This is a genomic window from Nocardia vinacea NBRC 16497, from assembly GCF_000308835.1.
GTDB lineage: Bacteria > Actinomycetota > Actinomycetes > Mycobacteriales > Mycobacteriaceae > Nocardia > Nocardia vinacea.
Genome location: NZ_BAGN01000177.1, coordinates 1 through 57671 on the forward strand (window position 1 = coordinate 1; position 57671 = coordinate 57671).

Below are 57671 nucleotides of genomic sequence, written 5' to 3' on the forward strand. Positions count from 1 at the left end.
AAACTACGAACCCAACAACGCAAAACCACAGCGGATCGTGGCATACGTGCGGCGAGGCTGCCAACGGGAATTCTGGGAATGTCCCGGCGATTTCCGGGAACAGCTCGACGCTAGCTCGACCTCGAACGCGACCGCAACCGCAAAAGTGCGCGAATTTCCAGAATTTTTCCGATCAAGCCGGGATTCGGTAGCGCAACGCGGAAATGCGATGAACGCGAATATCCGCAGGCAGGACCGCGGCGCGGCAGGCCAAAGAGATCTAAAGAAGGAAAGAATGACAAAAGAATAGAGAAATGGGGAACAGAAGTAGGGAATAGAGAGCATGGACCAGGCGCACGAGACCACAGCAGACGGCCGATGAGGACCGGTCGAGCATGTCTATACGGCTTTGTGTATAGACAATCCCGGGTGACACCCGGCCGGATATATAGCGTTCCACCTGCGCTTTTACTGCACTGGGGCGGGTCGTTTTGATCACCTCACCGAATAGGGCACGTAACCTCACCATCGAACAATGCACGGGTTATTTTTCATCGAGACACCCCATCCACTCGAACCACCACCCCGAGGCCGCAGCCAATTCATCGCCGCGAAATATTCGCCTATTCGTGCCATTCGGACGGCATTCAGACAATGCAACGGCGGCCATTTCGAACCATTTCCACGATCGTAGCAATTCGATTTACATAATGATCGACAATCGCTGAAATGGGAAGCCTCGTGTTGGTTCTTCTCTATTTCGTGGCGCGGCGGAGTTGTTCGAGGAGCTGCCTGGTTTCGGGGCTCGGGGTCTGGCCTATTTCGGCGAGCGTGCGGGTCAGAAGTGAGTAGGTGCGTGCGAGGGCGGCGTATTCGCCGAGACGGGCGTGCAGGCGGAGAATGTCTTGCCAGACAGTTTCGTTGTAGGGGTCGCTCTCAGCGGTTGTCTCGAGCAGGCCCAGGGTGGCACGCGGGTCGTTTTCGGTGTTACGGGTAGCCAGCCAGCTCAATGCATTGAGGGCGTTGCGTCGTGCCGATTCGCGCAGCGCTTCCACCCAGGAATCGGTGAGGTCGCTGGCCAGTTCACTGGTGGCCAGCTCAGCGATACGTCGGGCAGCGGCGGCCTGGTCGGTGTCGCTGCTGGCGCGGCGGCGTTCGGCGACGGCGACGTTGAATTCCCAATAGTCGACGCCGACCAACATGCCCGACAGGCGGTAATGCAGCCGGTCGTCGGCGAGCAGCCCGGTGATCTGCCCGCCGGTGGCGGTGCTGATGGAGGTGCGTAGGCGGCTCAAGGTGTTGGTGAGCGCGCTGGTGCCCCGCTCCGGTTGGCGTTCGCCCCACAGCATGTCGATCAACTGAGCTCGCGACAGTCCCTCCGGGTGGAGGGCGAGCACGGTCAGCAGCTCGCGGATGCGGGGCTGCAACTGCGCGGTGACCTCCACACTCGCCCCAGTGCCCCGAGCACGCCAAAAAATCCGGGTCGGCCCGAATACCCGCAGCGCCAGGGCAGGCGCAGCCTCGTTTGGCGTCTGGACCGTTGGAGAGTTCGCGGGCTCGGTGTCGAGGCCGGGCTCGGGTGCTGCGACGAGTTCGTCCTCGACAGGTTGGCCGGCATCCTCGCCCCCGCTACCGAGGGCAGGCTCGGGAACCGGAAGCGGTGCAGTGGGTTCCACGACCGCAGGCTCAGGTGTGCGTGGGTGCGGTGAGGGCGCAGGCGCCTGCTCGAGGCGATAGATCGTCGGCGGGGCGGTCTGGTGGCGGGTTCGGCCTTCCTGGCGGGCGGGGGCACCTGCGGGCGGTTCTGCGGGCCGGACCCGGCGGGTGGGCGTGCGGAGCTGGAGGTGCAGGGCCGTGGCGATGGCTCGGGCTGCGGGGAGCAGGTGCGGGCGGCGGCGCGGCGCGCGGGTACCGTGCAGCAACGCCTCGGCGCTGGCCCGGCTGTCGGGCAGGGTGCCCAGCAACGGGAGCCCGAGGGCGGCGGCGAACTCGCCGCGGGCACTGGCACCAACGAGCACGATCCCTCGGCGACGGCTGTTGCGGGTGAATGCGCGGATGCGGCGGGCGGCCAGCTCAGGGTCGCTGTGATCGGCGCGCACGACGATCAGGCAGGCGTCGGCGGCGGCCAGGACCGGGTCCGGCGCCGAATCGGGCTCGGGGACACCGCAATCGGCGAACACGGTGGCCCCGAGGGCACGCCAGCTCATGTACGGGCCGGTAAGCAGCTCGGCGGCCGGTACGGCTCGGTCGGCGTCGCGGTGCGGTGGCGCGGCCAGCAGCGCATCCCCGCCTGGCAGGAACTGCACGTGCTGGGCCAGACGATCCGGGTCGATCGGTTTGCCGGGCGTGATCGTGCGGGCCAGGCTCGCCAGGCCCAGATACGGGTCAGCGCCGACCATTTCGGCGAGCTGCCCGCCTGCGGGGTCGGCTTCCACGATCAGAGCGGGTTCTGGGCCGGGCCAGGTGTGGGCGAGGGCGAGGGCGGTTGTGGTGGTTCCGGCGCGTGGGCTCAGGCCCGCGACCGTGATCAACAGCGGCGCCTGCGAGCCCGCTGGTGTGGCGCTCGCGCCCATCACGACTCCACGCTGGTGCCCGCCGCGACAGGACCGGGCGGGCGGGTTCGATGGACGGGGGTCTGTGCTGCGGTCGTGGTCATCCTTGCCCCTGGACGTTGCTGATCAGCAAGCCACCACCCTCGCCTGCGCGGGTGTTGATGACCTGGAGATAGTCCACCCGTTGCCGGTCCGGATGCAGCTCCACCACATGCACGTTCGCGGTCGTCTCCGAGATCGGGGTGACCGCCACACAATGGGTCGTGCCCGCCGGAATCGAGGCGATCCCGGCGGCGAGGCCGTCACCGGTGATCCCGGACTCCGGTGCGAGCACCCGCATCGCCGCCTCAGCGCTGCGCTGGGCGTAGTACGCGGCCTCGAACGAGGCGATCACTCCCGCGACGGTGGCGGTGGTGTCTCCGGGGCGGTCGGTGACCACGGTGCCCGACAACCCGGTGCACGCGCCCTCGACCACCACAGTGGTAGTCGCCGGTACCGCCGTGGCATGCACCGGATCAGCGGGGTCACGGGAGTCGTTGCCCCACACCCCCACCCCACCGATCACCACGGCCACAGTGGCCGCCAGCGCGGCCCACACCCGCCCCGGCACCCGGTGCCCGGCACCGTCCCACCGCGCCGGTGCCACGGCCGTGTCGGCCTCGTCAGGAGTCTGTGGCAGCGCCACCAGCCATCGGTCCTCCCGTGGCGGTGGTTCAGGACTCGCCCCGGCCCGACCCCGGTCTCGGAATCGAGATCGGGGTCGGGGTCGGACACGAGGTGCAGGGCCGGTCCCATGCGCGGCTGCTCGAGCCAGGCCCACGGGTCGGCCTCGCTGGGCTTGGGCTTCTTGCGGAAAATCATTCACCTCGCCTCATTGGGAGTTGTTCTCGGAATGGTTGAGTCGCCGGGCCTGCCCGCACCCCGTGGAGGGGGAGTTGTTCGGGGTGCGGGCAGGATCCCCGGAGGGGTCTAGGAGTGGGCCGCGTGCTCGGAGTCCGGTGGCACGCGCCCGGTATTCGGCGGCCGGCGAGTGATGTCCTCACCCAGCCTCGCGAGCACATCCCCGGTAGCGGCACTCGCGGTGTTGAGGTGGCCGGCGTCGTACTCGCGCCAGCTGACCTCGGTGCCGCGTTGCCGGTAGGCGATGAGTGCGCGGCGCCCGGCGTGCACCGGAACGATCGCGTCGGCACTGCCGTGATACAGGTGCAGCGGCATCACGGGTTTGGTGTGGGCGAGGGTTTCCAACGCCAGCACACGCCGCCACCACAGGTCGTTCCAGGGGTCGGGCCGTCGGCACCAGTGCGCCAAGGGTTGCGGAAACCGGTGCAGCAGTTCGGTGCCGGTGAGGTGTTGCGCTTCGGCGACGGCCTGTATTCCGTTCTCGTTCAGGACGTGGCGCAGCGGGATGTGTTCGTAGGCTCGGGAGAGTCCGATCAGCCCGGCCAGCCCCACTGCCGCGCCCGCGCCCTGGCTGAAAGCCGGTGCCAGCGCGGCGAGGTCGGAGGCGACGGCTCCGGCGGCGATACCGCGTAGATCCACCTCGGGCGCGTACCAGGGGTGCAGTTCACCGGCGGCGGTGACCGCTCGCCCGCCGTCGGCGTATCCCCAGGCCACCACCGGTGCGACCGGAGTACCGAGGTCCGCGCCGCGATAGACCGCGCGTGCGAGGTCGAGCACGATCCGGCCCCCGGCGCGGGCGGCGAGGAAGGTATGCGGTCCGGCACCGGTGAGGCCGAGTCCTTCGCCGTCGGGTATCGCCACCACCCACCCCCGCCGCAAGGCCGCCTCGATCTCCGTGGTGGCGGGTTCGGCGCCGATCGCCAGCAGCTGCGAGGGCGCGCACACTCCGCCGAGTCCGCGAAATTCCGGGCAGTACACCAGGATCGCGGTGGCACCGGGCTCGGAGACCGCTTCGGGGATCAGCACGATCCCCGACGCGGGGGTGAGTTCGGAGCGGGAATTGGTGGAGACGTAGATGATCTGCCACGCTCCCGCCGCCGAAGTCAGTTGCGGCACGAACACCGGCCGCGTCCGCACCAGGCCCCCGGCACGGTGGCCGTCGAGGGTCGGCGCGTCGTAGAACTCGCTGTTCATTGGTTCGCTGTTCACGGCTGCCTCCCGGCGAGGTCGTAGGCGAGTGCGGTCATCCACGCGATCCCGCTGGCGAGTTGTCCGGCGGCGGCGTAACCGGTGTGGCGGCCGACCAGGTCGGAGTATCGAAGCCACACAACTGGATTCATCAGATCGGCGTTGTCGGTGACCAGCTGCCCCCACGCGCCCGAGAGCTGCGCGGCCAGTTTCGGCAACTGCCCGACCGGGTCCCCGGCCACGACCCCGGTGATCTGCGCCCACCGGGCCGTCGCGGCGGCCGTCTCCTCCGGGGTCGCAGGTGGGGTGCGGGGGTCGGCTGTGGTGGTGAGCTGCTGCGCGAGGCTGGCCTCGGGCACATAGTCGACGACGCCGGGGCCAATCCGGAAGTCGTGGTTCACCACGGTGGTCCAGGCGTCACCGAGCACGCCCGAGAGCAGGGCCTGGATCGAGCCGAGCGCTGCTATCGGATCTCGTAGGTCGGCCTGGGCGGCGATCTGCGCGGCCATCCGCAACAGGGCGGCGTGATCGGGTGCCGCGCAACTCAAGTCGCCCTCGACGCAGATATCGGCCACCCGACCGGTCAGCGCGCCGTAATCGAGGCCCTCGTCCGTGGCGATCCCGCTGCCGGACGCGGGTGCGGTGGTGATCGCCACCCCCGATATCGCCGCCCCCGTTGTGCCGGGGGCCGGGTCGGGGGTGAGTTGGCCGGGGCGGCCGGGGATCACAGGCGATCCGGGGGCGCGATCGGGATCGGAGTAGAGCGCGATACCCGCGATCTTCTCGGGGCCGACCGGTCCCTCGCCCGCGCCGACAGCGCGCGCGAATTCCGACACCACCTGCGCGCCTTGGGAATACCCGACCCCAGCCAGCGCGGTGTCCGGGCACGCGGCGGCGATCCGCTCGGCGGTTTCCTCGAGCGCGGCGACACCGGCGCGCACCGAGTCCGCGTAGGCGTCGGAGCCGCCGCCTGTGCCCACCGCTCCCCCGAACCCGGCGGGATAGGCAATGTAGCTGCGCTGCACCAGATCCGGGACAGCGGCCACCACTGGGCCGAGCAGCGCACCGAGCATGCCGGTATCGGCCAGCGGGTCCGCCCCGGGTGAGGACTGCCCGGTGCCCTGCACTCCCAGCAAATACAGTGCCGGGCACCCATTGATCGGCACTGCTACCGCGAGCGGAGTCGTCGCGCTCATCGCCCCAGCTGCACCGAGTGCTGTTGCCATCGCGACGGCCGCGAGGATGCGCGCATGGCCCTTCGTCGTGGGGATCATGGCTGGCCCACCCCCACACCGGCACCGAACCCCGCACCCACCGTGCCACCGGCCACCGCACCCACCACAGCGGCAGGCGCACCGGCCACGATCGCACCCACGGCAGCGCCCACCGCCGCACCTAACGCGGTACCGGCCACACCGGAGGTGATCGTTCCGATGACCGGTACCGCCACCACGGTGCCCAGTGCGGCACCGGCGATTCCGCCGATGGTGCCGCCGACGAGACCGCCCACGACCGCGCCGAGGGTTGCGGCCGGTGCTCCGGCAACGACCGCGCCACCTGCACCGCCGAGCGCTGCCCCGCCCAGCGTGGCTCCGCTGACTCGATCGGAGCGTCCGGCGGGGATGCCGACCGAGTCCAGGGCGGTCGCGACCTGTGCCTCAGCGCCTGCCGCGGCGTCGTTGATGGCGTTCGCGCACTCCGGGGGTAGCCAGTCCGGGCGCGGTGCTTCCCACTGCCCGACTCGAATTGTGTTCTCCGGCGGCTCGATCGGGGCTACCGGTGCCACCGGTTCGGGCAAATGGAGATCCTCGATCGCGATCGGCTCCACAGGTTGGTTCACCGATGGTGCCGGGCGTGGCCCGGATCCGTTGCGGATCTCGGGGGGCTGGGAGTAGTACACCGGTGGGGGTGGTACGGGTTCCGGCGGAGGTGGGGTGGAGGTTCCGGGCTGCGCGGGGCTGGTGACACCGGGCTGATCAGTGATCTCCGCAGGCGCGGTCGCGGTCGCGGTCGCCGCCGACAGCAACATCACGATAGGCACCGCACCGGCGAGGACCGTCCTGCCGCCGCGAGACAGACTGGTGTGCACACGGTTTCGGCGCACATCGCCGATTACACAGCGTTGAACCAGAGGTGATTGGGGGGATTTCCGTGTTTTGGACATGCCGAATAAACCCTTCATCGGTCAGGGCGATAATTGAGAAAGAATGGTGAATACGCGGGGGGCGGGCGCGTGTTATCGCGGCCCTCCCAGAGGCGAAAGCGCTTCTGGGAGGCCGCTTCTCAGGTGTTCACGTCACACGAACATAAAGATGATCGACAGCGCCTGCCAGACCACGTTCAAGGCGTTGGATGCCACGATCAGGCCGTCGTTCAGGATCTGGAGGGGATCCACATCGGTTTCCTTTCAATCGGTTTGGACTTGCCGTTCTATCCAAACCGTGAAACCTCGTGGAATGCCAGGGTTTACGCTCACCTATTTTGCGGTAATGCTCCGAGCGTCAAATTGCTATTCTGGGCTTGTCCAGCGCGTTTGCTGAACAATTGTCGCTGGGAGCGTCAAGGAAAATTTTTTGCTGGATCGTCTGCGCGGCACACTGATTCGTGGCGGGGACGACCCTGGATGGTTCGTTGGTGAGCTATCTCATTGCGATCCCTCGGTGCGAAGACCTTGTCGTGTCAGAGACCGTCTGGTAGGAACGAGAGCATCATCTTGGGGGCAACCAATCACCATAACCTTGCTAGATCTGTAGCGGAAGACTCTAGAAAGATGGGGGGGCTCTGCACATGAGCCGCAATCCTGCACATCGTGCACACGGCCACACACGACGTGGGTCACTGCCGCACATCCCGACCTTGGGCAGCGCCTGCTTGGACATCCGCAACGAGTTGGGGCTCTCGCGTGCGGTGGCCCAGCAGCGTCACGGGATCAGTACCAGCTACCTGTCCGACATCGAGGCCGACCGCACCACACCAAAACCCGAAACCCTCGAAAAGATCATCAACGGTTACGATCTCGATCCCCCGCGCACACGACACCTGCGCGAGCTGTGCGCCCCACCCGAGCACCTGCCCACCGCGGAGCGCCTTCGCCGGTATGTGCACGACGACGTCGGTCTCATGACTTACCTGCGCGACCTCGAGAAACGTGATCTTTTCGCAGCGTATGTCGATCCGCTGTGGAACATCCTGGCCTCGACCGACGGATTCCGATCATGGCTGGCGGGTATCGGTGAAGACGGGAACGTGCGGGCATGGGTGTTCACCCGGCACGCCCGTGCGGTCCTGACCGACTGGCGCTACGAAGCCATGCGCACCGTCGCGGTCGTCAGGGCGGTATTGGGCGCCTACCGCGACTCCGAACAAGCCCGCGACCTGATGCGCCACCTTCGCCCCAGCCGGGACTTCCAGCGCCTCTGGAAATCCAGTACCCAGGTGGCTTACGGCCGCCACGTCAACGACCTGCTCCACCGACGCGATCCCGGCACCGGAGAACTCGCCTCCTACCGCATCAGCATCGCCGACCAAACCCAAAACCAACACGTCCAACTCGTCACCGCCATCCGCCAGCCCTACTCCGGCCCCGACATCTGAAAAATCTTCGACACGCGGTGAGACACGCCAAGACGTGGTGTCGCACCGGCGTGAAGATCACTTCACCATGAAACGTCCGCTTCACCCTCGACGAAACGAAACCATCAGCGGCGCACACGAAGCCGAGCCCGGCCAGCAACTCGAACAGCATCAGCAAACACACGTGACAGCAACAAACCATCGCTTTGAACGAGTGCCGCTGAAACTGGGTAAGGCTAGTTCGCTGGCAGACAATGCAATTGAAATCGGGACTGCCCCGGTGCGGTTGACTCCTGACCTGTGAGGATTTCGCCCTCACGGTGCTAGGACTCGCAATGCCAAGTCAAGCCGCGGTGACCGGATTCGGTGTGTGGAGGCTGAACTCGCGTCCATCGGGCATGTCTCTACCGGTCGATCGCGGGCTGGCCCAGCGTGTCGAACATGTGCTCGAGTGCCTCGAGGGCGGTCTCGATATCGAGGCAGTGTCGTAGCTCGCGCATGATGCGTCCGCGAAACGGTGCCAGCTGTTGTGCCTCGATCGCGCGGACGTGGTCGAGGTTCCATACCTGGCGACCGCTTGCCGTGATCTCGGTGCGAGGACCGAAAAGCGACTCCAAATCCTGCTTGCGGTAGCCCCACAGTCGTAGGTCTACCTCGGAAATCATGCCTGCCTCCGCCAGATCCCCATCGTCGTCGACACGTTCGGCGCTACCGCGATATTCGGCCATGATCCGCTCGTCCTCGAGGTCAGACCCACGGACATCGAAATTGGCAGACATACCAAACCCCCAATACGTTCAGGACGAGCCTCGCCGCCCCTGCTTGTCACCGAAATCTACAGTGCGCCAACCCAAGACACCAGCAAGCAATCGCGAAGCCCATGATCTCGGCTACCAGGTTTCAGCTGCCCCCGGCGCGCCGTGCATGGCACACGCCCCGAGGTTGATGGTCAACCGGCGCGTGCGGCGGTGGTGGCGGAGCGCCTCGATGTCATGGGCGGTGCTGGTCGTGTTTCGGTATCCGCCGTGGCCAACACGCTCCAGCGAAGTACACCGTGGCCAGCCCTCCAACGCCAGTACCCAGACATGGCGATGGCCCTCGAACCAAAGGGGTAGTTCGAGGGCCTCGACAAGAGTGACCACACTGCGGCAATTCGGATTCCCCAAACCTCTCAGCGGTTGTCCCAGTACCGGGCCGACCGCCCATCCCGAAATATGTCGTTTGCCACCCCCGTTGTGGGACCACCGCGTTGCCAGTCGTGGGACCACCGACAGCGGAACAGAAGTGGAACAGGTTATTGCGCTGTCGATTGGCGAACGCTTAGTTCCCGAGCGACCGATATGCGGCATTTCCGGATGTTCGTTCGGGCGGGATGCCCCGTCGCAGCTTCATACCTTTCGACACGTTTTATCGACACCGCTTCGGCGGGGCTGGCCTGGCGGTTCCCCTCCCGAAGGGTGCAGTTGTGTGGCGGCGTCTACATCGCGCGGTCCTTGACGAGTTCAATCCTTTCAACGGTGGCGCTTCCATCTATTCCGCAGCGCTGTGAGCAGGGATAAGCCGACCGGTGAAGTGCCGATCGCACCCATCCGTGCGGCGGGTCGGTGCCGAAGAGTCGTTGTCCGAATCCACTAATCGACGGGAGTATATGAGTGCTACGCAAAGCGTTGCTGATGCTGGTGGCGGCCCCGGCAGGGATGCTGATCACCTTCGGTGGGGCGGGGGCCGCTCAGGCCGTTGTTGTCACCGAGTTCCCCAGCGGTGATTTCCGGATCGTTGGCGAGGACTCGCAGCTGTGCCTGACCTATCAGCCAGGCGTACAGGGTCGATACGAGCCTGGGCCGAATGGTCAGGCATACGACGATTATCACGGTCAGTCCACCTACACCACCAACCCGACCGTCGCCGCTCTCGACTGCACAATCGCTGTGCAGCAACGCTGGTCCACTGCGGACAACCTGCTGATCAACAGCGATAAGTCCGACATCCGGGGACGTTTTGCTCTGCGGTACCTGCCCGGCTTCAGCATGGGCAGCCTGTTCGGCTTCGGCGACTTCGGCGACAGCGTCGGCGACACCGTGGAAATGGTCGGCGAAGGTTCCAGGAACGCGGTCAGGTGGCAGACCGAGGACGGCTACATCTTCGAGCAGGGCCGACCCGACCGGGTCATCACCTACGATCTCGCCAGCAAGAAGCTGATCATGGGCGACCGTGGGGGCGCGAACCAGCGCTGGCGTTTCGAGCCCGCGAGGTAGAACCCTTGTGGGGTGATGGCCCTGCGGTACCCACCCCACAAGAGGGTATCGATCCGCCGAGGTTTGTGGGCGCTCAGCAGGACACACCGGCACCGTCCTGCTAGGGGCGGTGACAACGTTCATGTCAATGCCACCGTCCTTGGAGAGACGCGTACTGAAATGCCGGGTAGGCCGGGCGCATTGCTGCGCCCGGCCCCCCTCAGAACCGGACGTGCACGATTCCATGCATCCGGCTCAAGCAAGCCCTTGGCGGGCTGATGGTGTTGTGTCGGGCTGCGATGAACGGCAGCGTGTGTGGATGAGGCGGAGTTCGGATTGTTCCGGTGTCCGGTCCCGTAAGGTGATGGCGTTGTTGGTGATCGCCTTGCGGGTGGTCGCCAGCCACTGTTCCCATTCGGCCGGGGTTTGTGGCGGGTGGTCGGCGTGCAGGAGTAGCTGGCCGCATCGCGCGCAGCGGCCGTTCTGGGCTTGGATCAGCCGCAGCCTGGTGCTGTCGATAGGCAGTCGTATTCCTTTGCGCCGCCGGGTGTTCCAGTAGTCGGTCAGGGCAGCGTCATCGGGTGATGCTGTGCCGGTGACCATCTGGTGCCGGATGATCCTGGTCCAGGCGAACTTGAGTAGGTAGGCGCCGCTGTCGCGGTCGCCGAATACCCACCGATCTTGCCGGGACTTGTTGAACTTGCCGAAGTAGCGGCGCACGATCCACCGTGTCGGCTTGTTCGGGTGTGTGCCGCGGGCCCACTTGTAGGTCAGCTGCCACAGGTAGTGATCCAGGTCGTTGAATTCCTCGCTGGACACCACGCTCCGGTAGTAGGCGGCCCAACCCCGGATGATGGGGTTGAGCCGTGAAATCACTACGGCCGCATTGGTTCCCCGCAGGGACCACATTTCGGCGCGCAGCCGTTCCCGGATCCGTCTCAGCGCCGCCTTGCTCGGCTTGATCAGTAGCGTGCCGCGATAACGGCGGACGTTGAACCCGAGGAAATCGAAACCCTCGTCGAGGTGGACGATGCTGGTCTTGGCCTCGTTGAAGGTCAGTCCCCTCGGCACCAGCCATGCGGCGAGGCGCGCTTTGATCTGTTCGGCCTGCTGCCTGGAGTGGCAGAGGGCGACCAGGTCGTCGGCGTATCTGATCAATACCGGTGAGTTCCGGTGCACCGCAGCGGCTTTGGGGCCACAACGGTCGTAGCGGACTCCGGCAGCGGTTTCCATTCCATGCAAGGCCACGTTCAACAGCAACGGACTGACCACCCCGCCCTGCGGTGTTCCCGCCTCGGTCGGGGCGAGCAGTCCGTTCTCGACCACGCCCGCTCGCAACCATCCGGCGAGGCGTTCCCTGGCGGGGAACTCACCGGCAGCAGCGAGTAGCCGGTCGTGGTCGATGCGGTCGAACGCTGCGGTCAGGTCGGCGTCGAGCACCCATTGACGGGCCGGATTCTTGCCCTTGGCCACCTGGAAGATGGCCTCGATGGCGTCGTGGCAGCCACGACCGGGCCTAAATCCATAGGATCGCGGTTCGAATCGGGCCTCCCATTCCGGTTCCAGCGCATTGACCACACGTGCTTGCAGCACTCGGTCCACGATCACTGGAATTCCCAGCGGCCGCCGTTTCCCGCCTGCCTTGGGGATATACACCCGCTTGACCGGCCGGGCTGTCCACGGTTTCGCTTCATGGTGGATCCACCGTGTCAGCTCCGCCTTCTCGGGGCCGGTCGTGATGACCTGCCCGTCGACGCCCGGGGTCTTGCGGCCGACGTTGACCTCCGTCACCCGCCGCACGCTTGCCAGCGTGTTGGCGCGGGAGCGGAGCATCAGCTTCTGCAGGTTGCGGACCCGCTTACGGTCGCCTGCCTGCGTTGCCGTGAAGATCCGTCGCCGCAGACGCCGTACGTCATGCTCGATTGCCCGCCAATCTGCAGCGGCCCAGTCGAATTCGCCGTCCTGCGGTCGGTTCACCATCGCGGTGTCCAACGTGTCCGCAGGCTCTGGTGTCGTCGTCATCGTTTCCTTCACAGGCTCACCTGGCCCGCGTCAGCACCCTTTCGGGTCCGGACACTCGGTCCGGTATCCGGCCGGTTATCCGCGACCGGCTGGCGGAGGAGCCAGCCACGTCTGGTCGCGGTTTCCCGCTGCCTTTCGGCCACCGGCGTTGGCTTGTCGGGCCATCCCAATCCCGCTCGGGGAGTTCAGCTTTCCTTACGGTCGACCTACCCGCACCCCGTTGCCGGGCGCGGGACCCCGTCGGGGTTACCACGTTCCACACGCGCGAGCTACGACCGGGGAGGGTGCCTCCTATATCCCGGGGACGACGGTGCTCACCCGGTCGAGTGCCGTCCTCGACCGGCGTCTGCCGCCTTGGAACGGCCAGTCCCTGCCCCCTGCCAACTGCTGTCCATCGACAAGGTCCGCTTTACGAGACATCAACGGAGGTTCACGCAATTCACCCGTCCGGTCTGCCCCTAACCCGTGGCCCCCGGATGGCACGGGAGCCCTTCGGCGTTTCCCTGAGCTTCGCACCCTGCCGTTACCAGCAACACACGTCAGAGCGGGGCCGGGCATCGAGCACGAGCCCGAAACTCATACAGCCGAAACCAGATTCGGCCCTCCTATCTGCGAGTTCACTCGCATCGTGTGACCTCGTGTCGCAACGGCAGTTGCGGACGTTCGTGACCGCGCGCCCAGCGGCTACTACCGGATGTTGGGCCCAGACAGAGGCAGCCCGATGCTGCCGTCGGCGGTGCGTACGGGTTCTCCGGGCGCCGGGTCCACTGATTTCGACACTATTTCCGCGCATATCGACCCCATGTCCGCGCATCTCAGCGCGCCGCAGTTCCGGCAACGACCGGCATACCGGCCGCAGCGCTTGCGTCGACCGGTGTCGCCTGGATCTGCCTGATCGCCGAATCCAGCAACTGCGGGATGTTCAGCAGCGGCCGGTGCGATTCCAGCTGCACCTCATACGGCGTGCGTAGCTGGGCTTCCAGTGCGGGCCAATTGTTCTCGACCTGATATTTGTACTTCGGCAGCAATTCGGTGGTGATGTAGTCCCACCTCGGATCGAGTCCGGACCAGTTCCAGTCCGGCAGCGGCAGCGCCGGGCGGCCGTCGGCCATCGTACGCTCCGGCAAGCGCGACGCGCCTGACAGCAACGCATCGCGGAAACCGTCGTAGGCACGGCAGAGCCCACTGAGCCGAGCCGCGCCGCCATGGTCCGCGCCAGCGGCACGCTCGCCGTGCGCACACAGCGCCGCGTAGGTGATCGCGGCGGCGAACTCTCCGACGGTGCCCTCGGCCGCCTGGGCATCGGGCACCGGAGTAAGCCGCACCGACGCGGTGATATGCCGGTCGATCGCGTGGACCCATCGCGCGGTCTCCGAGAGCGCGGCCCTGAGCCTGTCGGCGGCGAGCAGCATCGCGTCGATATCGCGGGAATTGGGATCGACAAGCATCGACAGCGACAGCCACCGCTGCTTGTGCAAGGGAAACATCGCACTGATGGCGGCCGAGATCGGATCATCGGCGTCTCGACCGCTCATCGCCTCGATCAGATCATCAACGGTCGGCAACACAGATTTCGACAGGGGTGAATTCACAAGCCCTGCAATAGAATCGGCTTCCGACGGCGTGGGCGAATCGTTCACTGGTCCTCACTATTCCCGGTATCGCGGTGGTCTGCTGCAGCAGTAGTCGAGCCTTCGAGGGTGACCCGCCACACGGGAACCGTGTGGATATAGCGGTGACTGTGCAGCCACTGACTCGTGATCGTGAGCGCGGTGCTGGTGCGGCCGGAGGCGAGGTCGGTCAATGCCCGCGCGCCTTCGACGCGGCGCAGATCCTCGAGCATGGTGCGCTGTGATCGGGCCAGCCGCTCATGCGCGCCGGTCTCGATCGTGTGTTGACCGATGGCAGTCAGCGCCCACCCGGTTTGTTCCTCAGCGAAGCCGTGGCCAGTGAGCCAGTCGAGTATCCGCAGGACCTGCCCATGCTGGCGGTCGGAGGCGGTAGCCAACTCGCTAGCGGGCCGCGCGGTCCGAGTGAGCGCGCGCAGGACAGCCAGTCGCGGCAGGGTCAAGCCCAGCTTTCTCAATTCGGACAGCTTTTTCGTTTCGGACAATCAAGCTTCCCTTCCCAATGTCTGTCGAATGAGTGATGGTCGAAAGTCGTGGTGGGGGGCCGCGTTCACCGCGGATCGCGAGAGTGATCGGCGATATCGTCGGGCCAGCGGTATCCGCGAGGCCAGATGTGGCCCTCGGCAACGGTGATCAGCGAGCAGACCCGGGTGATGTGTCGGTCCACGTGCGGCAGAGCTGGCGTCACCACCGCAGCGGCACAGGCTTGGGCCACCGCCTCACCGATGTCGGACCAGGACATCGACCCGCCGATCGTGTACCGGATGACCTCGACGAGGGTGACACCGTATTTGTCGGCGGCATCCCGCAGCATCTGCTCGGTCCACACGTCATCGAGGTCCAGGCGGACCACACCGACGGCACCGGTATTCAAATTCTTGAGGCCATCGATGACCCGCCGTATCAGATCGGCCGGTTGCAGATCGACCGGGCGCTCATCGCCGCCATTCAACATGCCCGGAATGCGTTGCGATAGATGGTGATTCGTCATTGTTCCCCTCCACGCAGCCAGGCGTCGGCTTGTGCCTTGGCTTCCTCGACATCGGTTCCAGCCGACGCCTCCCGGATCATCCGGCCGTCATGTGTGTAGATCCCCCAGCTGCACGCGCGCGCGGTCATGGCCCGGATCTTCGCGACGACATCGGCGCGGTGTTTGGACAGCCACCAGCGGTGTTCGTTGCCTTCGAGCCGCCATCCGTCGGTCGCGTGATACGGCTGGATCGGCCCGGATGCTGCCCAGTTGCCGGTCACCCTCCGCCCCTGGTGGACCGGCCGTAGGCGTGGAGGGTCATCTGCGACCAGAAGTCGTGGCGAACCGCGTTCCACAGGTCGGTCAGCTTCGGCCAGCGTTCCCGTGCCTCCACCAGATCCGGGTAAGGCCCATCGATCGACACCACCGGCAAGTCCCCGGCAGTGTCATAGATGCCATGGATCTCGATGTTGTGCTTGTCGAGTGTCCAACTCGCTTCCAGCCCATCGCATTCGGTGACGTGCTGGTGTCGCATGTCGTCCTCGGTCACGGCTGCCCCTTGGCTACTGGTGCGCTCGGCCGCGCATGGTGTCCACGAGTTCGTCCAGGGATTCGAGCATCGCCCGCGCTTGCTCACCCACCACTTCCGCTTCCGCGGTTCGCTCGATCGCGATGCCGCGTGCGATGGCCCGCTCCTGCGGAGTCATGGTCTGCGGCTTGAGCTTTCCCGCCTCCATGAGGCGCTGTATCGCGCTCTGTTTTCGTGGGCATTCCGACGCGCGACATCCCATGTGCTGTTGGAAGTTCCGGTGCGCCTCGTCCGGATCCATCTCGTGTTCCAGGAGCCCGTGCGCAACCTGATCGACCGCAGGAGGACTCACACGCGACCACGTTTGCTCGGGACAGACGGTCTCGAGGTCGAACCGCTCGCACACCCGCGCCGGACTGTGGGCGACAACTTCCAGGTCGTACACGATGATCGCCGCCGCATGAATGCCGATGGCGATGTTGAGCGCATAGCCGACCGGGTCGGCGTGCCCTTCGGGCGGGCGCACCGTGTACACGTAGTGGTAGCCGAGTTGTTCGGCGTGGCGTTGGATCGCGATCCGGCGGCGCGGCGAATCCATCGATGACGTTTCGAACCCGATCGCCTTCGGCGGGGTCTGCGGTGGGTTGTGGACGGTGGCCGATTGGCCCTGCTGATGTGCTGTCATTGTCATGTCAGTGCTTCCAGATACGAGGTTGTGCGGGTGTGGGTGTGGATGGGTGAACCGCGCAGAGATATCCATCAGCCGTTGCCTCGGCGGCGATCTGGCTTCGCTATCGGAGCGATCGACGAGATCCACAATGAGTGCACCGGATCCGATACGGATGTACTGGACACACAGTGGGGGTCTCATCGCCGTGCGCCCATGCGTGCGCCCCGTCATGATCGGTCGCTATCGCTGCAATCGGACAAGCCCTCGCGCCCGCCGATCGGCGGGTAGGCGCTCCCACGCAGAGTTGACTCGGGTCGGTGCAGCTCGCCGTGCTGGGTGTAGAGCCGTAATGGCAGCTCGCAGGCGGTGAGTGTGCCGCCGGTAGCAGATCGGGTCCTGGTCGCGCGGCCCCCGAGCGCCCGGTCACACAGCTGGTGGATGGCGTCGCTGACTGGCTCGTGCACGTGGTCGCGTGTCTCATGGGTCAGCACCGTGAGCGTCTCGGGATCGCGTACCAGCTCGACAGTCAGCTGGTTCGTCTCCTCCGGCACCCTCTCCGCGTCGAATTCGACTGCGCTGCCTATGATTTCGCGCAGTATTGCCTCGACCTGATCGACCATGTCGCCGAGCCCGGCCCGCGTCAGTCCGATGTGCGCGTTCAGCGTGGCGACTTCCACGGCACACCCGAGCGCCGCCACACCGAACTGGCACACAATCCCCGAGCGGGCCTTATCTTGCCGCTCGGGTGCTGGCTCGGACGGTTGGTCGGGCGCGGGGTCGGTGTAGACAACGGTGATCGCGGGATGTGTCTGCGAGATCCGGTGCAGCAGAACCGATCGTGATGAACCCAGCCCGTCCAGATGTCTCGGCGAGGGCGTGAGGATATAGCCGCCGCCCGCGCGATCCAACTCCGCCACCAGCGACCAGAAAACCGTCGTCGCAGGCCGATAGTCGAGAAGCCGGTCCAGCTCAGAACCCTGTCGGCGAGCAAGTTCGGCCAGCGTGGGCAGCACACGCCCACCGGATCGGCGATCCACCGCCTCGAGTAGCGACCGCAGCACCTCGACCGGCGCGCTCGGCTCGCACGCGATCTTGTCCACCACCCGCCCGTACCGCGCGGCGAACGCCTCGATGTGCCCTACGACCTCGGCCCAGCGAGCGCCGACCAGCGACAGCTGTAGATATCCGAACGTCGGTGCCGTCATCGCGCACTCACCGCTACCGCCGCGATGTCTCGATTCGCTCCAGCAGACAGTGCCTGCATAGGTCATCACCCCTGGTCACCTCGGGTTCTCCCCAAGGCGTTAGCCCTGCGAGTAATTTGCGTCATAGCATTACCGGTAGGCTAAATGGTAAATTTACCTAGCGCAATAGGTGTCGTTGAATGCCCCTTCCGACGGGATAGGCTGCTACGGAACGTCGTAAAAGTGGAGGTCAATTCAGTGACTGATCCAGGCAGGCGAGCGGACCCGAATGCGCTGCGCTTTCTCATCGGCCGAGAGCTCAAGGCGGCCCGAGAGGTAGCCCGCATATCCCAAACCCAGGCAGGGAAGCAGCTTGACTGCACACCGACGAAGATCAACTACCTCGAGAATGGGCGAAACTCCCAGGACCCCGCCGAGGTGACTGTTCTACTCAAGTACTACGGTGCCGACCTCGCGCATATCGAGCGAATCGCCGCCCTGGCTGGCCAAGCCGATCAAACCACCTGGTGGGCACCGTTCGGAGGAGCCTTCCCCAACTGGTTTAAGACCTTCGTCGGCCTTGAGGGGCTTGCCGAGAGCCAGTTCAGTTACACCTCGATGCACCTGCCCGGCCAGCTCCAGACCGCCGACTACGCCCTGGCGTTGCTCGAAGGACATCTTCGCGTGTCACCCGCGGACGCACCCGCCGTTGTCCGAGGACGAATGGCCCGTCAGCGCCTCACCGGCGACCCGCCACTACAGCTGCGGGCTGTGATCGAGGAGTATGTGCTCGACCGGATCGCCGGCGGCCCCGAGATCATGGCCGCCCAGCTGAGGCACCTTCTCAAGATGATGGAGGTGCCAACAGTCGAGCTGCACATCATGCCTGTTGCAGTGCCTGTCCATGACGGACTCGACGGCGACTTCATCGTCCTCAACTTCGATGCAGCGCGAAGCATCGGCTACGTCGAATACCCTGCTGGCGCCCTCTACGTGCAAGACGAAGACCAAGTAGAACTCTATAAGATGGCTACTGACCGGCTGTGCAAGCGGGCGCTGTCCACCACCGACTCCGCCCAAGCCATCGAGCGCCGGTTGGCAGCCCTTGAGAAGTAGGAGTTGGAGATGAACACCGCAGACCGCCTCCCCTGGCGGAAGTCAACGTTCAGCGGTAACGGGGAAGGCTGCGTTGATGTTGCACCCGCGAGCGACGGAGTCTTCGTTCGCCACACCAAGCACCACGACCACGGCGTCATCAAGTTCACCCATGCCCAGTGGGCAACGTTCCTCACCGAAGTCCGCACAGAGACCCCCTCAGCAAACGGTGCGGCCACCGTCAGGCAGGACGGCACGGACACGGCGCTTTCCTCCGATGACGTCGAACTGCGCTTCAACGACACCGAGTGGACGGCTTTCCTCGCAGGTATCGCCGAAGGCGAGTTCAATTTCCATCTCACCGCCGCCAGCTAGTTCTGACTCGACCTCTGAGTTCGCGTGCCCCTTACGCCCGCGAGTGAACAGATTGGTGGAATTGCCATGCGTCGGCGATGATGTCGGCGAGGTCGGGCCGCTGCGGTTTCCAGCCGAGTTCACGTTGCGCTTTTTCACTGGAGGCGATGCACACCGCTGGGTCGCCGGGGCGGCGTCCTTCGATGCGTACGGGGAATTCGACTCCGGTGACTTCGCGGACTGTGTCGAGGACTTGTTGGTTCGAGTGCCCTTGGCCGTTGCCGAGGTTGAAGATGTCGTGGCGTCCCGGCTCGACGAACTCGAGAGCGAGTAGGTGGGCGGCCGCGAGGTCGGCGACGTGGATGTAGTCGCGGATGCATGTGCCATCGTGGGTTTCGTAGTCGGTGCCGAATAGCGTGAACGTGTCACGCTGGCCATCGGCGGCTTGCAGCAGGATCGGTATCAGATGCGATTCCGGTTCGTGCCGTTCACCCAGATGGACCCCGCCCGCGGTGAGGACCGCTCCGGCAGCGTTGAAGTAGCGCAGCGTTGCCGCACCGAGGGTGTCGGAGGCACCGCATTCGCCCGCGATGAGCTGATCGACCGTAGCTTTGGTTGCTGCGTATGGGTTCTTGGGCCGGACTTCGGCGGTTTCGTCGAAGGCGGTGGTGCCGTCGCCGGTGTACATCGATCCTGTGCTGGAGAAGATGAGGCGGGAGACCCCCGCGGTGCGGATCGCGCGCAGTAGTGCCAGTGATCCTTCGATGTTGTTGTGCCAGTACTTGTCTGGGTTGCTGACCGATTCGGCGACTTCGATGCTGGCGGCGAAGTGCAGCACGCCGTCGAACCGGGCTTCGGGGGTGAGGATATCGGCGACCTGGTGGACCGACATCTCATGAAATCGAGCCGCGGTGGGCAGGTTGGACTCGAACCCAGTGGAGAGGTTGTCGATGATCTCGACCTCGTGGCCAGCGTCGACGAGCTGGTGGGCGACGACGGAGCCGATGTATCCGGCACCGCCGGTGACGAGCAGCTTCACAGAATTCAAATCCTCCTCGGTTGCAGTGCTATTCAACAATTCCGGTGGCGACGATATAGCCCTTGGGATCGCGCCACACCTGGCTTGGATGGCTAGTGAACCAGCGGTGGATGTCGGTGGCGACGTCGGCGAGGATGGCGTCGCGGTGTGGGCTGTCGGCACCGACGCCGCAGAAGGAGGCCATGGCCTCGGCGAAACGGATCAGCGGCGCTGCGGTGTCGAAGACGAGGGCGTTGTCGAAGCGGTTGATGCTCACCGTGGTGAAGACCTCGGCCATCATTTCCGGAAGGCTGTCGGAGTTGACGCTGTTAGCCAGTTCCGCGACGGGTTCCAGTCCGTAGCTGCGGGCGTGGGCGGCGACGAGATCGCCTGTGCGGCTGCATGTTCGCGCGTGGTTGACAGTGAGGACCACCCTGCCGCCGGGGCGGGTGATGCGCTGGAATTCCCGCAGCGCGGCCACAGGGTCTGGTACGTGGTAGAGCATGTGCCGGGCGGTGGTGCGGTCGAACTCGCCATCAGCGAACGGGAGCCGGGTGGCGTCGCCGTGTACTGCTTCGACGCCGTTGATCGCGGTGGCGGCTGCGATCATTGCCGCGGAGTTGTCGACGCCGACCAGGCGGCCACGGTGACCGGCTTCGGCGAGGTGGGCGAGGAACCGGGCGTCGCCACAGCCGATATCGGCCAGCGACTGTGTCTCGGCCAGGTCGAGGACGGCTAGGACTGCGGCGACTGGATCGTCGGGGTGCTCGCTATGGCGGGCGTGGGTGTCGATGCGCGTTTGCAGCGGTGTGGTCGAGGAGTATTCGGAGTTCAAGGAGGGGGTGCTGGTGCTCATCGGCGGGTCTACTCCTCGGTGGTGGGGACGGCGACGGGGTAATGCAGATTTCCAGCGGTCATGGCCAGGATCGGGGTAGCGAGCACTGTCAGATCCCGGCGGGGGTCGCCCGGGACAGCGATAAGGTCGGCGGACCGCCCGGCGGCGAGCGTACCGGTGCTGTGGTCGATGCGGAGCGCTTCTGCAGCCCGGCGCGTGGCCAGATCGATCACCTCCGCCGGAGCGAGACCAAGGTCGAGGTAGGTGGGTAGCGAGCGGGCGTACTTGTTGTACGGGGTGCGCGGAATGCCGGCATCGGTACCGGGCACCAATCGCACGCCAGCACCGAGCATCACGGTCAGCTGTTCACGGCGCACCGCCCATGAGAGCCGACCTCGCGCGGCCATAGCTTCGTGGTTGATGGTGGGACACACCATGATCCGCTGTGCGGCGATGGCGTTGACGAGGCCGAGATCGAAGTCGAATCCGCCGTCGTCGGTCATCCATGTGCAGTGCTCGATCGAGTCGACGCCCACGTCGACCGCCTGGCGGATCCCCGTGGTGCCGTGCGCGTGTGCGGCTACCGGTAGCCCGTGGTCGCGGGCGGCGGCCACGACCACGCGCAGCTGGTGGTCGCTTAACTGTGGTTCGTAGGGTGAGCTGGTCCCGCTGACGGTGAAGCCTCCGGTCACCATGACCTTGATCCATTCCGCGCCGCGTGTGGCGTTGGCGGCCACGAGGCTTGCGATCTCGGTGTCGGTGGTGACCGCGCCGCCGAGGCTGTAGCAGTGCCCGCCCGGAATCGTCAGCGGGATAGTGGCTTTCAGTACGCGGGTGGGTGGTGTGGTGGTGGCGAAGGTGTCGCTGTCGACGTAACGCGGCGCGCCGAGGTCGCGCACTGTGGTGATGCCCGCGGCTGCCAGCTCGCGCAGTGCGTGCCGGATCGTCGCGGCGACCGCGAGACGCGTGTCATGTTGGATCGCGGGCCGTGGGTGCACCGCGCACCCGAAGGCCAAGTGCACATGCGCGTCGATCAACCCGGGCAGGATCGTCGACCCGCGCAGTCGGATCCGCTCAACACGATGCCCACTCCAGTCTGATGGCTGCGCTTCGGTGGCTCCTACCCAGGCGATTCTGTCGTCGGTGGTGACCACCGTGCCCGGTGAATGCAGTTCACCGGTTCCGGTGAGGACACGGTCGGCGTCGATGATCCGAACGCTCACCGAAGGGCCTGCGGTGTTGTGGCGGTGTGGCGGTCCGAGTCGGCGAACACCTCGATCACCAGCGTGCCCGGCGCGATAGTGGCCCCGTGGGGTTGCTGGTCGGCGAGGCTGAAACTCTCACCGGCGCTGATCGTTCGGGTTTCGGGGCCGAGGCTCAGCTCGACGCTGCCGCAGATCACCACACCGATCTGCGGGCCGTGTCGATGGCACGGCACCGTCGCCCCGCTGGGGAATGACCAGAGCACCACCTGCCCGTGCTCGCTGGCAAGCAGATGCCCCCGGCCTCCCGGGTACGCGGTGTCGATACTCGGGAGCTGGTGCACCCAGTCGGGCCATTCATCCATGCGCGGGTCTCCTTGCGGTCGATGGGGTCACGGCGGCGGGGCCGTGATAGTCAGCAACGGGTTGCGCACCGAAGTTGTGCGGTCCGAGCCAGCCGTAATAATCGCGGCGCAGGGCCTGCACGTGCTGGCGCAGCACCCTGTCGGGGTGATCGATGCCGCGGTTGAACTCCACCGGCGATATCCGCATCAACGATTCGAGCGCCCCATGGGCGGTGGTCAGGGTTTCGGGATCGATCGCTTCCGCAATCACGTGCAGTGCTGCGGCGGCAGAGCATCGGAACTCGGGTGGTCCGTACAGGATGATCGTCGCTGCCAGCACCGCGTGCTGGAATCCGTCGAGCAGGTGCGCGCGGCGGCGGCAGGTATGCAGCGTCGCGATCAGTTCGTGATGACCGGCCGCAACGCCGAACAGCGCACACGCTGACGCCATGACCAGCTTGTATGCCCGCTCGGTGGGGATCGGCAGCTGTCGGTCGTGCTCGCGGGCCGCTACTAGGGCGGCGACCGTGTCACGGTCGAGCAGTTCGCACACCGCCGGATCGTTGGGCAGGTCGCTGTAGCGCTGCGGACCTTCGTCGCCGCGCGCCGCGACCGCGCGCAGCGCCTCCAGCACTGTCTTGATGCGCCACGGGCTGGCTCCAGGCGGGCTGTCGGGACAGTAGATCGTCGCCAGTTGATGAGTAATCCCTTCCAGTCCTTCGCGTTTACCGATTCGCGGGGCTGCGACCCCGGTCAGGGCAGCTCCGGATAGCGGGCGAGCGGCGGCGTGGTGCAGGTCTGCGCCGAACCGGCCCGCCACCCGATGCAGATGCGAGCGCCCTACAATGAACACGGTGGTGTCGATGTCGGGGTGGCACTCGAGCACGCTGAGCGCGAACTTCTGCACGCACGCTTGGATGTCGGCTGGCTGGTCGACGACGGTGATCAGGTCGACGTCGGAGGCAAGGGTGAACGCTCCCACGCGATGTCGGACTGCGGGCTCCCCGCGCGCCAGCGAGCCGGACACGCACACACTCACCGTGTGGCCGAGGTGGGTGTGTGCGCAGTCGCGCACCGTGGCGGTGTAGATGTCGAGGTGCTGGTTGACCTGTGCGCGGACGGTCGACGGGATGCTCGCGCTGTGGGTGAACCAATCGTGCACGGTGCCGGTCATGGCGGGCCTCCGGCCGCGTCGATGATTGCCGACATTTCCTGACTTCCCAGGCCAGCGGCCATCGCCGCGTCGAACCGGTCGGCGACCGCTGCGAGCACTGCCGGGACCTGATCACCGAGCGCTGCCAGGGTGTAGTGCACATCTTTGGCCAGGACCGCCAAGGCGCAGTTTGTGAGTGGGTGTGCGCCGCTGAGCATCGCCTCGCCGTACGCCGCCGTGACCGGCGCAGCCCATCCGTGCTGTGCCCACACCTCGATCAGTTGGTGGCGGTTGAGACCGAGCGTGGTTGCGGCGGTAAGTGCTTCGGCGAGTGCGGTCAAGATGGTCGCCGCAAGCGCGTTGTTGAGCAGCTTGACCACCGCCGTCGCCGCGGCGCTCTCGACGCGGATTACATCGCGGGCGACCACACGAAGCAGCGAGTCGGCCACAGCGAGGTCGGCCGTCGAGCCCGTGACGAATGCCACCAGCGCGCGGTTTATAGCCCCGGGGCGGCTGCCGGTCACCGGCGCCAAGACGGCTCGGGCTCCTGAACCGGTTACCTCACGCATCCACTGGTCGGCGTATTGCGGTGAGAGCGTAGAGCTTTCGATGGCAATCGCACCATCGGCCGTCTCGAGTGCGCCGTCCTGCCCGAACCACACCGCCCGGGAGGCTGTGTCATCGTGCACGAACGACCAGACCGCAGCCGCACCTTCAGCGGCCTGGGCTGGGGAGGCGCACACGATCGCGGGCCCGTCGATCGCTGCGGTGGTGCGGTTGTAGCGACGCAGTTCGAAACCGTGAGCGTGCAGGGTATTCGCGACGGCATTGGCCATGATCCCGGCGCCGAGTACCGCGACGGTGTTCGACTCACCCATCGTGGCCTGCCTTCACGTACAGCAGCCACACCATCGTGGGAGCGAACTCGGCCCGGATCTCCAACTGCGGGTATCGGGCGGCGATGTCGGCCGAGGCAATGCAAGCGTCGACCTCGGCATGTGCGGCCGCTCGGGCGGCCAGCGGTTTCGCGGTCACCGAAACCTGGCGCGCTCCAGGGGCATGCCGGGTGGCGAACACCCGGGTCGCTGGATGAGTGGCCACCGTCGCGATCGAATGGCCGATATCGCGGCGGACCGCCAGGCACATCGGCTTGGTGAGGCTTTCCCAGCAGCGCTCCAGCCGCAGCACGCCGGTGTAGATGAAGTGCTGGTCCACCCACGAATCCACCGTGCGGGCCTCCGCATCCAGTGCCAGATATCCCGCCGCGACCAGCGCTCGCAGCCCCGGGTTCTCGGCAGCGGCGCGCATCGCATCGGGGAAGGAATCGACCAAGCGCACCTGTCCGCTGTGCTTGCCTGCCTCGGCCTGGGCATCGGTGCCAGAAGGACCCAACGTGACGATCGGTGCATCCACACGAAACACCGCTGGCGGCTGCCCGCACACCGTGATCGCCTCGTTCGGACAGCACGCAGCAGCCGCACGCGCCCGTTCGATCCCTATCGTGGTGCCATCGACGGCACGGGCAGCGCCATCGGCGAGCTGTAGATGAGGGCTGGCGATCGGCAAACACACTCCGGTACCCGCACAGCGGTCGCGGTCGATGATCAGTCTCGCGTCCATGCCACGTCCAATCGTTCGAGGGAACGCACCACGCGGCCGTGCCGCCAGATCCCGCCGTCGGCGGGGTCCGCCAGGCGCAGCCCCGGCAGCCGGGTGGTGAGGATCTCCAGGGCGGCGCGGGCTTCCAGACGGGCCAGGCCCGCGCCGACGCAGTAATGGGTGCCGTGTCCGAACGCCAGATGCGCGATCTTCGCGCCGCGATCGAGCACGAGGTCGTCCGGATGCTTGAACACCTTCGGGTCGCGCCCGGCGGCGTGCATCGCCGGAATCACCGCGTCCCCTGCCCGCACCAGCACCGGCCCCAGCTGCACATCCGCAGTCGCGACCCGAGTGAAGCCGCCACCCACCCCGACCGGCACGAAACGCAGCAACTCCTCCACTGCCGCTGAGATCGCGTCCGGATGTTCGACGAGCTGCTGATAGTGGCGCGGCTCGCGCAGCAACGCGAACAGCGCGCTCGACAAGAACACTGTGGGTGATCCCCGGCCGCCAATCAAGCAGGCGATGATCAGGTTCAGCACTTCATCATCGCTGCGCGCGGACTGTCCGAGCATGCTGAACAACCCGTTCGGGCTCTCGACACCGATCGCCCGTGCCAGCGCCTCGCACGTACCCCGCGCAGCCGCCAAGGTTTCGGCGGTGGCGTCTCGCGCGGTGAGCGCATCACCAAGCGCGAACACCTCATCACGGAAATGTTCTGGTACACCGAACATTTCGCACACCACCGCCGCCGCGAACGGCTCGGCAAAGCCGGAGACGATATCGGCCGGTTCCCCGGCTACCTCCAGCTCATCGACCAGGTCGGCCGCCAGCGCGGTAACGGCCGGAGCCATCGCCGCGACCTGGCGTGGCGCGAACATGCCCGCGATCCTGGTGCGCAGTTCGGTGTGCCGGGGTGGATCCGTTGCCAAGATCGCCGACGGCGGAAGCACTTCGGTCGAAAGGCGCGCTATCTGCGGCTGGTTCGCCTGTTCCCGCGAGAACAGCGGATCGGCCAGCACCTGCCGCACCAGGGCATGGTCAGTCACCAGCCACCCTTGCGCACCGCTGGGTAGCTCCACCGCGATGATCGGCCCGCAGTCGCGGTAGTCCGGTTCCAGATCCAGCGTGTGGGTCTCCCCGAACGGGTACCGCAGCGGACACTGGGTTGCCGGTTGATCGTGGTTCATCAGGACACACTCCTTCGTTTGACGCCACGAGTGAGAACCCAGCCGCGTCAACGGAATTCGTCGAGATGTGGACTGGTGACGATTCGATCGAATATCGAATTGATCGCTGTCCCAAAGGTATTCTGACCAGGCCGGAAGCTGAACTGACCGGGAGTACGAGTAGCTCCGGCATCGCCGCACGCACGCAGAGGACAGCCCATGGGCACGCCCCGCGAAACACCGACCCCGAGTCAGGGTTCGCGTTTCGGTGCCGTCTCCGGGTTCCTGCTGAAGCTGCTGCGCGAGGCCACCCACCTCACCCAAGCCGACTTCGCCGCGCTCCTCGGCGTCGACGTCACCACTGTCTATGGGTGGGAAAGCGGACGCCGTCCCCTCGCCAGTCTGCGTGCCGGGGATCTGACCCGCGTCCGGATGCTGCTCACACGCCACGGCGCACCTTCCCAGGCCATCGCATTGCTCACCGATGCCCTCGAAGCCGACATCATCATCGGCGACACCGTTGCAATCGATCCCGACACGACCAGCGCCGAAGATCACCCACTCGCGGTCAGCATCCACCAACGCACCCTGGCCAACCTGATCACCTGGCCCATCAACGGCCGCCCGCCCCCGCAATTGACCGATCTCACCGGCCAACGCGGGCGCGGGCCCAGACCGTCGAACCCCGTCATCTCCGCCGCCGACCGCCAACGGTTCTTCGACCACCTGCTCCTGATCGCAGACCGCTGCCAGTGGCCCGACGACGCACTGCTGCGCCGCCAGGCCATCTATCTGCTCGGATTCGACGACCGCGGCGACTCCGCCGGCTGGCTGGCAAGCGAACTCACGCGCGCTCTGCACTCAGTCTCGTACACCGACGTGCCCGGCTGGCTGCGCGTACGGTCCTCGGCAATCGCACTGGCTGCCACCGGTGATCGAGACCCGTTGCGCGCCTATCTGACTCGCCTGCAAGACGACCAGCCCCAGCAGTTGGCGAATCTGACCTATTACGCCTATTGGGTCGGCGAACTCGGTCCCGTCGCGTTCACCGACGACGCCGCAATGATCCGCGCCGACCCATGCGCATGGTCGGGCGAGCGGCTGCTGCGGCACCTGCTCGACCGGCTCCAACCCGGCACCGAACAAGCCGACCTCTACGCACACACCCTCGCTGACCTGCTCGCCAGCCATCCACACCTGCTCGCCGCCAACCCCGCCCTGCGCGACGCAACCCGCACCGCCCTAGACAGGATGAGCAGCGACACCGATCTGATGCCCCAAGCTCGCCAGGATCTGGCTAACGTGGCCTACGCAGTACGACTGTCCAGCCGATGACGCGGAGGAACAACCATGGACGCACACCAGCTGGGCCCCGACGCCGCAGCCGAAATCGCCGCCTTCGCATTCGAGCTGGGCACCCTCAAACGTGAATCACGCAAGGGCTGGCTCGACGCGCATGTACCCAACCCGGAATCGGTCGCTGATCACACCTGCCGCACCGCCCAACTCGCGGCGCTGATCGCCGCCCTCGAAGGCGGAGACCCGGCCAAGGCCGCGCACATGGCGATCTGGCACGACTCCCAGGAGACCCGCACTCGCGACCTCAATAAAGCGGCCAAACCGTTCCTGCCCTCGGTCGACCACGAGGCGGTGACTGCCGCACAGGTCGTCGGCATGCCTGAACCGTTGCGAAAACTGTTGCAGGACACCGTCGCCGAATTCGAGGCCCAAGCCACTGTCGAGGCGGTCTGCGCCCGCGACGCCGACCGCCTCGAATGCCTGTTCCAGGCCATCGAGTACCGCGCCGCTGGCAACACCCTCATGCAGGAATGGATCGACGACTCCCACGCGAAACTGAAGACGACCAGCGCGATACGCATTGCCGACGCCGCCCTCACCACCTCGCCCCTGAAATGGCGCGAATGACCCACAGCGGCCGATGTCATCGAGCGCGGCGTGTGCGGCGACGACCCGGATCGAGCGTCAGCAGGTGGTGTATCGGGGAAGATGCCGCTTCTCGTTCATCATCGCCGAGCAGGCGCTTCGCACCACAGCAGAAAACGATCGTGCACCAGTGGCTCTGGACGATTCGCAGGCCGGGGAAGCGCCGACCAAGTGAGGGTCGGCGCTTCCTGTTCATACCGCCGTGTGCCAGTCGCGTTCACGACCATCCAAGATCGCGACCAGGGCGGCTACCGCGACCAACGCGGTGAGCACGGCCAGGGGAACCAGCAGCGCGACCGTAAGTGCTGACAACCCATGCGAAGCGGCCAACAGGACCATTGTGTGCTGAAAAAACATGACAGTCTCTCCTTTGAGAGGCGAGACTGCGTGTGCGCGTTCGGTTATGCGCGCACGACGAGTCCCGCAAGTTGACAGGGGGAGGTCAACCTGCGGAAGTCCGGGCCGCGCGGGACGCGCCGACGCGCGGTGACGAGCCGCCCCGGCGAATCCGGTACGCGCTGATGCCTGTAGTGCAGTAGCGCCCGCCAGTGTTCGAGGGCATTGATGACCGCATCGACCGACCGGCACCGATAGTCGGTGGGCAGTGCTTCTTCGAGGCCGCGGATCCAGGATGGCTTGGCCGGATTGACATGGTCTGGAAGCCACCAGTTCGCTGCATGCAGACGGCGCTGGAAGACGTCGTCGAACACTTCGCGCAAGTGGTCGTAGAACCCGCTCCCCGCAATGACGGACACCGAGGACGTTCGGGCCCCCGCGAAAACCGCCTCAAGGCCAAAGCCCGCGCCCACGTGGCTCAGGATGTTCATCTGAGTGGTCGGTGAAGCGAGGTCATCGAATCGCAAGGCCGGGCCGATTTGGCTCAGGATGCTCGGTGCCGCGTCGCGGATGGTGCGCATCACGTCTTCCCATGCTTCGCGCGCGGCGGGTGACTCGCGCAGCTTATCGAGGAACGCGCGGGTCACCGCGGGATCCAGGGACAGCTCCGTCGTCATGAATCAGAGCGTAGGTGACACACAACAGTGTGCGTGAATTCCGTAGCCGGACACCAGGAAACCCCTGGTCGGCGGGTACGAACGCACGTGGGCGTGCTACCGCTCGAAGCGATCGAGGAACTCCTGCGCCAAGACCTTCCATCCCTCTGCCGGGACATCGCCGCTGATCATCCTGACCGCGTACTCCAGATCGGCCGAATCTTCGTAATCCCAGTCCGACTGACGGGCGCAGATGGTTAACTCACGATCGTTCTCCCAGAACAGGACCCAGACCTGCTTCTGCTCATCCGCATGGGTCATCACCCATATTCCGTCCAAGCCCTTCGCCAGGTCGGTGCTTACCCGAGGGAAGCGGTCGCGGTACGTCCACACGCGCCAGGCGCCTTCGAACGCGAGGTCTACGCCGATCTTGTCGTACGCCACCGTGTTTCTCCCGCAGAGGAGGAGTCCCAGCGCCATCCCCTCGGATACGGCGTTGCGCTGCCGAGCGGGCGTCAGGTGCGCGCTCATCCGCCCACCGTCTCGATACGTCGGCAGCCGGGGGGCGACGCCTTGCTGAGGTGCCTCACATGAGCCATCACTGCCTTTTCGATGCTAAGGACGAAACGCCAAGAATATCCAAGAGGAAGGCCACCGGATCTGCAACCAGATCTACAGCGCACATGGCGATCTCAGCAGCGCAGCGCTGCCCAACACCCGTGCCGACGACTTCTACGCGATGGAAGTCGTTGCCGGAGCCAATATCAAGTACCTGTGCCCGCCAGCAGCCGAGTTCGCCTCGGGCCTCGCCGAGATGGCCCCATAGGCGTCACTTTTCTAGCGAGCAGGTTGTTATTGCATCCTCGCGTGGGACTGTGGATTTACGGGCCGGTTATTGTCCGGCGGTTTCGATGATGTCGGCCAGTTCCGCGCGGGCTTGGGAGATCTGCGGGCTGGTCATCGGTATGAATCCGGCCGCGTCGACGATCTTGGCGTTGTTGTTGATGTAGAACTCGGCGAACTTTTCCACCTGCGGCTTCTTCAGCGCTGTGTCGGTGAGGTAGATGAACAGCGGACGGGCCAAGGGCTTGTAGCTGCCGTCTTGAGCGGTCGGTACCGATGGTGCGATACAGCCCTTGCCGCTGTTGATCTCGACCGCGCGCAGCCGGTGTTCGCCTCGAAGTAGGAGTAGCCGAAATAGCCAAGAGCGCCTTTCGCACTGGCCACGCCCGCGACGGTGACGTTGTCGTCCTCGCTGGGCTGGTAGTCGGTGCGGCTGGCGCCCCTTGTCCTCGCTGCCACCACAGTCTCGACGGGCGGATCACTCAACGTCACCACCAGAACTTCCTGATCTCTCCTCGACTCGCCCCTCCAAAACCGACCGGTCACCTGGTTTAATACGAGTCCGACGACGGAGTGGCCGCGCCACTTTCGCCCGATTACCCACCCATGGCTGCTACGGCAGCCCAATAGATACATCACATTTAGTTCCGGGACGACCACCCAAACCCAAAGTTTAATTAGGATCTATAGCCTTGAAGCGTAATATCGAGTAACACGTGCCGAGCGCCATAGGCACTTCGCTCGTTGCCGAGGCAATAGAACTGATCCGCTCGCATTCACAAACGCATGTGAGGCTTGTAGATAAATTCTATCTGTCGAGGAGTCCCCATGAGGTCGTCATTTCGTGCTGTATCGGTCATTCCAGGGTTGCCCGGCGGTCCCAGCCCACCGATTCCGGAACTACCACCGCATTGCCTCAGCGGTTCAGGTGGACCCGGTGGTGAAGGTGGTCAGGGCGGCCCCGATACGCCCGAGACAGCATCGCCTGTGATGCCAGGCCCCGGAGTTCCGCCAAAGGGTGCTCCAGGTAGCGGCGAAGGTGGCACCGCCGATGGTCCGCCCCCAGTTGATGACCTTGGGTGTGCTGGCGGTACCCGGACTCGGCCTCCATTTCGAGCGGACCACTCGCCGACGTCGGGGACCCAGCGCAGCCCGGCCGGAACCGGAATGACTGAAGCACGAGCGCGCAGTCCAGGATGCAGTTCGCCGGTGTCGTCGAGGCACCTGCGGATAGCTGCGAGCATTCTGCTACTTCTCGCGGCACTGACTCCGGTCGCTCGATTGTGCACAGGCGGGAACCTGGTCCCGGCTACCCATGCCGCTGTGACCGCGTTCGGTACCGTGGCCCCGGCCGGGCTCCCGGAATCGCTGCCTGTGGAACTACACATCCCAGCTATCGCCGTGGATGGACCGCTCTCCGAGCTCGGCCTCAATCCTGATCGCACCGTAGAACTTCCGACGGACTTTCAGGTAGCGGGCTGGTACCGATACGGCCCCCCACCGGGAGACATGGGCTCCGCGGTCATCCTGGGACACGTAGACTCCTACACCGGGCCCGCGGTCTTCTACCGACTACCGTCACTGCACCCCGGGGACGAGGTCCACGTGACAAGAGCGGACCGATCGGTTGCTCACTTCCTCGTCCAGACAGTAGCCACCTATCTGAAGTCAGAGTTCCCAAGCCATGAGGTCTACGACTCGCGCGGATACAGCGCGCTGCAACTGGTGACGTGTGGCGGCGAATTCGACCACACCATAAGAAGCTATCAGTCCAACGTGGTGGTCTACACCGCGCTCGTGGGCATCACCCCACCGCCCGCTGGCCCACCATGAGAGACCCGGCCCCAGCAACAACCTTGGTCGATGAGGGCATCTTGACCGCGAATACTGCGCGCCAGGCTGTCGCGGGGGCGGGAGACGGTGCTGATCTTCCTGTGGTGGGTCCACCCTGCGCCACGGCCAACCCACCACCACCGCAAAATGGTGATTTGTCGAAATCCCCTACAGGAGCTCGCGCACCGACACCGCGATAACCGACATGGCTCCGACTGCTGCGGCTATCGGCGGCGCGCTCCAATACCAGCTGGCGTTGTTCGAGGGTGAGTTCGCGGACCCTGCAAGAAAGTTGGATCCGACACCGGCGTCATCACCAGCGGTGAGCCGATGTCGAAGCAGTCGCCACGAAACCAGGAACATCAGGAGCATCCACAGGCAATCCCGCGTAGCGGTGTCGGTTTGGTCAGCGGTAACGGATGCTGGCATGTCTTTTAGCGGTGCGCGATGTAGGAGCCCGGGTTTGGCCGTAGCTGGTTCGGCGGCCTGGCTCGCTGGTGGAGATGCATCGCCTGGCGCTACGGCCTGATGTGGATCTATTGGCCGACTGGCAGCACTCGGTGCGGCGGTAGCCTTAGCCTTGATGGTGGAGCCTGTCCTGGTGGCGAGACTGCGTGCCAGCGCTGAAAACCAGTCCGCGACGAATTGGGTGGGCGTCTGGCCGGTTTCGGTGACGGATTCCCATACATAGGCGCCGTGGCGTGCGACAACATCCTGATATCTCGCCCACATTGCGGGTTCGAGCAGCGCGGCGTTGTCCGCGACGGCAAAGGCGACCGCGTCGAACGCTTGTGTCACCAGGTTCCCAGCGGATTCGATCGGCTCCGATGGGAATCGCGGGCCAGTAATCTTTTCCGCAAGGAGGGCAATGCCGTCCAACGGTTGATTCTCGCCGACGCTGAGAATTTCGGCGACTTCGCTCGGATCGAGTGTCACGCCTACTACGGCGAGCAAAATATTGAGCGTGACTGTAGCCACTTTGAGCAACGCCGCCTGCGCGTCGGGACCATAGACCGGCACCCGCGGATCCGAGGCTTCGGCAAGGCGCTGACTGAGCGTCCTTTCGGACGTCAGCGTCAGTGTTTCGACCGTGTTGCCGTCCACGTCATGGCTTACCACGGCGGCGGCGGTCTTCACGGTTGTCGCGACAACGGCTTGAGTGATCGAGGACAGTACGGTGAATGGGTCGAGTGGGGATAGCAGTGCCTGGCCGATGATGTTCGTCAACGCGTGCAGTATCGGTGTGCCGGTGGGTGCGTCGCAGGCGAGGTCTTCTGCAACGCATAGCGAGGCCACTCGTCCGGTGAGTGCGCCGAAGTCTGCGGCAATGTCTTGTTGCGGTCCGATGCCACCGCCCGTTGGCATCGTCTGTGCAACTGGGGGCAGCCCTGCTAATGCTGTTCGGTCGGTGCCGGGTGCGGGGGCGGGTGTGCGCTGTCCCGGCGCGCCGGGGAACACCGGTGCCCCCGGGTCACGGGTGGGGTCGGCGAAGAGTGCGGCTCCAGCTATCTTGTCCGGTGCCACCACACCGTATCCGAGCCCTACCTCCCGCAGGAACAACGAAACAACGTGCGCCCCTTGTGAATACCCCAGCAAAGCCAGGCTGGTGTTCTCGCATTTATTGCTGATCGCGCGGGCCATGCTGCGCAGCTCGTCGAGTCCGGCGAAGACGGATTGTGCGTACGGCGGCGTGGCAGCGCCGGGCACGATCCCGCCGAACGCAGCGGGATAGGGCACGTATGCGCGATCGATCGCTCCGGGCTTCGAAATACTGGCCAGCAATGGCGCGAAAACGCCCGACAGCATGCCGGTGTCGACGGTGGGCGAGGCGCTGAGAGAGGACTGCCCTGTGCCCTGAACACCGAGGGTGTACAGGGCCGGGCAGTCGCTCGGATCGAATTCCGGAGCAGCGGCAGAGGGTTGGTCGACGACGGCGCCGGTCGCTGCGATGACGGCACACACGCCGGTTACGGCGAGTGCTCGAGCTATCTTCCTCGACACAACGATCCGACCTCTCACGGACTCGAGCTTCTACTTGGACTTGCCGAACTTCACGTTCATCCCGCTGCGGTTGCCGTAACCCCTAGAGCAGGCCGCCGGTCAGAAAATGGAGTGTGTCTCCCACGACGGCGAGAAGTCCTGTGACGAGGTTGATTACGGGCTGGAGGATCATTCGAACAGCCTCTCGATCGGTTGATCACCTATGTAGCGGGCGTAGTGAATTGTTTGCGGCCCGACCCCCGACCGACTGTTTTGAGATGTCGGGGGCCAGACCGCAACCAAACATTCGTGTCAGAGCAGCGAGTGGACCAGAACGCTGACGACACCGGTGAGAAGGTTGCCAATGATCGGCAGCAGACCGCTGATGAGACCGCCCATGTTTGTTTGACCTCTTCCTGTTTGGTGATCGGTGGTGCCCCCAAGGACGGGCCTCGAGGGCGCTTGCGTGGTCGCCCGCCAGAAGAGGGATCGCGCACTGTATTTGCGAACCGCTGATACTTCCGTGGCGAGACTCGACCGTGACACCGATTCAGTAGCAAGCAAACTGACGCGAGCATCGCCCACGCCCCGCTGCATCGGCATCGGCATCGAAAGGTACTTCGTAAGTCACTCGACCCTGGATGGGTTAATTTCTGGCTTCGACTTATCGACGTGGTCGGGGCGGTTTGGAAGCTTGTAGAACAGCGGTGGGCAAATCGCAACGGACGCACCCATCCACGCATCCCAGTTGCATCGAAGACAGACAGTGACATTCACACGTGTGCCGTTCAACGGCGAAGGGAAACCAGTGACATTGCCGTCCAACTCGCCCCGGGCGCGTCCGGTCGGACGATTGATCATCGCTGCGGTGACGGTTGTGACCGCCACAGTCCTGTTGATATTCAATGGGATAGCGTCAGCGGCCCAGCCCCCTGTCGGGTTGGGGACTGCCACGTCCTTCGCGGTATTGGCGGGCCAGACGGTCACCAACACGGGGCCTACGATAATCTCCGGTGATGTGGGGGTCAGCCCGGGGAGTGCGATTACCGGGTTTCCTCCGGGACTTATTACCCCCGGAACGGGAGCCTTCCACGCTGCCGACGCGGTGGCGTTGCAAGCGCAAACGGATCTGACTACGGCATATAACGATGCTGCGGGTCGCGGTCCTGCCACCGCTGCTCCCCCTGATCTCGGCGGCCAAACACTGGTCGCGGGGGTGTACAATACGGCGGGCCCCATGGGCCTAACCGGGACAGTCACCCTCGATGGGCAAAATGATCCCAACTCGGTCTGGATCTTCCAAGCGGGATCTACGTTGATCACGGCATCGAACAGCACGGTCGCCCTCATCAACGGGGCCTCACCGTGCAACGTCTTCTGGCAGGTGGGTAGCTCCGCGACACTGGGCACCAACACCACCTTCGTCGGAACCATCATGGCGTTGACCTCGATCTCGGCGCAGACCGGAACCATCGTGGAGGGACGGCTTTTGGCACGCAACGGCCAGGTCAGCCTCGACAACAACAGGATCACCCGACCCAACTGCACTATTCCACCGACGTCCACGACGACAGCGCCGCCGACGACGACAACGACAACAGCACCGCCGACAACGACAACGACAACAGCACCGCCGACAACGCCGGTGACAACCATCCCCATCCCCATCCCCCCCGGCGGCGGAGTTATTCCCGTTCTCCCCGGTGGCGGTGGCGGTGTCGGAGTCCTCCCCATCCCCATCCCCATCCCGATTCCCATCCCCATTCCCATTCCCGGTGGCGGTATTCCCGGTCTTCCCGGTGGACCGGGTGGACCGGGTGGACCGGGCGAGCAGGGTGGACCAGGTGAGCAAGGACCAGGCGAGCAGGGACCAGGCGAGCAAGGACCCGGCGAGCAAGGACCCGGCGGTGGCGGGGACGTTCCCGAAGGGTCTCCGGAGACGGGTGGGGGTGGTACTGCCTAGTCTGGGCAATTCGCCGTCTTCCGGCATTGTGTACCGGTAGACAGCGAAAGGTGCTCTAACGAGTGGCCGGGAGGGGTTTCACCTCCCGGCCACCGTATGTGGCAGTGTCCCGTCACACTGCTCCCATCATCGAGCGTTCACGGTGGCGGGGCTCCCGATTGCCCAGTCGGAGCGGTCGTATCGGCCGAGACCCAGCAGAACAAGAGGCGCCACCCGCCACTACTGCTGGTACCGCTTCGACAACCAGCCGCCCACCCGAAAACCACAGGTCGTCTCCGTTCTCATGTTCGACATGCCCCGCCCCGAGCGCCATAAAGTCGGGGCCGATTGACCAACGCTCGCAGGGCAACGCGATCCCTCAGACGGAATACGTACCCACGATGACCAGGCGTTTTTCAGCTGCCCATGTTTTGCGTGCCCTGCCGAGGGCACAAACCTGCCACCGCGTTTCCACAGCCCAGGGCGGTTTTTGGGCGGCGCAGGTTCGAATCCTCAGGGACACCATTCGCCGTTCATCCGCGATTTCGCGCACACTGAAAATGCTCAGGTCAAACAGCGCACCGGCGCCTAGCTCTCCGCGAGGAATTCCGCGGCAATCGGTGCGAACTGCTCGTGGTATTGGAAGATGCCGCCGTGGCCGGAGTTGGGGTAGATGATCAGTTCCGATCCCGCGATGCGCCGATGCAGGTCTTCGGACAGCACGGAGGGCACCATGCGGTCGTGGTCTCCGTTGGCGATAAGCGTGGGTTGGGTGATCTTCGACAGATCCGATGGCGTTGACCGACCGAAGGCCTTGATCGCCGCGAGTTGGGATCGGAAGGCACTGATCTTGATGTCTTTGTCGCGGTCGATGGTGCGTTCCTCGAGGCGGCGCACGAACTCCTTACCGGCACGCTTACCCACTGCGTCGCGGTTGAAGAACAGGAACTCCTTGGGATCCGAACGGGTCACCGTGGCCCGCAACATGTCCCAGTAGGTGACGCCGGCGACCTTGTCCATATCCTTGCCGCCACGCGGACCGGTCCCGGTCAGGACGAGCTTGCGCACCAGCCCGGGATGCTCGAGCGTCAGATCCTGGGCGATCATGGCGCCCATCGAGAACGCGAACACATCGATCTTGTCGAACCCCAACGCTGTGATGAACGTGTAGGCATCATCGGCGGCCTCCTCGATGGTGGCGGGCACCTTGCCGGTGGACGCTCCCACCCCCTTGTTGTCGAAGGCGATCACGTGACGGTTCTTGGCGATCGGGTCGATGATTCGCGGATCCCAATTATCCAGGGTCGCCGCGAGGTGCACGAAGAACACCACCGGGATACTGCCCTTGGGGCCCAGCTCACGATAGGCGTACGTGGTGCCATCGGCGATCACGGTACGAGTCGGCGCCTCGGCGTAGGACGTGATGATGGAGTCGTCGCTGGTAGTGCTCATGATGTCCTCGTTTCTGCGAAGTCGGTGCGGGGGGAAGATTCGATACCGCCGAGCAGTAGCTCAGTCGGCGAGGAACCGAAGTGCGTCGGGAACGAAGGTCGAGTGATGCTGAAATATCCCGCCGTGTCCGGATCGCGGGTAGATTTTCAGTTCCGCGTTGGGGAGTCGGCGCGCCATGTCCGCCGACAGGCTGCTCGCCACCATGAGGTCGTCGTCGCCGTTGGCGACCAGGACGGGCACCGTGATCTGTGACAGATCGTCGGGTGCGGCCTTGCCGCCGTTGACGATCGCCTCGAGCTGGGCCAGCCCGGCCTGCGTCGAGATCTTCTTGTCGCGGTCGAAGGTTCGCTCCTGGAGTCGGGCGAGGTAGGCGGATGCGGCTTGCTTGCCTTCGGCTGTGCGGGGGAAGAACAGAAACTCTCGTGGGTCCTTGCGCGACAGGAACGCCTTGGTATAGGCGATGGCGACGATCGTGCGCATCTTGCCGATACCGCCGCCACCGCGTGGTCCGGTACCGGCCAAGATCATTCGCCGGACCAGATCCGGCGCTTGAAGCGCAACCAACTGGGCCACGCCACCGCCGAGGGAGAATCCGACCAGGTCCACCTTCTCCAACCCGAGCGCGCGGATGAACGCGATCGCGTCGTCGGCCATCTGTTCGATGGTATTCGGGACGGCAGATCCGGAGGCTCCGACACCACGGTTGTCGAAGGTGATCACGCGGTGGTGTGCCGCGATTCCGTCGATCACCCGGGGATCCCAGTCGTCGAGCACGGCGGTGAGGTGGTGCAGGAACACGACGGGCACGTCGGACTCGACACCGAGTTCTCGGTACGCGAACGGCACTGAGTCGACGTCGATCGTCTTGGTCGGCGTGTCTTTCCAGGTGAGCATGGTGGGCCTTTCCGCGCTGGTATGTGGTTCGGGGTTCATCGCGTCATCGGATTCCGCGTGTTGGGCGCAGCGTCGCCGTCCCGTTGCGTTTGAGCATTGCCAGGGTGGTGACGAGGCGACCGCGGTCCGGGTCGGGATCGAGTCCGGCGCCGAGGCGGTGTAGCTGATCGGTGTTCCAGCTAATGTTGAGCACGCCGTCGAGAGCTTTGACATCGACGAATCTGCTTATCAGGCTGCGCATTCCGGTCCTGAGTTCGTGTGTCGGAAGCACGCCGATCCGACCGGACAGGATGGCATCCGCAGCGTCGGGCATGGTCACCGTCGGGCGAGCCAGCCCCACCACATCGCAGTCTCCCGACTTGACTGCTTGCGCCATAGCCTCCTGGGACCGGAACCCACCGGTGACCGCCAGCGGTACCTGTCCTGCGGCCTTGCGCACGGTGCGTGCGTAGTCGAGGAAGTAGGCTTCGCGGGCACGGGTACTGGCCGCGGCCGATCCCGACATGGCCGGCGACTCGTAGTTCCCGCCGCTGATCTCGATCAAGTCGATGGCCTCGCCGGCCAGGGCACGCACGACCTCGCGTGAGTCGTCCTCGCTGAATCCGCCTCGTTGAAAATCGGCCGAGTTGAGCTTCACGCTCACCGCGAACCCCGGCGAGACACGGGCCCGGATGCGGCGGATCACTTCGAGCAGGAAACGCATCCTGCGCCGACTGTCGCCCCCCCATTCGTCCTCGCGCAGGTTGGTCAACGGCGAGAGGAACTGGGTGACGAGATAGCCGTGCGCACCGTGGATCTGAACGCCGTCGAATCCCGCCACTTCGCAGACCGCTGCTGCGGTCGCGAATCGCTCGATGATGCTCTCTATCTCCGTACCGGTCAGCGCGCGCGGCGTGGGCGAGCCCGGCAGGCTCATGGGCACCGCACTAGGCGCAACCGGAGTATGGCCGATAGCAAGCGGGTTCGACTGCCGCCCAGGATGATTGAGCTGCGCCCAGATCGGCACGCCCGCATCGTGAGTGGACTCGACCCACCGGGACAACGGCGCCAGGTCCCGGTCATCTTCGATCACGACGTTTCCCGGTTCCCCTAGCTGTGCGCGGTCGACCATGACATTGCCGGTGATGAGCAACCCGTAGCTGCCATGACTCCATCGGTCGTAGAGCCGCACCAAACGTTCGTCGGGGGCATGGCGCGCATCGGCCAGCGCCTCACTCATCGCGGCCTTCATGATCCGGTTGGGCAGCACCAGGCCACCGGGCAACTCGATCGGTTCGTGCAGGGCGTTCATTCCAGCCTCCCAACTCGGCCCCCTTGAAATTACGATCATACTATTATGACTGTACTACAATCGTCGAGGACGGGCAGACGAGACAGGTGGAGGTGAGTTCCATGGCCAGATACGGCGTGGAGCACAAGGCCGAGACGCGTCGGCGCATTATCGAGGCGGCCGGTCGGCGACTCAAGCAGCACGGTATCGACGGCTCGGGAATCGCCGCGGTGATGTCAGATGCGGACCTCACCAATGGTGCGTTCTACGCGCACTTCGGTTCCAAGAGCGACCTGGTCGCGAATGTCGTCACCGATCAGCTCGAACGGCAGCGTGCCAGTATCGGCGCGTTACCGGCCGATCGGGACTCGCTGGAGGACTACATCCGTGCCTATCTGTCTACCGAACACCGAGACGACCACACGGGCGGCTGCCCGACCGCGGCGCTGCTGAGTGAAATCGGTCGGTGCGACGCCACAGTCAGGGATGCCTATTCCGAGGGCGCACAGTCGATCGTCCAGGAGATAGCCGCGCACCTACCCCCCGGACGATCGGACACGAACCGACTCCAGACGGCGTTGGGCCTGTTCAGCATCCTGGTCACGTCCCTGCAACTCGCCCGAGCCATCAGCGATCCCGCACTGTCCGACCAGGTACTCGACACCGGAATTCACAATGCCCTTCGCATCCTCGACGACCCCGCCTGACCCCGCCGCAAAGCTCAGACAGTGCCCGGGACCCTCAACACTCAATGCTTGACGACGATCTTCCCTTTGGCGTGCCCCTGCTCAACGTAGGCCATGGCCTCGAGAGTCTGATCGAACGGGAATGTGCGGTCGAGAACCGGTCGCAAGGTTCCGTTGTCATAGAGTGCGGCCAGTTCCGCGAGGCGTGCGCCATCGGCCTTCATAAAGAAGAAGGAGTATCGCACTTTCAGCTTCTTCGCCTTCCAGCGAATCTCGAGGCTCAACAGCGCCATAACAGGGGCAAGGATGGGTCGGCCGAGTTGTCTTGCGAAGGAAGAGTCGGGCGGGCCGACCACGCTGATTGCGAGCCCGCCGCTCCTGAGCACTGTTAAGGACTTCTCCAGGTTGGCACCCCCGAGAGAGTCGAGGACGACGTCATATCCCGCTAGGATCTCAGCGAAATCCTGTTTGGTGTAATCGATCACCTCATCCGCGCCCAAGAGGCGCGCCTTCTCGACATCGCCGGTGCTCACAGTAGTGGCCACATACGCGCCCAGATACTTGGCGACCTGGATAACGGTCGAGCCGAGGCCGCCCGCACCGGCATGGACGAGGACTTTTTGACCCGGCTCGACGTGTGCGAGATCGACTAGCAGCTGCCAGGAGGCCAGAGCAACCAGCGGGACCGCAGCGGCCTCTTCGAACGAAAGCGATCGCGGTTTGAGCGCTACATCTTCTTCGTCGATCGCGATAAATTCGGCGAAGGTGCCGATCCTGAGATCCCTCGGCCGAGAATAGACTTCATCGCCCACCTGAAATCCACGAACGCCCGCGCCGACTTCCGTCGCAACACCGGAGACATCATGCCCCAGAATGAACGGAAGCCTGTACTTCAGCAGCTGCTTGAACTCGCCGTTACGAACCATCTTGTCCAGCGGGTTGATACTGGCGCCGCGAACCTGGACCAGAACATCACGCGGACCTACCGTTGGCTCAGGAACGTTTGCCGCCCGTAGTCCACCCTCACCATAGGACTCGACAAGGAACGCCTTCATGTCAGACTGCCCTCTCTCGAACAATGCGAGTGTGATGGCCGAGGAACAGCTTTGCCACTGTTGATGACGCCACGCTGAGGTGCCGCCCGAAGGTTCGATGAACCACGGCCAAGAAATCAACCAGTAGCTCTTCGACCCGGACGCGACAACGCTTCAGCCTAACCTCTTCCATCTGACCCGACGGGTCTGATCGCCAAGCCGCGCGTGCCGGTGGGCGTCCCGTGCCGCCCGTCGGCAACCGACGCGCAGCACGGGCTGATCAGTCCTACCGCTCAGGCGATAACTCGAATTCGGCTTCAACAATCAGCTGTCCGGCCCAAACCTGCTGGTCACGACCGTTCCCATCTGTAGCGTGCCCCGCCGAGGGCTCCATTGAAACGGTAGCGGCGGGCTACCAACGCACCGTCATCGCGACGCTTAGATTGGATAAGTACCCACAATGACCAGGCGTTTTTCAGTTGCCCATGTTTTGCGTGTCCTGCCGAGGAATCGAACCTGCGACAACGGAATAGCCTCGCTCGCCCGAACTATCGCCGGTGGCGTCGAAATCGAAGGAGAATACGAGCGGCAGCTCAATTCCCCGTGACGCCCGATCTCGGCCGACAGCTTCGGGTTCGAGATCCCGTACGGGCGATTACATGAGAGACTGCCCAGGTCGATCGTTCCCCGCCCACCAACCCGAGGCACGAATGGATCTCAAGGGACCAGCGGTCATCCCCACCGAATACGTCACTCGCCAGTCGACCCGCATCATCGCGAACGGGCACCCCGACCACAGGGCCGCCAGCATCACCAAAGCAGGCGAAGCCTTCCCCTACCCTTACCCAGACGCGGACAACCCGATGCTGGAGTACCTCATCCGCAAGGCGAAGGAACTCGAGGACGACGAGGGGGAGGCACCATACCTTTGGTTGGCGGTCCACGCCTGGTATGAAGGTGCCCTCCAGACGCTGGCCTGCACACATCCGCCGAACCACCCCGCCGACTAGCGACCCAGATCCCGACGGCCCATAGCCGCATCGACCGAAAAGCAGGATCAAAACGTGGGGTAAACGTGGGGCCTGATCCAATAAAACAGGTCAGGCCCGGTCTAAGACCGGGCCTGACCTGGTGTTTTTGTGGAGCTAAGGGGACTCGAACCCCTGACCCCCACTCAGGAGTTCAAGTTGACTCGTGACCTCGGCTGAGTCCGCCTATAGATAGTAATCGGCTTCGATCACCAGTCACCGGCCCGAGGCCGCAGGTCGTCCCCGTTCCCTTGTTCGACGTGCCCCGCCAGGGTCTGCACACCATGCGTGGGAACGACAGACGGAACGCCCCCTATCGCCCTTGGCCAGAAATCTGGTTCGTCGTGCCGGTGCGCCTCGAACTTCGGGTTGGTGAACAGCTCCGAAGCGACGAGTGGCGGCCCGCCCCGTTCAGGCAGCTCATTCAGCAACTATCGACCATGCCCGGGTGCGGCGGCTGGTGATCAGAACAGCGAGATTGGGCGGTCGCGGACGAGGTAAGCGTGTGATGTGACCGGCGACGCTCCGGCTGGCATCATCGTCTGCTGCGTTGCCGGACACACAACAGCCCGACCCAGATTTACAATTTTTCTACGATTTAGCGCCGAGTCACGCTGGGAAATGATGGGACACGGCGAGCCGCCATAGGATGACCAGAATCGATCTACCTGCACAAACGGGTTTTGTCGGGTTTTGTCGGTCAACGATGGGATCCAGGCGAATCCTTGTGCCGACTTCATGACCGTCAAAGCCTATCCCACCGTTGACCTGCACATCTTCGGGGTATCCCGCCGCTTTCGCCGATTTGTCCGCGACTCACCCGTGATGCGCAACCCGATGACCGCCTTCCGGTATTCCCCGCCCCGGTGCGTCCCCGATGGTCAGCGCCTGGTCCGACGGCAAATCCGAGCGAGCGAATCCGCTTCCTGAGTAGTCTTTGGGTCGTCGATCGATGCTTCGGAACCCAGCCGCCGGCGTGGAAACGGGAACCCATGGTCACTCATCGCAGGAGGCCGATTGTCGCGATCGTGGCGATCGCCGCGTCGATCACACTGCTGACCGCAGCGTGCGCGTCCGATCGGTCCACGACATCGGGCGGTGGTAACACAGGTCCCCATGCCGCCCCGGTCGCGTACCGGGAGCCGGTCGAGCTGACGAGCAAGGACGGCGTGCTCGAAGTGCGGCTGTCGGCGCATCAGGGCACTGTCGCGCTCGACACGGTCTCGAAACCGGTTTCGAATTTCCTGGTCTTCGGTTATGAGCTCATCCGAGGCACCGCCTCGGATGGCTCGGTCAAGGGGGACAACGGCTATCCGGCGCCGACGCTGCATGTCGATCCGGGCGAACGCTTGATCGTGCACTTCGACAACGATCTCGAGGGGCTGACGATCAGGGACTATTACAACCCGGCCTTCACCCCCGTCGGCGGGGATGTACCGATCTACCCGCCTGCCCTCACCACCTCGCCCCTCAACCTGCACACCCACGGACTGCACGTGAGCCCCGACGGCAACGCCGACAATGTCCTGCTCGACATCCCCGCGCGCAAGGGCAACGTCTTCGACTACGCGGTGCCGAAGAGCATGCCGAATGGCATGTACTGGTACCACAGCCATCGCCACACGGTCACGGCGCAGCAGACCTACAAGGGGCTGGCGGGTCTGCTGGAAATCGGGCGGCCCGACGGCAACCTGCCGCTGGTGACGCGGAACCACATCCCGATCCGCGATATGGCGCTGCAGTACAACTTCGTCTTCGACCGCAAGGGCCGCGGCCACCAGCTGAACGACCCGAACTGGCCGCAGTATGTGAGCACACTGCGGCCGCCGGAGGGAGCGCAGCTCGCCGACGGCACCTACCGGCCGAGCCTGGCCCCGGTGAACTTCGCGGAGACGACCGAGGGCTCCCGGTACGTCACCAATTGGCACAGCGGGCCGCTGTCGCCTGCCAACCATCGGGGGCAGACCCAATTCGTGCCGAGCAACCTGCAGAGCTTCACCAGCGAACCGGCGACTCAGCCGCCCATCGCGATCCCGGCGGACCCGACGCTGCCCGACAACCAGCGCGATGTGCAGTTCACGATCAACGGACAGTTCCAGCCCTCGTTGCAGCTGAGCCCTGGGCAGACCGAGATCTGGGTCCTGGCGAATATCAGCGACTTCGCCTACCTGCCGGTCACACTGACCGAGACCGCGACGGGCAGCCATCCGAAGTTCGCGATCGTCGGCCAGGACGGCGTTCCCTCCTCGGAGGTCCACCCGCCGGTCGACGGCGACGGCACCCGTCTCGTCATTCCGCCGGGGTCGCGATACGCGATCGCGGTGACAATGCCGACAACCGGTGATCTCGTACTCGAGATGCCACCCCTGCCGGGAGCCCGCCCGGTCACGAATCCCGGTGTGCTCTATACGAATAACGGCACCGAAAACCCGCCGGCCGTACTGGGCACACTCAGTGTCGACCCCTCGTTCATCAGCTACGAGGACGGCTTCTTCATCTTCCCCACCCAGAAGCTCATCCAGGTGCGGCCCGACGACGGCACGGGCAAGACCACCCCGTTCGTGCCCGGCCAGCAGCTCGACGCTTACACCTCCTTCGTGGACACGTCGGCCGTACCGCCCGATGTGCGGCGCACACTGACGGTCACGGGCGGTTTCGGCAACGAGAAGGCCAGCAGCAGCGATCCCAAGGCGTTCACCTACGAGTTCGACGACAACACCTTCCCGAATATCCCGCTGCTCCAACCGCGACTCGACTCGGTCGAGGAATGGCTGATCACCAACCTGAACAATGACGAGCACCCGATGCACATCCACGTGAACGACATGCAGGTGATGGAAATCGTGGATCCGGTGGCGAATACCAGGACCGGCGTGCAGATGTGGGGTGCGGACAACATCAATGTGCCCGCCCCGGTCACCGACGAGAACGAGAACCCGCTCGTGCCCGCCTCGGTGACGCTGCGCATGAAGTTCACCGAGTACACCGGCACCTTCGTAATCCATTGCCATCGACTCAATCACGAGGACAACGGCCTGATGGCGCTCGTCAATGTAATCCCCGAGGTATCGACCTATGCGGTGGCGATACCGGGTTCGCCGGGTAAACCCGCGACGATCCAGATATACGACGGCAATGGCGACAGGCTGATCGCGACGGTCACGCCGTTCCCTTCGTTCGAGGGCACACCGACCGTCGCGATGGCCGATGTGAACGGTGACGGGGTGCTCGATCTGGTGGCCGGTACCGGTGCGGGAGTGAGCTCGGAGGTCGTGGCCTACAACGGCGCGGCCTTCAACACCGAACTGACTCGGTTCGCGCCGTTCGGACCCGACTTCCGCGGCGGCGTGAACGTCGCTGGCGCCGATATCGATGGCAACGCATTGGCCGACAACATCATCGTCGGCTCGGGTCCCGGCATCGAATCGCAGGTCAAGGTGTTCTCTTCGACCTTGCCCGGTGAGCGCGGCAAGGCGCCCGAGCAGTATTCGAGCTTCACGCCCTATCCCGGATCGACGACCGGCGTCACGGTCGCCACCGGGATGGTCGATACCGCGTCGGGCCGGGCCAGCATCGTGACCGCTCCGGGTCCCGGCGACGCGCCGCGTGTGAAGGCCTTCCGCTATGACCTGTACAGGCCGACTGCGTCGGCGAAAGACGACAACCACACCGATCATTCCGGCGAGCCGACGATGACCTCGGAGTTCTTGGCCTTCGACGAGAGTTACCGGGACGGTGTCGCACTTTCGACAGGGTGGGTGGCCGGTGCCGAGGGTGGGGCGAAGAGCATCGTCACCGGCATGCTCGGCGGCGACGGCACGGTGCGCGTGTGGTCGAGCGGGTCACGGCTCGACGGGCAGCCCGCCATGTACACCGAGAACCCGAACCATCATGCGAGCACAGTCGCGTTCCGCGAGATCGCCTCGTTCGTCCCGTTCACCGGCGGGGTGCGGGTGGGGACCACCAGCACGACCTCCGGCGCGGATCTGCTCGTCAGCGGGCAGGCCGGGAACGGGGGCGAGATCCGAAAGTTCGGGCTGGACCGAGCCGACCCGCATGCCACAACCTTGGCACCGACACTGTTGAGCACCATTCCCGCACCGACTGGGCCTTCACCGCTGGGTGGCCGTTAGGGCAACGACCACAGCTTGGTCGTCACCACGTAGAAGATGACGACCCACGCCAGCATGACGGCGACGACTATGGCGATGCCACGGCGGTTCGTCTTGGCCGCCGGTGTATCGGGGGGCGGGCGCAGCCACCGTCGCAGCAACCGGTTCACGTAGTACGGCATCGTGAAGAAACTCATCACGAAACTGGACAACAAGTTGCCGATCAGCAACCCCAGCCACAGCGGCATCTTCAAGGGTGACAGCGCGAGGGTCAGCAGCACGACGGTCGGGTAGAGACCCACCCATACCGCGATGGCGGTCTTGGTATCCGACGGAGCCGAAGTCTCGGTGCCGTTCTCGTCGAAGGCGAACCAGCTGCCGAACGAGTTATCGATGGTGCGCAACTCGAAGTCACTGAACTTCTCGCCCTCGGCGAGGAGCTCGCGACGCCGCTTCGAGGTGAGCCACGTGGCCAGGTTCGCCGCGGTATCGAAGCGATAGAGCGCCGTCCACTCGTCCTGCACACCCTCGATCGGGCGGAACAGCTCGGTGCCGCGGAAGCCTTCGAATTTCGCCTCCTCCCGGCTCAGATCTGCTTGCCACGCAAGGAAATCCGCGACGCTGTCGGGCGCCACACGATGGGTGACCACGACCGTCACGAGGGGATCCACCGGTCGCGTGCCGCCGCTGATGACCTGCTGGGTGGCGGGGCCGTCGAAGTAATGCTGCCCGCTGTCGAGGAATTCCTGCCTGGTAGCGCTGTTTATCCAGTCCTGGAGACGACCGACGGAGTCGAAGCGGTAGACCACGACCCATTCGGGCTGCACCGCGGTCGGAGCGGCGATCTCGGCTCCGAGGAATCCCGGATAACCCGATGCCGCGGCGTTCAGGTCCTCCTGCCACGACTTGAATGCTTTCTCGAAACCCGGGCGCACCTTCTGGCCGATGATGACCGTCGCCGCACTGTCGGTGGGTTTCCCGGCCATCGCAGTCTCCTCACAGTTCGGGTCGCGCCGGAACCGGTGTGAGTCGCCGATAGATGCGCTCGGGCGTGAGCGGCAGCGCGCGGAATCGGACGCCCGTCGCGTCCTCCAGCGCATTGGCCAGCGCGGGCGCGACCGGGTTGACGCAGCACTCCGCAATGCCTTTCGAGTGCATCGCCCCGACGGAATCGGCGGAGTCGACCGTCAGTACTTCGGTGCGAGGTATATCGGCGTAGGTCGGGATGCGGTAATTGCGCAGGTTCGGATTGACCATCGCACCGTTCGCGTCGACGTGGAAGTTCTCGGTCAATGCGAAACCGATGCCCTGCGCGACACCGCCCTCGATCTGGCCGCGCACCTGCGCCGGGTTGATGAGGACCCCGGCGTCGGTGGCGTGCACGCTGTAGAGGATGCGGATCTCACCGGTGATCCGGTGTACGGCGATCCGGAAGCCGTGGGTGTTGAAAACGACACTGCGCGGCGATCCGAAAGCCTTGCGGGCCTCGGTCAATCGGATGCCGCGGCGGCGCGCCACCTCGATCAGCTCCGACAGCGATATGCGGCTGTCACCGCAGACGACCCCGGTGTCGTCCATCGCGCACGAAGCGATATCGACCCGCGCATGTTCGGCCGCCAAGAACAGGATGCGATCGCGCAGGGCCTCGGCTGCCCGCAGCACCGCGTTTCCGGCGACGAAAAGTCCGGCGCTGGCGAATGCGCCGGTATCGAAACCCGTTCGGTCGGTATCGGATTGCACAAGGCGCACCCGGGCCGGCGTGGTGCCGAGCCGGTCCGCCGCGATCTGCACGTGGGCGGTCGGGGTGCCCTCGCCGAATTCGACGGTACCGACGGCGAGCTCGTAGCTGCCGTCGTCGCCGAGGGTCAGCCAGGCCTCGGAGAGGTGGTCGGTCGGGGGCGCGGTTTCGTGCAGCGTGCTGGCGGTGCCAACGCCGATGAGCCACTCGCCGCCCGGTGGCGGCTCGGCGGTGTTGCGCCGCAGTGCGTCATCGACGAGATCGATGCATCGGCTGAGACCGTCCTCGCGGAACATGACATCGTCCGGGCCGTCGTCGAATGCGACGAGACCATCACCGGGACGCACGATATTGCGCCGCCGCAGCTCGAGCGGATCCATATCGAGCGCGACCGCCAGTTCGTGCATGGCGGACTCCATCGCGAATGCGGGCTGGGTCATTCCGTAGCCGCGCAGTGCGCCGCCTGGCACGGTATTCGTATAGACCGAATATGCGTCGAACTTCTTGTTGGGGCAGCGGTAGGTCGCGATAGCGGCCCCACCGGCGAACAGCGTCTCGCCGCCATGGTTGCCGTAGGCGCCGGTGTTCGACACATTGCGGACCCGGATCGCGGTGAGCGTGCCGTCGGCCCGCGCGCCGAGTTCGACGGTCAGCGACATCGAATGCCGCGGTGACGCCGTGGTGAACTCCTCCTCGCGTGTGAACTCTAAACAGACCGGCCGCCCGGTATCCAATGCGGCAAGGGCGACCAAATCCTCGGTGATCACCTCCTGCTTACCGCCGAACGCGCCGCCGACCCGCTTGCAGAACACGCGCACCCGATCGGGACGCAGGTCGAAGAGATAGCAGAGCTTGTTCTTGGCGATGGAGGGCGATTGGGAGCTGGTGCGTACGTGCAGACGACCGTCCTCGATCCACGCGATCGATCCGTGCGTCTCGAGATGCGCATGCTGTACGCGCGGCGAGAAATACGTGCCCTGGTGGATCACATCGGCCTCGGCGAAGCCCGCCTCGATATCACCCACCTGCCCGTGGATCTCGAGCAGGATGTTGCGCTCGGGATCGTGCACGAACGGATCGTGCGAGCCGTGCAATTGGGGAGCGCCGTCGGCCATCGCCACTTCCGGATCGAAAACCGCGGGCAGTACCTCGTACTCGACGACCACCTTGCGGCAGCCCTCCTCGGCGGCACCAACGGTATCGGCCAGCACCGCGACCACGCGTTGGCCGACGAAGCGCACCACGTTGTCGAGGATGTAGGTGTCGCTGGGATCGACGAGGTGATCGGTGTGGATCGCGGTCGTGAAGCGCTTGCGCGGCACGTCTTCCCAGGTATAAACGCGATGCACACCGGGAACCGCGAGCGCCGCGGTCTTGTCGATCGACACGATGCGGGCATGGGCGTGCGGAGAACGCAGCATCTTCAGGTGCAACAAGCCGTCGATCGCGGTGTCCATGGTGAATTCGGCGCGACCGGTCACCACGTCGGCGCCCTCCGGGGTTCCGACGCTGGTCCCGATTACTCGGCCCGGCCGGGCGACCTCGATCTCGGCGACACCATGCACCGCGTCTTCGATCGCCCGGTAGCCGGTGCAGCGGCAGAGGTTGCCCTTGAGCGCGCGCGAAAGGTCTTGCCGCTGGGCGTCGGTGAGCGCCACCGTGGTCATGATCATGCCCGCGGTGCAGAAGCCGCATTGGAAGCCGGGACCGTCACGGAACTGCCGCTGCATCTGGTGCATGTCCGCGGGCGAACCGAGGCCCTCGATAGTGACGACCGCGCGTCCCTCGGCACGGAAGGCGGGCGTGATGCAGCTGTGCACGGGATCGCCGTCCAGCCATACCGTGCAAGCGCCGCAATCGCCCGCGTCGCACCCCTTTTTGACGCCGTGACAGCCGAGCGAGCGCAGGAATGTACGCAGGCATTGACCCGGATTCGGCTCGGCGTCGAAGGTGTTTCCGTTCACGGTGTATGTCACGGCCGACCGCCTTCGCTGAGCTCGACGCGGATCTCCTCGGCGAAGTACCCGGCCAGATGGTGCCGATGGTCGGGCGTGCCGTTCGGGTCGCTGAACCACAGGTCTTCGGGGATGGCGTCGATGCGCTCGCGCAGCACATCGGCGTCGGGCGTGGTGTCGAACGCCAAGCGCACCGGGCGGGTCGTGCCCGCGGTGATGGTGAGCAGCAGGTCCGCGGTCCCCGGCGACTGGGTGGCGATCAGGAAAAGCGTCGAGCGGCCCAGGCGTGTCAGGCTGAAGCGCCGATGCGTACACCGCTTGCGAAGCGCGGCGACCGGGATATCGATGCGACGCAGGATATCGCCGGGGCCGAGGACATTCCGGTGATCGCCGAGGACGAAGTCGGCGGCATCGATGGTGCGTTCGGATCCATCGGCAGCCCACAGGGTGTAGGTGGCTTCGAGCGCGACCGTCAGTGTGATCATCGGGCCCGCGGGCAGAGACATGCAGATGTTGCCGCCCACCGTTGCCGCGTTCCAGACCTTGAACGAGGCCAGGAACGCCTCACAGCACGTGGTGAACAGCGTTCCGGCGGGCCAGTCACTCGGCGGCGCAAAGGAATTCAGCTCGCGGACGGTGCACGTCGCGCCGATCTCGAGACCGACCGGGCTCGGCACCAGGCTGTCCCAGCCGAGTGCGGTGAGATCGATGAGACGGCGCAGATCCGGCTGCTCGGTCGAAAACAACCACGTCCCCCCGGCCAGCCACGCGTCGCCGTCGCGCCAAGCCGCGCCCGGTCGGTCGGAAGGTCGCCGAACGATATCGGTGATCGTATTGAGATCCATAGCGCCGCTCCCTCGGAGAAGGTGCCGTGCCGCCGATCGCCCGCCGAGTTCGATCACGCGACGATTCCGCCCGTTCGGGGGTATCGCCGTGCGCGTACTCGCCTCGAGTCAACGTACCCGACCCGACTGCGCCCCTGCCAGCAATCGCGCAGCGACCGTGCTGCGTCCACGGATCAACTCCTTCGCGAGCTGTGCTGTCCCCGGTCCCGCTCGCGGCTGGCGACGGCTGCTTGTCCGCGAATCACCGGCGATGCGTGACCTGACCACCACCTGATACTCCCGCGATCCGCGCGTCGGCATCGCCGGACGGCGCGGCGTGGGTGCCGCCGGATACCCGCCGAACGGCGGGCACAGCGACGGTCGCGACACTGGCGGCGAGCGCGAGCGTGGTGAGTAGGACCATTCCCCCGTGCAGCCCGGTGTACGCCGCCAGTTGCCCGGTAGCGAGATAGGCGACGGGGGTGAGCAGCGTCGAGCCGAAATCATCGATCGATCTGACGCGCGATAGCACCGCCAGCGGTATCCGCTCCTGTAAAAGTGTGCGCCAGTACACCATTGCCATCGAGACGGCGGCTCCGGACAACGCGCTGTAGGTGCCGATGATCGGTAAACCGAGCCCGCTGACCAGCAGTGCGGGCCGCGCCGCCGCGACAGCCAGCAACGCCGCGCAGACCGCAGCCGGGCGGGCGACGGATACGCGCAGCGAGACCGCGCTCCCGAGTACGGCACCCGCGGCGAAGGTCGCCATGATCACCGCCCAGCCGTCCGGACCGCCGAATTCCAGCTGGGCGACCTGCGGCCCGAGCACGAGTACGGCGGGCACCGCCACCGCGCTGAATACGGTGAAATTCGCGATCGAGGTCCACAGCCAGGTTCGGGACGCCACCTCGCGCCAGCCGGTTCGCAGTGCGGTCGACAGGGGTTCCGGTGTCGTCCGCGTGCTCGCGGCCGGTCGGCGGATCCGGAGCAGCACAACCGCGCTGATCAGGAAGGTGGCGGCATCGACGGCAACGGCCGCACCGAGTCCCGCAACCGCGATGAGGACCGCACCCAATGCCGGGCCGACAACGCGGAGCAGGCTGCTCGACATGGCGACCAGGGCATTCGCGGCGCGCAGCGAGTCGGCGGGCACGAGTTGCGCGACGATGCCGCCCAACGCCGGCGTGAACAGTGCCTGCGCGCCGCCGTAGATCACCTGCAACGCCATGATCTGCCACAGCTGAGCCGTCCCGAACGCGAGCAGTACCGCCAGCACGCCCTGGGCGGCCGCGCGGGTGAGATCCGCCGCGATCATCAACTCTCGACGCGGAAACCGGTCCGCGAGCACCCCGCCGAGCAACAGCAGTCCGGTAAGGGGCACGAAGCGGGCGGCGAGGACGCCACCGAGCGCCGCAGGTGATCCGCCGATCTCCAACACGACGAAGGTGAGCGCAAGCACCGCCGGGGCATCCCCTGCCATCGATACCGTCTGACCGACGAAGAGCAACCGGAAATCACTCTGCCGCAATACATTACGCGCGCTCATCGAACCACTCGCGGACGATGACGGCCGCCTTGTCCGGCGGGACCATCGACACACCGTCGCCGCGCGCCCCGCGCCACATCTCGTACACGACACGGGATTCCGGCTCCACGACCGTTTCGCCCGCCGCCCGCAGACTTGCCACATGCCGCTGGATCACGGGCTTGTCCCACATGACCTTGTTCATATGCGGAAACCACAGGCAGGGCCGAGGCGCAGCGAGCAGTGTGGTCGTCGCGGGCGTCGACGCGAGTCCCAGCGCCGACGCGGCAACCAGGTGCGCGGTGGCCGGAAGCACCACGATGCCATTCGAGGTCAACGCGAGTTCGACCGGATTGAGGGTCGAACTGTCGGAGGTGATGACTTCGTCGGCCAACCAGCCGACTACTTCCCGTGGCACGAATCGCTCCGCGCTGCGGGTGAGGAGCACGACGATCTCGCCGGGCTGGGTCTTACGAAGTTCCGTCAGATAGAGCGGCAGGACCAGCGATGCGCTGGAGCCTGCGGCGATCACCACGAGCGCGCCATGGCGCATGACTGATCTCCTATGGATGAAAGCGGGGATCGCCCGGTACGCACGGGCGATCCCCTCGGTTTCAGCAGGTCGGGCCGTCGTCGACTCCTGTCTCGATCATGGGATTACCTCCTTTCACTTGTGCGGGTTCGGGTTCAGAACCGGCAGTTGCCGGGGTCCGGTTCGCTGATGCCGGAGGGTTGGCCGGCGGGCGTGATGAGGACGACGTCGAGTGTCAGCGTTTTGTCGGTCTCGTTGCGCACGGTGTGTACGTGGCGCGGGTGCTCGACCCAGCCTTGTCCCACACCGAATGTGGTTGGTGCGCACTGCCGGTCGTCGGCCTCATATCGAGTTGCGATGCCATCGGCGACATTCACGAGCACGTCGCCGGGATGCGAATGCCAGCCGACACTGCCGCCAGGGGCCACGGTGAGCACGGAGAACTGGACATCGACGGGGCCGTCCGGAGCGATATGGATCGGCTCGGTGACGGTCGCCTTGCTGAGTTGCTCGCCGGTCACACCGACATTCGGTGTGGCCACGGCGGGCAGTGTCGCAGAGGTCGCCAATACGGCGAGACCGATTGCCACACCGATGAATCCAACGCACCGACGGACGCTGCTGGACATGGAGATCCTCCCCGCGAAATAGATCCTGTTCTCCGCTCCGCGCCGGCTCCTCCCAGCCGGTCGGTGCGGTTGCGAACAAGCATCCGGGCGATGCCTTTCACCGGCATCTCACGCGCGTTTCACGGGATATCGGCGCTGCTCACAGCATCGAAATCTATTGCGGCAGAGCCATTTCGCGGTCGAAAATGGCGGAGGCCGACTGGGCAGTCGCCCAGTCGGCCTCGTGACCGTGCCCTTCGATCAGTCTGTGGACACCGCAGACTCGGCAACCTGGTGCCTGGTGCCCCCGCGCCGGAACGGTCGCAATCGCCGCGACGGCCGTTGCGGCCGGTCCTCGGCCGACTCCGGATCCTGTACGCGAGTTGCCGTCGCCTCGATCCAATCCGATGCCTCGATGGCCCCGTGGCGCGACAGGTCCGCGCCGCGCACCGCCTGTTCGCACCGGCGAGCCAGATCACGGCGATCGAGTCCGGGATTCTCGACCGGCTCGAGCACCACCTCGGCCACCATGCCGCGCGAGCGCAGGACCCGCTTCGCCGAGCTGCCGAAGCTGTCGTCACCGACGAATCCGGGAATGGTCGACTGGGTGCCGTGCGCGTCCAGATACCGCAGGCGCACCGGCTGCACCGATGTTCCGGTGTCGACCGCCGCTTGGAAGAGCGCGGGCCGCATGGTGCCGTAGGCGCGGCCACACCATGTCGTTCCCTCGGGGAATACTGCGACGCGGTCCCCCGCCGCCAGCCGTTCACCGAGACGTGCCACCACACCGGGCAGTTCGCGCAGCCGTTCGCGCTCGATCGGAATGACCCGCATGAGTTTGGCCAGGCCACCGAGCAGCGGCCAATCGACCATATCGGCGCGGGCCACGAAACCCAGTGGCTGCACCGCGGCCATGACGACCACATCGGTCCAGCCGATATGTCCGGCCACGATCAGCAGCCCGGCACCCGAATCACCGAAGCGCGCATCGGCAAACTCCGCCGCACCGGGTCGGTTGTCGACAACGCGCAACCGAATCCCGAGACAGCTCAGAACAGTTCGCGCATACCGCCGCTGCAACTGTTCGCGCCGTCCGCGCGGCGTCACGACATTGACAACGGGAAAGCTGACCAACAATCCGGCCACACCGAATAGTCGGCCGATCACCCGTGCGGTACCGATCTGATCGACCGGATCGATGCAGCCGGGCCCACATGGGCTCGACGGCATCCAGGAATGCGCGGTGCGCTCTGCGGGCGGCGCGTCGAACACCATCTGACTCACCGACCCCCGTCGAGTGCATTGGCCGCATCTTGTAATCGGTTGAGGTAGCGGGTGTTGATCGTGTCCAGGCCGAGCAGTGCGACGAAATCGGCGACGGCGAAATCCGGATCGTGCGCGGGTTCGCCGCAGATCTCCGCACCGAGGCGCAGGTAGCCGCGCAGCAGCGGGGGCAGCTTCGGGCGCGCGGGCGGTGTCATTTCGTCCAGCGTCAGCCCGTCGACGACCACCGGGCGGTAGGGGTGCACCCGCCGCTCGGGATCAGATCCGTGGCGCCCGAGCAGCATGTCCCGCACACCGCGCACATTCACACCGGCCGGATCGGCCGGAGTGTCCTGCATCGGCACCGAGACGCAGCCCATCACCCATTCGTATCCGGTGAGCTGGATGTAGTGCAGGATGCCTGCCCACATCAGGGTCAGCACCGAGCCGTTGCGGTGATCGGGCACCACGCACGCACGGCCCATTTCCACGATCCGGTTGCCCTCCGGATCGAGTTGGGCCAGATCGAATTCGGTGGCCGTGTAGTAACCGCCCGCGGCAGTCACCTTGTCCGGCGGCAGCATTCGGTAGCAGCCGACGAATTCCTCGGTCCGGTCGTCGCGGACCAGCAGGTGATCGCAGTGCTGGTCGAACCGGTCCGCGTCGAGACCCGTTCCGTTGTCGGGGATCTGGAAGCCGGGCTCACTGGCGAAGACGCCGTAGCGCAGGCGCTGCGCGGCCACTCGGTGCGCCGAATCGGAGGAGACGACCAGCGAATACCGAGACCGTTCCGCCCCGGAGTCCGTCGGTCGAGCCGGGGCTGTCAACACGGACGAAATAGTCATATCCGTGATGAAGCCAGTCCGAAACTGCGCCGGAGCAACCTCGAAGTGTCGCCTCGATGCCGGTTCGGTGAACGAGATGATGATCACACCGAGCGTTCACCGAACTGTCGCGTCGCGTTCCGTCTCCCGCATCGCTACCGCCGCCTTTTGCCTGATCTGTGACCTTTTCGGAATAGATCAGGCGGCGTCGCGCTCCGATATCCGCACCGGATCCGGCACCGCGTCCACCTCGTCGAAACCGGGGCGACCCGTGCCGATGAAGGCGACGAGCCACGAGGCAACGGCGGCGAAACGGTTGCGGAATCCGACCAGGTACAGCAGGTGCACCGCGAGCCACATGGTCCACGCGATGACGCCGCGGAAGGTGATGTGCTCGTTGAGTTTCACCACCGCGCTGAACCGGCTGATCACCGCCATGCTGCCTTTGTCCCAGTACTTGAACGGGGTGCCGGGGAGCTTCTTGTGGCGAATGATGTCGGCGGCGTGCCTGCCCTCCTGCATGGCGACCGGCGACTGGCCCGGATAGCCGTTGAGCGAGGTCATATCGCCGATGGCGTAGATATCGGCATGTCCGCCGACGGTCAGGTCCGGATTGATCAAAAGCCTTCCGGCGCGGTCGGTTTCGCAGCCGGTGGCCTCGGCAAGGATCTGTGCGAACCCGCCCGCCTGCACACCCGCCGACCAGACCACCGTCTCGGCCGCGATCCGGCGCTCGATGCCCTGCTTGTCCTTGACAGTCACCTTGCCGTATTCGATATCGGTCACGAAGGTGCCGAGCAGCACCTCGACACCGCTCTTGGTCAGCGATGCCTTCGCGTATTCCGAGAGCCCGCCACCGAAGGGCGGCAGCACCTCGCCCGCACCCTCGACCAGGGTCACCGAAACTTCTTGGTGGTAGTGCCGTTTCGCGAGTTCCTTCAGCTGACCGGCGACCTCGACACCGGTCGCGCCCGCGCCGACCACCACGAAGCTCAGCAGTCGCTTGCGGGTCTCCGCATCCGCGCCCTTGGCCTCGGTGAAGACGCGTTCGATCTGTGCGCGCAGCAGCTTCGCATCGTCGATGGTCTTGAGCGAGAACGTCTTATCGGCGAAATCGTCGCGCCCGAAATACGACTGCGAGGCGCCGGTGGCGGCGATCAGCGAGCCGTAGCGAATCTGTGTGCGCTCGCCGTCGTGCTCGTAGGTGAGCACCGCGTTGTCGACGTCGATGGCGACGACCTTGCCGAGCCGGACGTCGGCCTCCCGATGCCTGCGCAGCACCGAGGCGATCGGCGGGGCGATCTCGTGCGACGCCAGCACACCTGTCGCGACCTGGTAGAGCAACGGCTGGAAGAGATGCTCCGGAGTACTCGAGATAAGAACGTAATTGATGCCCGATTTGGCCAACTGCTTAGCGGCGGCAAGCCCCCCGAATCCCGATCCAACGATGACAACATCTGCGTGTTCCATGACAGCCTCCTTCTCTCATTACCAACCGTCATTCGATCCGCAGATATTTCACGTGTTCAGGCGCATAATAGATATGACTCTTATCTGGATCGCTCATGAATTGGAGATCAAGTGGAGCTTCGCCAGCTCACCTACTTCGTCGCGGTGTGCGAGGAGCTGAGTTTCAGCAGGGCCGCGGCCCGCTGCTACATCTCCCAATCGGCGATCAGCCATCAGATCGCCCGGTTGGAGCGTGACCTCGGCGTAGCCTTGTTCGAGCGTTCGACCAGGGCCGTTGTGCCGACCGACGCGACCATGCGGCTACTTCCCCTGGCTAAACAGATGCTCAGTCTGGAGTCGGCCATCCGCGCCACCGTGCGCACCTCCGGTCACCGCATCCGGCTGGCCGCGAATATGTCCTTCGCGACCCGATCCCTCTCCGCGATCGCCGGGGCGCGCGCCGCGCATCCGGATGCCGAGATCGAATTCGTCATCAAACCGTTCCGGCAGCGGATCACCGCGGTGGCCGACGGCGACTGCGATCTCGCGCTCATCCGCGGCAGTGTCGACGAGCCCGGTCTCGCGGTGGAGAAGCTGTGGATCGAGGACCTCGTCATCGCCACCTCCGCCGCCCATCCGCTGGCCCCGCGCGACCAGGTGACGCTGGCGGACCTGAGCCCGTATCCGCTGCTGCTCCCGCCCGAGCAGGAACAGGTCCTGCTGCACAATGTGATTCGGGCCGCCT

At 65.1% G+C, this 57671-nt stretch carries 55 protein-coding genes and 1 pseudogene (1 of these 56 running past the window's edge); 14 read left to right on the top strand and 42 right to left on the bottom strand.

Features of this window, described 5'->3' with window-relative positions; all coding sequences use genetic code 11:
* On the top strand, window positions 1-289 hold a 289-nt coding region (locus ON44_RS52025), incomplete at its 5' end, for a hypothetical protein (protein ID WP_218007626.1).
* 445 nt (window positions 290-734) lie between these two features.
* Here the strand turns inward: ON44_RS52025 and ON44_RS23605 are convergent.
* The 5 genes from ON44_RS23605 to ON44_RS23625 all read right to left on the bottom strand — a co-directional run bounded on the left by ON44_RS23605 (window position 735) and on the right by ON44_RS23625 (window position 6651).
* Complete coding sequence (locus ON44_RS23605; RefSeq protein ID WP_040693752.1) at window positions 735-2552, bottom strand: BTAD domain-containing putative transcriptional regulator; 1818 nt, start codon at window positions 2550-2552, stop codon at window positions 735-737.
* A 79-nt stretch (window positions 2553-2631) separates the two neighbouring features.
* On the bottom strand, window positions 2632-3216 hold the full coding sequence (locus ON44_RS23610) for a DUF8176 domain-containing protein (RefSeq protein WP_040693753.1): 585 nt from the start codon (window positions 3214-3216) through the stop codon (window positions 2632-2634).
* Between the two features lie 284 nt (window positions 3217-3500).
* Window positions 3501-4640 carry a lipase family protein gene (locus tag ON44_RS23615; RefSeq protein WP_040693755.1) on the bottom strand — a complete coding sequence of 380 codons (1140 nt, stop codon included), beginning with the start codon at window positions 4638-4640 and terminating at the stop codon, window positions 3501-3503.
* The gene (locus ON44_RS23620) at window positions 4637-5893 is read right to left on the bottom strand and encodes a cutinase family protein (protein WP_245567300.1); all 1257 of its coding nucleotides are present in this window, start codon (window positions 5891-5893) and stop codon (window positions 4637-4639) included. Before ON44_RS23620 ends, ON44_RS23615 begins: the two co-directional genes overlap by 4 nt.
* Window positions 5890-6651, bottom strand: coding sequence for a hypothetical protein (locus ON44_RS23625; protein ID WP_157187271.1), 762 nt, complete (start codon window positions 6649-6651; stop codon window positions 5890-5892). Before ON44_RS23625 ends, ON44_RS23620 begins: the two co-directional genes overlap by 4 nt.
* A gap of 755 nt (window positions 6652-7406) precedes the next feature.
* Between ON44_RS23625 and ON44_RS23630 the strand changes: the two genes are divergently transcribed.
* Together ON44_RS23630 and ON44_RS50415 are read left to right on the top strand one after the other, a co-directional pair.
* Complete coding sequence (locus tag ON44_RS23630; protein ID WP_083898092.1) at window positions 7407-8213, top strand: MmyB family transcriptional regulator; 807 nt, start codon at window positions 7407-7409, stop codon at window positions 8211-8213.
* A gap of 67 nt (window positions 8214-8280) precedes the next feature.
* Entirely contained in the window at window positions 8281-8496 is a 216-nt protein-coding gene (locus ON44_RS50415; protein WP_157187272.1) for a hypothetical protein, read from the top strand.
* A 100-nt stretch (window positions 8497-8596) separates the two neighbouring features.
* Here ON44_RS50415 and ON44_RS23635 read toward each other — a convergent pair whose 3' ends face one another.
* A complete protein-coding gene (locus ON44_RS23635; protein ID WP_157187273.1) occupies window positions 8597-8971 on the bottom strand; it encodes a hypothetical protein in 375 nt (124 codons plus the stop codon).
* A gap of 873 nt (window positions 8972-9844) precedes the next feature.
* On the opposite strand from ON44_RS23635, the gene ON44_RS23645 reads away from it, so the two are divergent.
* The gene (locus ON44_RS23645) at window positions 9845-10447 is read left to right on the top strand and encodes a hypothetical protein (protein ID WP_157187274.1); all 603 of its coding nucleotides are present in this window, start codon (window positions 9845-9847) and stop codon (window positions 10445-10447) included.
* A gap of 234 nt (window positions 10448-10681) precedes the next feature.
* On the opposite strand, the gene ltrA is transcribed toward ON44_RS23645, so the two are convergent.
* From ltrA to ON44_RS23685, 8 genes are all read right to left on the bottom strand, one after another.
* Window positions 10682-12448 (bottom strand): group II intron reverse transcriptase/maturase, encoded by a 1767-nt coding sequence (gene ltrA / locus ON44_RS23650; RefSeq protein WP_051182379.1) that lies wholly within the window; start codon window positions 12446-12448, stop codon window positions 10682-10684.
* Between the two features lie 815 nt (window positions 12449-13263).
* Entirely contained in the window at window positions 13264-13983 is a 720-nt protein-coding gene (locus ON44_RS54060; protein ID WP_373283200.1) for a hypothetical protein, read from the bottom strand.
* 101 nt (window positions 13984-14084) lie between these two features.
* Window positions 14085-14561: a hypothetical protein gene (locus ON44_RS23660; RefSeq protein WP_040693768.1), complete on the bottom strand. Its 477-nt coding sequence runs from the start codon at window positions 14559-14561 to the stop codon at window positions 14085-14087.
* Between the two features lie 65 nt (window positions 14562-14626).
* The gene (locus tag ON44_RS23665; RefSeq protein WP_040693771.1) at window positions 14627-15067 is read right to left on the bottom strand and encodes a hypothetical protein; all 441 of its coding nucleotides are present in this window, start codon (window positions 15065-15067) and stop codon (window positions 14627-14629) included.
* Entirely contained in the window at window positions 15064-15327 is a 264-nt protein-coding gene (locus ON44_RS23670) for a hypothetical protein (protein WP_040693773.1), read from the bottom strand. Before ON44_RS23670 ends, ON44_RS23665 begins: the two co-directional genes overlap by 4 nt.
* The gene (locus ON44_RS23675; protein WP_040693774.1) at window positions 15324-15596 is read right to left on the bottom strand and encodes a hypothetical protein; all 273 of its coding nucleotides are present in this window, start codon (window positions 15594-15596) and stop codon (window positions 15324-15326) included. The genes ON44_RS23670 and ON44_RS23675 overlap by 4 nt, the downstream gene beginning before the upstream one ends.
* 13 nt (window positions 15597-15609) lie before the next feature.
* The gene (locus ON44_RS23680; protein WP_157187275.1) at window positions 15610-16266 is read right to left on the bottom strand and encodes a hypothetical protein; all 657 of its coding nucleotides are present in this window, start codon (window positions 16264-16266) and stop codon (window positions 15610-15612) included.
* Window positions 16267-16472: 206 nt separating this feature from the next.
* A complete protein-coding gene (locus tag ON44_RS23685; protein WP_040693777.1) occupies window positions 16473-17450 on the bottom strand; it encodes a hypothetical protein in 978 nt (325 codons plus the stop codon).
* 237 nt (window positions 17451-17687) lie between these two features.
* Here ON44_RS23685 and ON44_RS23690 point away from each other — a divergent pair, with 237 nt between their 5' ends.
* Window positions 17688-18545, top strand: a complete 858-nt coding sequence (locus ON44_RS23690) for a helix-turn-helix domain-containing protein (RefSeq protein ID WP_040693860.1) — start codon at window positions 17688-17690, stop codon at window positions 18543-18545.
* Between the two features lie 9 nt (window positions 18546-18554).
* Window positions 18555-18899 carry a DUF397 domain-containing protein gene (locus ON44_RS23695; protein ID WP_040693863.1) on the top strand — a complete coding sequence of 115 codons (345 nt, stop codon included), beginning with the start codon at window positions 18555-18557 and terminating at the stop codon, window positions 18897-18899.
* A gap of 31 nt (window positions 18900-18930) precedes the next feature.
* On the opposite strand, the gene galE is transcribed toward ON44_RS23695, so the two are convergent.
* The 8 genes from galE to ON44_RS23740 all read right to left on the bottom strand — a co-directional run bounded on the left by galE (window position 18931) and on the right by ON44_RS23740 (window position 26219).
* Window positions 18931-19917, bottom strand: coding sequence for a UDP-glucose 4-epimerase GalE (gene galE, locus ON44_RS23700; RefSeq protein ID WP_040693778.1), 987 nt, complete (start codon window positions 19915-19917; stop codon window positions 18931-18933).
* Window positions 19918-19945: 28 nt separating this feature from the next.
* Window positions 19946-20752, bottom strand: coding sequence for a class I SAM-dependent methyltransferase (locus ON44_RS47010; protein WP_051182372.1), 807 nt, complete (start codon window positions 20750-20752; stop codon window positions 19946-19948).
* A gap of 8 nt (window positions 20753-20760) precedes the next feature.
* Window positions 20761-21954 (bottom strand): amidohydrolase family protein, encoded by a 1194-nt coding sequence (locus ON44_RS23710; protein WP_040693779.1) that lies wholly within the window; start codon window positions 21952-21954, stop codon window positions 20761-20763.
* A complete protein-coding gene (locus ON44_RS23715) occupies window positions 21951-22298 on the bottom strand; it encodes a cupin domain-containing protein (RefSeq protein WP_040693781.1) in 348 nt (115 codons plus the stop codon). Before ON44_RS23715 ends, ON44_RS23710 begins: the two co-directional genes overlap by 4 nt.
* Complete coding sequence (locus tag ON44_RS23720; protein WP_040693783.1) at window positions 22291-23451, bottom strand: hypothetical protein; 1161 nt, start codon at window positions 23449-23451, stop codon at window positions 22291-22293. Before ON44_RS23720 ends, ON44_RS23715 begins: the two co-directional genes overlap by 8 nt.
* Entirely contained in the window at window positions 23448-24308 is an 861-nt protein-coding gene (locus tag ON44_RS47015) for an NAD(P)-dependent oxidoreductase (RefSeq protein ID WP_051182373.1), read from the bottom strand. The genes ON44_RS23720 and ON44_RS47015 overlap by 4 nt, the downstream gene beginning before the upstream one ends.
* On the bottom strand, window positions 24301-24843 hold the full coding sequence (locus tag ON44_RS23730) for a ferredoxin (protein WP_245567301.1): 543 nt from the start codon (window positions 24841-24843) through the stop codon (window positions 24301-24303). Before ON44_RS23730 ends, ON44_RS47015 begins: the two co-directional genes overlap by 8 nt.
* 191 nt (window positions 24844-25034) lie before the next feature.
* Complete coding sequence (locus ON44_RS23740) at window positions 25035-26219, bottom strand: cytochrome P450 (protein WP_051182374.1); 1185 nt, start codon at window positions 26217-26219, stop codon at window positions 25035-25037.
* A gap of 198 nt (window positions 26220-26417) precedes the next feature.
* On the opposite strand from ON44_RS23740, the gene ON44_RS23745 reads away from it, so the two are divergent.
* Both ON44_RS23745 and ON44_RS23750 read left to right on the top strand, forming a co-directional pair.
* Window positions 26418-27533, top strand: a complete 1116-nt coding sequence (locus ON44_RS23745; protein ID WP_040693787.1) for a helix-turn-helix domain-containing protein — start codon at window positions 26418-26420, stop codon at window positions 27531-27533.
* A 15-nt stretch (window positions 27534-27548) separates the two neighbouring features.
* Window positions 27549-28124, top strand: coding sequence for an HD domain-containing protein (locus ON44_RS23750; RefSeq protein WP_040693789.1), 576 nt, complete (start codon window positions 27549-27551; stop codon window positions 28122-28124).
* A 210-nt stretch (window positions 28125-28334) separates the two neighbouring features.
* Here the strand turns inward: ON44_RS23750 and ON44_RS50420 are convergent, their stop codons facing one another.
* The 4 genes from ON44_RS50420 to ON44_RS47020 form a co-directional block, all read right to left on the bottom strand.
* The gene (locus ON44_RS50420; protein WP_157187276.1) at window positions 28335-28499 is read right to left on the bottom strand and encodes a hypothetical protein; all 165 of its coding nucleotides are present in this window, start codon (window positions 28497-28499) and stop codon (window positions 28335-28337) included.
* A gap of 44 nt (window positions 28500-28543) precedes the next feature.
* Window positions 28544-29155: a hypothetical protein gene (locus tag ON44_RS23760; RefSeq protein WP_040693794.1), complete on the bottom strand. Its 612-nt coding sequence runs from the start codon at window positions 29153-29155 to the stop codon at window positions 28544-28546.
* A gap of 96 nt (window positions 29156-29251) precedes the next feature.
* Window positions 29252-29665, bottom strand: coding sequence for a hypothetical protein (locus ON44_RS23765; protein ID WP_040693796.1), 414 nt, complete (start codon window positions 29663-29665; stop codon window positions 29252-29254).
* Window positions 29666-30026: 361 nt separating this feature from the next.
* Window positions 30027-30218, bottom strand: a complete 192-nt coding sequence (locus tag ON44_RS47020; RefSeq protein WP_051182375.1) for a hypothetical protein — start codon at window positions 30216-30218, stop codon at window positions 30027-30029.
* A gap of 1082 nt (window positions 30219-31300) precedes the next feature.
* Here ON44_RS47020 and ON44_RS23780 point away from each other — a divergent pair.
* Complete coding sequence (locus ON44_RS23780; protein ID WP_245567302.1) at window positions 31301-31810, top strand: class F sortase; 510 nt, start codon at window positions 31301-31303, stop codon at window positions 31808-31810.
* A gap of 168 nt (window positions 31811-31978) precedes the next feature.
* Here the strand turns inward: ON44_RS23780 and ON44_RS52760 are convergent, their stop codons facing one another.
* From ON44_RS52760 to ON44_RS52765, 3 genes and pseudogenes are all read right to left on the bottom strand, one after another.
* Window positions 31979-33037 (bottom strand): hypothetical protein, encoded by a 1059-nt coding sequence (locus ON44_RS52760; protein WP_245567303.1) that lies wholly within the window; start codon window positions 33035-33037, stop codon window positions 31979-31981.
* Window positions 33038-33073: 36 nt separating this feature from the next.
* A pseudogene (locus ON44_RS54065) lies at window positions 33074-33616 on the bottom strand (cutinase family protein); the annotation flags it as partial.
* An 801-nt stretch (window positions 33617-34417) separates the two neighbouring features.
* Window positions 34418-34783 carry a hypothetical protein gene (locus ON44_RS52765; protein ID WP_245567304.1) on the bottom strand — a complete coding sequence of 122 codons (366 nt, stop codon included), beginning with the start codon at window positions 34781-34783 and terminating at the stop codon, window positions 34418-34420.
* Between the two features lie 25 nt (window positions 34784-34808).
* Here ON44_RS52765 and ON44_RS48525 point away from each other — a divergent pair, with 25 nt between their 5' ends.
* Window positions 34809-35753: an ice-binding family protein gene (locus tag ON44_RS48525; protein ID WP_245567305.1), complete on the top strand. Its 945-nt coding sequence runs from the start codon at window positions 34809-34811 to the stop codon at window positions 35751-35753.
* Between the two features lie 567 nt (window positions 35754-36320).
* Here the strand turns inward: ON44_RS48525 and ON44_RS23800 are convergent.
* From ON44_RS23800 to ON44_RS23810, 3 genes are read right to left on the bottom strand one after another with little or no spacing between them, the layout of a single operon-like run.
* The gene (locus tag ON44_RS23800) at window positions 36321-37184 is read right to left on the bottom strand and encodes an alpha/beta fold hydrolase (RefSeq protein WP_040693802.1); all 864 of its coding nucleotides are present in this window, start codon (window positions 37182-37184) and stop codon (window positions 36321-36323) included.
* 60 nt (window positions 37185-37244) lie between these two features.
* Window positions 37245-38078 carry an alpha/beta fold hydrolase gene (locus ON44_RS23805; RefSeq protein ID WP_040693883.1) on the bottom strand — a complete coding sequence of 278 codons (834 nt, stop codon included), beginning with the start codon at window positions 38076-38078 and terminating at the stop codon, window positions 37245-37247.
* 43 nt (window positions 38079-38121) lie between these two features.
* The gene (locus ON44_RS23810) at window positions 38122-39369 is read right to left on the bottom strand and encodes an NADH:flavin oxidoreductase/NADH oxidase family protein (protein WP_040693804.1); all 1248 of its coding nucleotides are present in this window, start codon (window positions 39367-39369) and stop codon (window positions 38122-38124) included.
* Window positions 39370-39470: 101 nt separating this feature from the next.
* On the opposite strand from ON44_RS23810, the gene ON44_RS23815 reads away from it, so the two are divergent.
* Window positions 39471-40055, top strand: coding sequence for a TetR/AcrR family transcriptional regulator (locus tag ON44_RS23815; RefSeq protein ID WP_040693884.1), 585 nt, complete (start codon window positions 39471-39473; stop codon window positions 40053-40055).
* Between the two features lie 41 nt (window positions 40056-40096).
* On the opposite strand, the gene ON44_RS23820 is transcribed toward ON44_RS23815, so the two are convergent.
* Window positions 40097-41089 (bottom strand): NADP-dependent oxidoreductase, encoded by a 993-nt coding sequence (locus tag ON44_RS23820; protein ID WP_040693807.1) that lies wholly within the window; start codon window positions 41087-41089, stop codon window positions 40097-40099.
* A 689-nt stretch (window positions 41090-41778) separates the two neighbouring features.
* Here ON44_RS23820 and ON44_RS23825 point away from each other — a divergent pair.
* Window positions 41779-42078 carry a hypothetical protein gene (locus tag ON44_RS23825; protein ID WP_040693809.1) on the top strand — a complete coding sequence of 100 codons (300 nt, stop codon included), beginning with the start codon at window positions 41779-41781 and terminating at the stop codon, window positions 42076-42078.
* A 1010-nt stretch (window positions 42079-43088) separates the two neighbouring features.
* Complete coding sequence (locus tag ON44_RS23835) at window positions 43089-46229, top strand: multicopper oxidase domain-containing protein (protein ID WP_040693814.1); 3141 nt, start codon at window positions 43089-43091, stop codon at window positions 46227-46229.
* On the opposite strand, the gene ON44_RS23840 is transcribed toward ON44_RS23835, so the two are convergent.
* From ON44_RS23840 to ON44_RS23880, 9 genes are all read right to left on the bottom strand, one after another.
* Window positions 46226-47194, bottom strand: coding sequence for an antibiotic biosynthesis monooxygenase (locus ON44_RS23840; protein ID WP_040693817.1), 969 nt, complete (start codon window positions 47192-47194; stop codon window positions 46226-46228). The genes ON44_RS23835 and ON44_RS23840 overlap by 4 nt on opposite strands.
* A 10-nt stretch (window positions 47195-47204) precedes the next feature.
* Window positions 47205-49922, bottom strand: coding sequence for a molybdopterin-dependent oxidoreductase (locus ON44_RS23845; RefSeq protein ID WP_040693820.1), 2718 nt, complete (start codon window positions 49920-49922; stop codon window positions 47205-47207).
* Window positions 49919-50746 (bottom strand): FAD binding domain-containing protein, encoded by an 828-nt coding sequence (locus ON44_RS23850; protein WP_040693822.1) that lies wholly within the window; start codon window positions 50744-50746, stop codon window positions 49919-49921. The genes ON44_RS23845 and ON44_RS23850 overlap by 4 nt, the downstream gene beginning before the upstream one ends.
* 241 nt (window positions 50747-50987) lie before the next feature.
* Complete coding sequence (locus ON44_RS23855; protein WP_040693825.1) at window positions 50988-52271, bottom strand: MFS transporter; 1284 nt, start codon at window positions 52269-52271, stop codon at window positions 50988-50990.
* Window positions 52258-52803, bottom strand: a complete 546-nt coding sequence (locus tag ON44_RS23860; protein ID WP_040693827.1) for a flavoprotein — start codon at window positions 52801-52803, stop codon at window positions 52258-52260. Before ON44_RS23860 ends, ON44_RS23855 begins: the two co-directional genes overlap by 14 nt.
* A 134-nt stretch (window positions 52804-52937) precedes the next feature.
* Window positions 52938-53411 (bottom strand): cupin domain-containing protein, encoded by a 474-nt coding sequence (locus ON44_RS47025; protein WP_083898096.1) that lies wholly within the window; start codon window positions 53409-53411, stop codon window positions 52938-52940.
* Between the two features lie 240 nt (window positions 53412-53651).
* A complete protein-coding gene (locus tag ON44_RS23870; RefSeq protein WP_245567306.1) occupies window positions 53652-54665 on the bottom strand; it encodes a lysophospholipid acyltransferase family protein in 1014 nt (337 codons plus the stop codon).
* Window positions 54666-54670: 5 nt separating this feature from the next.
* Entirely contained in the window at window positions 54671-55498 is an 828-nt protein-coding gene (locus ON44_RS23875; RefSeq protein WP_040693888.1) for a GNAT family N-acetyltransferase, read from the bottom strand.
* 177 nt (window positions 55499-55675) lie between these two features.
* On the bottom strand, window positions 55676-56947 hold the full coding sequence (locus tag ON44_RS23880; protein WP_040693830.1) for an NAD(P)/FAD-dependent oxidoreductase: 1272 nt from the start codon (window positions 56945-56947) through the stop codon (window positions 55676-55678).
* Between the two features lie 111 nt (window positions 56948-57058).
* Here ON44_RS23880 and ON44_RS23885 point away from each other — a divergent pair, with 111 nt between their 5' ends.
* A protein-coding gene (locus ON44_RS23885) for a LysR family transcriptional regulator (protein ID WP_040693833.1) crosses the window boundary here: on the top strand, window positions 57059-57671 show its 5' portion. Its footprint extends 245 nt past the window's final position; 613 of the gene's 858 nt are visible here — the first part of the coding sequence; the start codon lies at window positions 57059-57061; its stop codon lies beyond the right edge, outside the window.

Excerpts from the sequence above, each read along its gene's own strand:
- ON44_RS23605 (WP_040693752.1), bottom strand. The coding sequence starts at position 2,552 with ATGGGCGCGAGCGCCACACCAGCGGGCTCGCAGGCGCCGCTGTTGATC.
- ON44_RS23620 (WP_245567300.1), bottom strand. The coding sequence starts at position 5,893 with ATGATCCCCACGACGAAGGGCCATGCGCGCATCCTCGCGGCCGTCGCG.
- ON44_RS23630 (WP_083898092.1), top strand. The coding sequence starts at position 7,407 with ATGAGCCGCAATCCTGCACATCGTGCACACGGCCACACACGACGTGGG.
- ON44_RS50415 (WP_157187272.1), top strand. The coding sequence starts at position 8,281 with ATGAAACGTCCGCTTCACCCTCGACGAAACGAAACCATCAGCGGCGCA.
- ON44_RS23635 (WP_157187273.1), bottom strand. The coding sequence starts at position 8,971 with ATGTCTGCCAATTTCGATGTCCGTGGGTCTGACCTCGAGGACGAGCGG.
- ltrA (WP_051182379.1), bottom strand. The coding sequence starts at position 12,448 with ATGACGACGACACCAGAGCCTGCGGACACGTTGGACACCGCGATGGTG.
- ON44_RS54060 (WP_373283200.1), bottom strand. The coding sequence starts at position 13,983 with ATGAGCGGTCGAGACGCCGATGATCCGATCTCGGCCGCCATCAGTGCG.
- ON44_RS23665 (WP_040693771.1), bottom strand. The coding sequence starts at position 15,067 with ATGACGAATCACCATCTATCGCAACGCATTCCGGGCATGTTGAATGGC.
- ON44_RS23680 (WP_157187275.1), bottom strand. The coding sequence starts at position 16,266 with ATGACAATGACAGCACATCAGCAGGGCCAATCGGCCACCGTCCACAAC.
- ON44_RS23685 (WP_040693777.1), bottom strand. The coding sequence starts at position 17,450 with ATGACGGCACCGACGTTCGGATATCTACAGCTGTCGCTGGTCGGCGCT.
- ON44_RS23695 (WP_040693863.1), top strand. The coding sequence starts at position 18,555 with ATGAACACCGCAGACCGCCTCCCCTGGCGGAAGTCAACGTTCAGCGGT.
- ON44_RS47010 (WP_051182372.1), bottom strand. The coding sequence starts at position 20,752 with ATGAGCACCAGCACCCCCTCCTTGAACTCCGAATACTCCTCGACCACA.
- ON44_RS23715 (WP_040693781.1), bottom strand. The coding sequence starts at position 22,298 with ATGGATGAATGGCCCGACTGGGTGCACCAGCTCCCGAGTATCGACACC.
- ON44_RS23720 (WP_040693783.1), bottom strand. The coding sequence starts at position 23,451 with ATGACCGGCACCGTGCACGATTGGTTCACCCACAGCGCGAGCATCCCG.
- ON44_RS47015 (WP_051182373.1), bottom strand. The coding sequence starts at position 24,308 with ATGGGTGAGTCGAACACCGTCGCGGTACTCGGCGCCGGGATCATGGCC.
- ON44_RS23740 (WP_051182374.1), bottom strand. The coding sequence starts at position 26,219 with ATGAACCACGATCAACCGGCAACCCAGTGTCCGCTGCGGTACCCGTTC.
- ON44_RS23745 (WP_040693787.1), top strand. The coding sequence starts at position 26,418 with ATGGGCACGCCCCGCGAAACACCGACCCCGAGTCAGGGTTCGCGTTTC.
- ON44_RS23750 (WP_040693789.1), top strand. The coding sequence starts at position 27,549 with ATGGACGCACACCAGCTGGGCCCCGACGCCGCAGCCGAAATCGCCGCC.
- ON44_RS50420 (WP_157187276.1), bottom strand. The coding sequence starts at position 28,499 with ATGTTTTTTCAGCACACAATGGTCCTGTTGGCCGCTTCGCATGGGTTG.
- ON44_RS23760 (WP_040693794.1), bottom strand. The coding sequence starts at position 29,155 with ATGACGACGGAGCTGTCCCTGGATCCCGCGGTGACCCGCGCGTTCCTC.
- ON44_RS23765 (WP_040693796.1), bottom strand. The coding sequence starts at position 29,665 with ATGAGCGCGCACCTGACGCCCGCTCGGCAGCGCAACGCCGTATCCGAG.
- ON44_RS23800 (WP_040693802.1), bottom strand. The coding sequence starts at position 37,184 with ATGAGCACTACCAGCGACGACTCCATCATCACGTCCTACGCCGAGGCG.
- ON44_RS23805 (WP_040693883.1), bottom strand. The coding sequence starts at position 38,078 with ATGCTCACCTGGAAAGACACGCCGACCAAGACGATCGACGTCGACTCA.
- ON44_RS23810 (WP_040693804.1), bottom strand. The coding sequence starts at position 39,369 with ATGAACGCCCTGCACGAACCGATCGAGTTGCCCGGTGGCCTGGTGCTG.
- ON44_RS23815 (WP_040693884.1), top strand. The coding sequence starts at position 39,471 with ATGGCCAGATACGGCGTGGAGCACAAGGCCGAGACGCGTCGGCGCATT.
- ON44_RS23820 (WP_040693807.1), bottom strand. The coding sequence starts at position 41,089 with ATGAAGGCGTTCCTTGTCGAGTCCTATGGTGAGGGTGGACTACGGGCG.
- ON44_RS23825 (WP_040693809.1), top strand. The coding sequence starts at position 41,779 with ATGGATCTCAAGGGACCAGCGGTCATCCCCACCGAATACGTCACTCGC.
- ON44_RS23835 (WP_040693814.1), top strand. The coding sequence starts at position 43,089 with ATGGTCACTCATCGCAGGAGGCCGATTGTCGCGATCGTGGCGATCGCC.
- ON44_RS23840 (WP_040693817.1), bottom strand. The coding sequence starts at position 47,194 with ATGGCCGGGAAACCCACCGACAGTGCGGCGACGGTCATCATCGGCCAG.
- ON44_RS23850 (WP_040693822.1), bottom strand. The coding sequence starts at position 50,746 with ATGGATCTCAATACGATCACCGATATCGTTCGGCGACCTTCCGACCGA.
- ON44_RS23855 (WP_040693825.1), bottom strand. The coding sequence starts at position 52,271 with ATGAGCGCGCGTAATGTATTGCGGCAGAGTGATTTCCGGTTGCTCTTC.
- ON44_RS23860 (WP_040693827.1), bottom strand. The coding sequence starts at position 52,803 with ATGCGCCATGGCGCGCTCGTGGTGATCGCCGCAGGCTCCAGCGCATCG.
- ON44_RS47025 (WP_083898096.1), bottom strand. The coding sequence starts at position 53,411 with ATGTCCAGCAGCGTCCGTCGGTGCGTTGGATTCATCGGTGTGGCAATC.
- ON44_RS23870 (WP_245567306.1), bottom strand. The coding sequence starts at position 54,665 with ATGGTGTTCGACGCGCCGCCCGCAGAGCGCACCGCGCATTCCTGGATG.
- ON44_RS23875 (WP_040693888.1), bottom strand. The coding sequence starts at position 55,498 with ATGACTATTTCGTCCGTGTTGACAGCCCCGGCTCGACCGACGGACTCC.
- ON44_RS23880 (WP_040693830.1), bottom strand. The coding sequence starts at position 56,947 with ATGGAACACGCAGATGTTGTCATCGTTGGATCGGGATTCGGGGGGCTT.